The following is a 57,671-nucleotide window of genomic DNA, read 5'->3' on the forward strand; positions in this document are numbered from 1 at the left end:
TGGCAATAAGTCACTTTCCATTTCAAGAATAGAAACATTTAAATTGACTGAACTTATATCTTCATCATTACCGTCTTTCTCATCATCACTTTTTTTACTATCTTTCTCATCATCACTACAGTACTCAGCATCTTCAGAAACATCCTCAGAATCCTCAACATCTTCAGCACTTTCTTCACTCTCTTCACTTTCTTCTTTGGGTACCACATTAAAATCAGAGTTATAAATTGCATCTAGATCTATAATTTCTCTCAGTAAGAGAGCTCCATTACTTAAATCATCACGCCATACTTTTATCACCTTTAATGTTACTGATGTTTCAATTATTGCACGTAACATGTTATGCTTTTCAGATTCAATTTTTTTTGCTATCTCGATTTCATCTGCCCTTGATAAAAGCTTTACGGAGCTCATGTCTTGTAAATAAATCCTCACTGGATCATCATTTTGTACTAAAGTTGCAGTAACATTTGGCGATGTGTCATCATCAAGTTTACTATCATCACTGTTGGAAGGAATATCTTCTTCATCTTCGCTACTTTCAAGCACATTAATTCCGGAATCCTGCAATAAAGATATAGTATCATCTATAAAGTCAGACGAAAAATTTTCATCTGATAATTTATCATTTATATCATCAAAGGTAATAAAACCACCCTTTTTTATACTCTTAGTTACCAGATCTTTGATAATTTTTTTCTTATCTTCTGCATCATTAATAGTTGACATCATTACCTTTATAGTTTATAATTTTACTTCTTATTAACAAACAAACTTACAACGAGCAAGTCTATAATTTTACTTTTAACTTGTGGCTATTTGTTACTTCATATAGTTTAAGATACTGTTAATTTATGTACACTTGTCTTAATCGATTGTTCCATACTTTTCTTCCATTTTTACTGCTATGGATAATCCAACTGAAAATGTTGCAATTCCAACCACTATAGCAGTAAGCATTAAAACATGGGGTATAGGATTGCTATATGAATAAAAATTTGAAACCAATATAGGAGGCAAGGAACTTTTTATATATCCTAGAGATATGTAAAATAACAAAACAGATGCCTGGAAGACGCTTACCCCTATCATTTTCTTGATTAAATTTTTATCGTTTATAATAATATATAAACCTAGCACCATTAATACAATAATAATCGTATAATTATATAAAGTCATTGTTTTTTCCTACGAGCAAAATTTATATATATAATTAACATAGAGGAGCAGACAGTAAATGCTACACCTAATTCCACCAAAAAAATACCTAATTTTTGACCGGTTCTATTATTGGTTAACAAGATATCATAAGATAAAAAATTTTGGCCAAGTAAAGTTGTTGCAACGCCCGTTCCTCCATAAATTAAAATACCTAACACGTTAGTCAATCTAATCACAGAATAAGGTATTGCTTTTAGAGTTGTAGATACACCAAATAGCATTGAGTATAATATTATCCCGGAGGCAATAATTATTCCTGCTTGAAAACCTCCACCCGGAGTGTAATCACCGTGAAATTGTATGTATAAACCAAATAAAATGATAAAAGGTATCATCAAAAATGTTACTGCATTTAATATCGGATCTTTAATCATTTTCTTTTTCTTCTTTTAATATCAACGTTATACAAAGCGCAGCAGTAAAAACTACTATAGTTTCTCCAAACGTGTCATAACCACGAAAGCTTGCCAAAATAGCTGTCACTATATTAGGAATACCGGTAGCTTTTTCGCTATTTTCCACATAATAAGGAGCAACATGCAAGTGGATCGGAGCATTGTGGCTGCCAAAATCTGGCAATTGAATCATAAAATATGACAAACATACAGCCAGAAATAACATAAAAAAAAGCGTTATAGGGTTATGAGATAGATTTACTTTATGATTCTTTATCAAGGAGAGTGCTGCAAACGTAAAAACTGTACTGAGCCCCGCACCAACAGAAGCTTCAGTAATTGCAACATCAGGTGCATTCATAATTAAGTATATAAGCGCAATCAGTGAACTAAATACACACATTAGAACAGCACTTACGACTAAATGTCGCGAGAAAACTATAAAAACCGTAACTGTTAGTAACAACAAAAGTAACACTACATTTAATATTTCTAACACCTTAGCCTTCTTTAACAGTTTTTTTCTTAACTTTATAATGAGTGCGCGCTAAAATATAGCTATTAGTTGAGTTAGCTACCCATATTATAAAAATTAATAATACTATTTTAACAGTATTGATTGAAAATCCATTCTGCAAAGCAAAACCAATTAACAATAACGTTGCACCGCTAGAATCTGTAATACCTGCTGCATGTAACCTAGTATAGAAATCAGGAAATCTGATCACCCCTATATTTGAAATAATTATCAAACAAATACCTAAAAATATGAAAATGGATCCTATCATAAATTATCAAAACAACATTAATCTTATTAGTGCTATAGTTGATATAAAGCTAACGCTAGCATACAACAATGCTATATCAATCAAAAAAAAATTATTCAGAATGATTGATATTGCTGTTATAAGTACAACTACTTGCGTTGAGAAATTATTGAACGCTAAAACCTTATTGTACACATCATTTGACTTAGACACTATGCAACACAACATTACACTCATACAGAACAACAGTGTATAGATAGCAATGCAAATCATTTAAAGACTATGTAACTTCAGTAGATTTCTAAACGGATACTTCTTCATCGCCATCTTGATCATTTATTTCACCATCCACTTCATAATCTTGGCTTTCTTGACTTGCATCAAGATCTGTGTTATCAGAAAAATTTAATAAATTCGCTAGCTTACTTGTATTACTGCTGTAAACATTATTCATATTTCCTTTCATGTATTCCTTGCATCTACCTACCAAAAGGCTAAACAGCTCATGAGTATCCACCTGTTTTCCTGCTATTTCATGTAAGGAAACTATGGTATTTTTATGACCTTTAAACTTAGCTGCTTGAATTGGATTACTTGTCCCTGTATTTAAATCATGTGTTCTTTGACTTGCCAACAGAACCAATTTGAAACGGTTACTTACCCGTTCTATACACTTTTCTACAATAGACTCAGCCATAAGATACTACCTTAATAAGTTTTATACTATATCACAAAAAACAAGTTGTCAACTTTGTATCTATTGCGATTCAACTTCATGTTTTACTTTTTCTGCCTCAGATTTTATTTCTTGGCTTTCTGTCATCGTGATTGTTATCTCATGATCAAGTTTTTTTAGAAATCCTAACAATCGCTCTAAAGAAAAACCATCTATTTTACCATTTTTAATTTGCGATACCTTTGGCTGATCAATACCAAGTTTCTCAGCTGCAAAAGCCTGAGTCCAAGCATTTTTTTCTACAATTTTATTTATTATATAAAGCAACTTTGTTTTTATTCCTGCACTGTCTAAGTTATTTAACGATATTATTTCCATAATTCTTACACTCACATATCAATTAACTTTATTAAATATTATAACATAATATTTAATATACCAAGATATTAATATCATGTAACTTGTCAATAATTATGTGATATCAATATTTAAAACTTTAAGTTGATTATATACTAATATTTTTATCAAATTTCTAGTAATTTTAAATTACCATTTTACCATCAGTCTATCTGAAAAAACCATTTATAGAAAGAACAAGCTAAGATTACAAAGCTTGAAATACAAAAATAATTATTTTATAAATTTATCTTACATAAGAAGTTTATATCTCTATATCTTAATATAAATATTTATTTAAATTTTTAAAATTTCTATTTTAACGAGAATTATATTATATTTATAATATAATATATATATTTGTTGCTTTTTAGCTGGAACATTATTTAGTTAGTAAGTAAAATTGTGTTGAATATGACAAAAATAAAAAAAGATGTTGCTGTTATTATGGGAAGTGAGTCAGATTACACCACTATGGTCCATACTGTTGATATGTTAAAAGCATTAGAAGTTTCACATGATATATTCATAATATCTGCACATAGAACGCCAGAAAGGCTCTTCAATTTTGCTAAGTCTGCACAAGAAGAAGGTTTTAAGGTTATTATAGCTGGTGCAGGAGGTGCAGCTCATTTACCTGGTATGGTTGCGTCACTAACTTGTTTACCAGTTATCGGTGTTCCTGTGCATAGTAAACAATTAAATGGGCTGGACAGCCTACTCTCTATAGTTCAAATGCCAAAGGGTGTTCCAGTTGCAACCATGTCTATAGGAGAAAATGGAGCATATAATGCTGCCATTACTGCCGTATCTATATTGTCAATTTCCAACAGTGAAATTGCAGGTAGGTTAAAAAAGTGGAGAGAGAAACAGACCAAAGAAGTAAAAGAGAAACCAGTTTCATAATAAATCTATGGCAATAATTCTTTTAGACACAAAAACCATAAACCGTATAGCAGCGGGGGAGGTGATAGAAAGGCCAGCAAGTGTAGTAAAGGAATTAGTGGAAAATGCAATAGATGCTGGAAGTTTAGAAATAGAGATTAAAATAGAAAGTGGTGGGCGTAACCTTATTATTGTGACAGATGATGGTAACGGAGTAGAAAAAAACGATTTAGAACTTGCGTTTATGCGCCATGCTACTTCAAAATTGAGCGACAATGAGTTGATAGAAATCAAGCATCTTGGCTTTAGAGGAGAAGCTCTGCCTTCAATAGCAGCAGTAAGTAGGATAAAATTATCTTCTAAGGCAAGAGAAGCAAATGAAGCATGGTCTATAAGTTATGAGGGTGGAGAGAAAATAGGGGAGCAAACTCCTTACTCTTTATCACAAGGCACACATATTGAAGTACGAGATTTATTTTTTGCCACTCCAAATAGACTAAAATTTCTAAAAACTGAAAGAGCAGAAACTCAAAGCATTGTTGATATTGTAAACAACCTAGCAATGATTAACTATCATATAGGGTTTACTCTCACTTCAGGTAATAAAAAGCTCTTAAAATACGCTAAGCAGACTTCGTTATTTCATAGATTGTGTGAAGTAGAAGAAGAATTTCAGGGCAGTTCTCTGGAGATCAATGAAGAAGAAGACGACATTAAACTTACGGGACACATCTGTAAGCCGACCGTCAATCGTGGTAAGTCCACTCAGATCTATACGTTTGTTAATGGAAGGCCAATTAAAGATAATTTACTTATTGGCGCAGTTAGGTATGCATATCATGATTTTATTCCAAGCGATAGGTATCCTTTCGCAGCGTTACATTTAGAGATACCTTATGATCAAGTAGATGTAAATGTGCATCCAAATAAGTCAGAAGTAAGGTTTCAGAATAAGAAGCTCATATATGAGATAGTGACAAGAGGATTAATTAAAGCATTGTCAAGAAGGATAGGCACCTTTCTAGCGCATGACCAGAAAATGGATTCAACATTGCCAGATCCTTTTGATAAACCTAATGTTCAAAATGAAAGAAGGCCAAGTCCTTTTGAAAATCAACTAATAAAAGAATTTGCTTCTCCAAATGAAAGAGTAAAAAGCTTATCAGAACAGTCAAAATCGTTTGATTATACCGGCATACAGAAATTACCATCACAAGCGGAGACTATGGTTCTAGAAAAAAAGGTGTTAGAGCAAGTTGATTTGATAGAGAGCCACCCGCTCGGGTTTGCACGCTGTCAGGTCTATAATACTTACATTATTGCCGAGGTAAGAGACAAATTGATTATAGTCGACCAGCATGCAGCCCACGAAAGGCTAGTATATGAATGCTTAAAACAAAAATCAAGTATAAAAAGACAAAAACTACTTCTTCCTGAAACGGTTGAAATCAAAAATCAAGCCGGAATGGAGATGATTGAAGTTTATAAAGATAAGTTATTTGAAATGGGTTTTGATATTGAGATCAAATCAGAAAATAAAGTGATAGTAAAAGAAATCCCTGCAATTTTGGGAGCAATAGATGTGAAAGAGATGCTAATTAATATAGTCGATAGATTAACGGAAATAGAAGATACATTGCCAGTAGAAGATAAAGTGAACAAAATATTGGCCACTATCGCTTGTCATGGATCAATTAGAGCGGGTAGAAAAATGAGGTTAGATGAAATGAATGAGCTGCTGAGACAAATGGAAAAAACCCCATATTCCGGGCAATGCAACCACGGAAGACCAACTTATATAGAAATGAAACTCAGTGATATTGAAAAACTTTTTGAGCGCAGGTAATGAGGTTGCCATAAATATGTAAGTGCTCCTTTCTCGTCATCCAAGTAGCTCATAGAAACGAAAAAACTTCCTTGACAAACTCCGTCAGCCCCCTTATCATGAAAGTGAAGCTATTTATTTATCTTCTCTGTACAGATTAAATGACAAAAAAACTCACGAATCTGGCGTCTCATGTTTAATTTTTTGCACTATGTGCACCTTATGTCTTTATAAAATTCTAGGTTTTTACCTAATATAAGCTAAAATGCGCTATTTAAAACATAAAAAAACGCCAACTTAAAAAATGGATAGTGAATAATTAGCTACCCTAGGGTTTCTTTTGTCTTTTTTTCTGTTTAGTAAATTTCTTAAACATTTATGACTAAAGGTTAGTTGCATTAAAAAGCAGCTAAATCGCGGTTATTAAGCGTTTAGAATAAAAAAACGCCATACTTGAAAGTATAGCTCTTTTTACAATAATCCGAACAGACCGTAATATGCTACTGGCCTGCTATAGCCATAAACACATATCTTATCGCATTCGGACTATTATAAGAAAGGCTATATAATGTAAGTAATTAGCCAACCACGGGGCTTCTTTTGCCTTTTTTTTTGCTTAGTAAATTTCTTAATGTTTATAGCTAAACGACAACCGTCATCCCGCTACGTGTTAGCGGGATCTCTTGTTAGCGCCGTGGCGGTATGACGTCTCGCTTGCAACCTATAGCTTTGTCATTCCAGTGCTCCTTTTTTTGTCATCCCAGTGCCTTGACTATTTGGATCCAGAAAACTTAGCTTCGAGTCAAGTAGGCTGCAAATAAAAACTGGATTCCAGCGTCACGCGCTGGAATGACACCCTGACAATCGTCATCCCGCTACGTGTTAGCGGGATCTATGTTAAGAGATACCGCGGCGGTATGACGTATAGAAACTAAAAAAGTTCTTTTTTAAAAAACTTAAGTTATACTTATAAGTATTTGATACTTTTTATAGTGATTATGTCGAGTTTAAGCTGCCTTTATGGTGATAATGCAGAATTTGTAGAAGAGATGTATAGCCGTTATCTGCAGGGCGATAAATCAATCGGGGAAGATTGGAACAGAATTTTTTCAAGTAATTTAGAAGTTAAGAAAACGGAGACCTGCAGTCCGCAGCATGTAACCAAGACGGATGATTCGGCTTCTGATTTGGCAAATTTCTTTAGGTCCTACGGTCATTTTTTTGCAGACCTTAACCCGCTATCACCAAATGAAAATCAAGAAATAGATTATCAAAAATATTCAAATTTATCCCCAGCACGTGACGCTGAAATCTATAGAGATATTTACTGCAAGAATATCGGTTTTGAATTTATGCATATTTCCTCTTATGAGGAGAGAATGTGGCTGCAAGAAAAAATAGAAAGTCAGAGCTACAAACTGGATTCGCGAGACAAAAAAGAAATACTGAGGCACTTGATCGAATCTGAGATGTTCGAGCAATTTCTCCATATGAAATTTCCTGGATATAAACGCTTTTCTATTGAAGGTGGAGAACCAGCTATTGTTGCAATTGAGAGAATCATCAGTGATTCTGCAGCTTTTAGTATTGAAGAAATAGTCCTTGGCATGGCTCACCGCGGACGACTCAATGTTCTAACCAAAGTTATGGGAAAAGAATATGCAGCAATGCTGTCTGAATTTCAAGGCAATCTTGCATACCCAAGTGGTCTTGAGGTGTCCGGTGATGTTAAATATCACCTTGGTTATTCTTCTGATCGAGCACTTGCCAGTGGCAAAAAAATACATTTAAGTTTATGCCCTAATCCATCTCACCTTGAAGCGGTAAATCCGGTTTTGGCTGGAAGAATAAGAGCAAAACAGAATATAAGATCTGTGCTTGGAATATCAATTCATGGTGATGCGGCTTTCATCGGTCAAGGAGTGGTTGCTGAAACTTTAACCTTAAGCAATATTGAAGGCTATAAAGTAGATGGCATTGTGCACATTGTCATTAATAACCAAGTTGGTTTTACTGCTAATCCGTGTTGTGCGCGATCCTCTTTTTATTGCACTGACATAGCAAAATCAATAGAAGCTCCAGTGTTTCACGTTAATGGAGATAACCCTGAAGCTGTGAGTTTTGTTGCGAATTTGGCGATGGAATATAGGCAGAAATTTAAAAAGGACGTAGTGATTGACATAATATGTTACCGCAAATATGGCCATAATGAGGGTGATGAACCGAATTTCACTCAGCCACTTATGTATAAGGCGATATCAAAGCATAAAACTCCTGGAACATTGTATGAAGAAAAATTGACTGCAGAGAAAGTATTAGATGGCGATGAAGTAAATAAATTGCGCAGTGAATTCAGGGCAAAATTAGATAAAAGTCTTGCTGAATTAGCGGCTTACACTCCAAAAAAAGCTGACTGGTTCGGTGGAGTGTGGTCAAAATTAAGAAGAGCAAAGTTGAACGATTTGAGCGAATACTACACGGATTCTGGTGTTCCGCCAGATGAGCTGAAAAAATTAGGTGTGCATATAAATAGCAATATCCCAAGTAACTTTAACATTAACAATAAGGTTAGAAAAATACTCGATGGCAGAATAGACAGTATAAATTCCGGTAGTAATATAGACTGGGCAACTGCCGAAAGTCTTGCGTTTGCATCACTGCTTACAGAAGGAATAGGAGTGCGTTTATCAGGACAAGACTCTGGTCGTGGAACTTTCTCGCACCGTCATTCAAGGCTTGTTGATCAGGTAACAGAAGAAGCATTTATTCCGCTAAACAATATAAATGAAAAGCAAGCTCACTTTGAGGTCATAGATAGCGCACTATCTGAGTATGCTGTAATGGGCTTTGAATATGGATATAGCCTTGATTCCCCGTATTCACTGGTGCTCTGGGAAGGACAATTTGGTGATTTTGCAAATGGTGCACAAATTATGATCGACCAGTTTATCGCATCTGCAGAAACAAAGTGGTTGCGATCAAGCGGTCTAGTTTTATTGCTGCCTCATGGTTATGAAGGACAGGGACCTGAGCATAGCTCCGCACGTATAGAGAGATTTTTGCAACTCTGCGCAGAGGATAATATGCAGGTAGTTAATTGTTCCACTCCGGCGAATTACTTCCATGTCTTACGCAGACAAATGCATAGAGACTTTCGTAAGCCTTTGGTAGTGTTTACACCTAAATCGCTACTGCGTCATAAAAGAGCAGTTTCTGACCTATCCGATTTTGAAGGAAAATTCCTCACGGTGATTCCAGAATGTAGAAAAGGTTTAGTTTCAAGTGATAAAGTACGAAAAGTTCTAATATGCAGCGGTAAAGTTTATTACGATATAATTGAAATGCTTGAAACACAAAAAATAAACGATATAGCAGTAATACGTTTGGAGCAATTCTATCCTTTTCCTGCAGATAAACTAAGTAATGAACTTGAAAAGTACAAAAACGCTGAAATTATATTGTGTCAAGAAGAACCAAAAAATATGGGAGGATGGTTTTTTGTCAACCCATTGATAGAAGAAGTGTTATCTAATCTCGATATCCAAGCAAAAAGACCTAAGTGTATCGCAAGACCTGCTGCTGCATCTCCTGCATGTGGTTATGTTAGTGTTCACACTCAGCAGCAGGAGGAGATTTTAAAGCAGGTTATGCAGGGGATCTAGCACAATTGTGCAAATATTGAAGCGAAAGCTGGCAAGCGAACATTGTTCATCAGATCTTGACGCTGGGCACTGCAGCCAGGAGCAATAGAAAACGCATTACACCAATAAAGCCCTTTTGGTACTCAAGCAAATATAAAAGATTTTTATTCTATTAAAAAAAATTAATTTTTATTAAAATTTTCATTTATTTTTATTTAAAAAGTAAACATTATTAATATTTACTTTAATTAATATAGGATATATATGAATACAAAAATATTTGAGATGTTAATAAGGAGAACTGGTCTACGCAGAGATAGCAAAGCTGAGATCATACAGTTATAGCTCTTTTTACAATAATCCGAACAGACCGTAATATGCTACTGGCCTGCTATAGCCATAAACACATATCTTATCGCATTCGGACTATTATAAGAAAGGCTATACAACGTCAGTAGAAAATTCCGGTCCTCCAGTGGAACCATAAGATATATTTTCTGGAAATCTAATTTCTGTGAATGACATATGTCCTCCTGTGAAAGTAAAATAGTTTAGTTGAAGAAAATGTTGTAATTTGAAAGCGTTTTACATAGCAAATGACGCTATGGAAAGTGGGTGAGACCACTGAGTTAAACTGCTGTCACACCCACAGTTACTATACTCAGGTTCATTTGAGTTGTCAAGTAAAAAAATAAAATTTTATGGCAAACTGTAACTAGCCTTGCTTGTGACTTAATTCATCTACTTTTTTGCGTAATACATTCAAATCAGTTGCTCCTACAAACAGGCTATCTCCAATTATTAAAAAAGGTGTACCACCTACTCCCAAATCTCTTACTAGAAGCCTACTGTTGTTTATCATTTGCTCAATTTTGTCCGCGTTATCTTTTATGGAATCATTAAAATCGTCCTCATCAATCCCTATGTTTTTCACTATATCCAATATGCTTTCGTCTGAAAATTCTCCTTTGTGACTTAAAGCAGCATGGTGAAAATCGAAATATTTTTCTTTATCGAGAAAATAGACAGCTAAAGCACTTTTTGCTGCCTTTAAAGAAGCGTTACCAAGTATTGGAGCATCCCTAAAGATATACTTAATTTTGCCGTCGTTAATTAACTGCTTTATATCATTCTTTATAGCTTTGCAATGTCCACAAGAATAGTCAAGGAAGCCTACAGCTATAACACTACTATTTTCATTTCCGGAGTAAGGATAAGTAAGGTCAAATATTTGATCCTTGTATTGTGAAATTTTACTTTTGGTTACATTATCTCGAGCAGCGTAACTACTTTTAATCGACTCCTCTTTGAGAGTTTTTACGATCTTATCAAAATTTCTGCTTATATAATTATCTAATTTCTCACCTATATAATCATCGTTTAGCATTTGGCTGCGATTTGAAAGCCAATTGTTTATTATCGGCAAGCTTGCTATTGCTATTATTAAAATTAATAAAAACGATATTCTAGACATACAATTTATTTAAAAACCTACAACATAAAACTTTTAGTACACATTTATCTGTATATTAAAAGAAGCATCTAATGTTAATATATAAAAACATTTGTATCAAGTGTATTTTATAACCAGTTTTGCCTCAAATGCAAACTTTACACAATAAAACTCAAGCACATTACCACAAAGTTCATCAGAAGACTTGGTAGCAGAGGCGCGCGGAGCGTAGATTTAAGTTGTTTCCGCTGTGTATAATTTTCCGCGGAATAAACATATGAGTGAACCAATAATTGGCAGAGAAAAAGAAATAGCTATTCTACAAGACAAACTTCTTTCTCAATCAGCCGAATTTATTGCTGTTTATGGTCGGCGTCGTGTAAATGTTGTATTATCTGCATTTTATCAGCATAATATAGAAGTAATGTAATGCAGATATTATGCCGATGCCGAATTATACGATTACTTCTAAAATTGCTAGTTGTCTTATAAGGATTGAAGCAGCAAAAGAAAAAGTGTTACATTTGCCGCTCACTGTATCAATGCTTTTGTCTCTTCGTGAAACTGCACGGCTTTATACCACACACTATTCTACTATGATTGAAGGAAATCGACTTGAACCTAAACAGATTGAAGAGGTTTTAAGTGGTAAAAGCCACTTTCCAAAATATAGGAGAGATGAAAATGAGGTTAAAGGATATTATGCAGCTTTAACTCAAGTTGAACAATGGGCAGCAAGGAGAATACCCATTACTGAGAAAGCCATTCAAACGCTTCATGCCCTAGTAATGGCAAGTGGAAAATCTAAAGTGAAGCCAACACCTTATCGAGATGGTCAAAACGTTATTCGTGATAGCCGTACACGTGCAATAATTTATATGCCACCAGAAGCAAAAGATGTACCAAAGCTCATGAGCAGTATGATTGGTTGGATTCGTGACAGTGAACAAGTGCCTTACCCAATTATTGCAGGTATTGCTCATTATCAATTTGTAACAATTCACCCTTACTATGACGGTAATGGTCGTACTGCAAGATTGTTGACTACATTAATTTTATACCTTGGTGGGTATGACCTAAAAGGACTTTATTCATTGGAAGAATATTATGCTAAGAATCTAGGAGCGTATTATGAAGCAATCAGTATAGGTCCATCGCACAACTATTACATGGGACGAGCTGAAGCAGATATTACTAAGTGGGTGGAGTATTTCGTAGAAGGTATGGCAAATTCATTTGAGAACGTTTTACAACGTATAAATGAAGAAGAATACCACACTGATCAGACTGATCTTATACGTAAACTTGATCCTAAACAACGCAAAGCTCTTGAGCTCTTCCAGGAGTTTTCCGCTATTATAGCTAGTCAGGTTGGCGAACTATTTAATTTTAAGCCTCGTACTAGTGCGCAACTTTGTAAAAAGTGGGTGGAAATGGGGTTTATCGAGATTGTAGATTTTTCCAATAGAGGAAGGAAATACAAACTTAGTAAGCAATATGAAGATTTGATCTCAAATTAACTGAAAGCTCGCTAGACAGTGCATAGGTCAAATTTCAATAAAGTGCTTGAAAACTAGATATAAACTTAAAATTTTAAAAACTGGAATATGTACAACAACTTACGCGACTTCATCAAAGCCTTAGAAGAAAAAAAAGATCTGATTAGGATTAAGGAGGAAGTTTCAACAGTTCTTGAAATGACAGAAATTCATCGCAGAGTTTTGTCAAGCAAAGGGCCAGCGATCATTTTTGAAAATGTTATCACAGAAAATGGCAAAAATTCGATTCCAGTTTTGGTGAATTTATTTGGTACTATTAAGAGGATTGCATTGGGGTTGAACATAAATCCTGATGAACTAAGAGATCTTGGTAAACTTTTAGCATTTTTGCAATCACCTGAGCCGCCAAAAAACTTTAAGGATGCTATAAAAATGTTTCCTTTGTTGAAAGTCGTGTTATCGATGCGAAGTAAAGTCGTGAGCAAGGCTCCATGTCAAGAGGTAGTGCTAACCGGAGATGAAGTGGACCTAAGTCTACTGCCCATTCAAACATGCTGGCCAAATGAACCTGCACCACTTATCACCTGGCCGATTGTGGTGACAAAAGGACCTACGAAAGACAAACAAGATAATTTCAATCTTGGAATATATCGTATGCAGGTCATAGATAAAAAAACAACTCTAATGCGTTGGCTTGCGCATCGTGGAGGAGCAGGTCACCATAAACGATGGAAAGAGAAGGAACAAAATATGAAATTTCCTGCTGCTGCTGTGATCGGTAGTGATCCTGCAACGATTATTGCTGCGGTAACTCCAGTGCCAGAAACATTGTCAGAATACCAATTTGCTGGGTTGCTGCGCAAAAAACCGCTTGAACTTGTAAATTGTAAGACTGTTCCACTTCAAGTACCAGCTCACGCGGAAATCGTTCTGGAAGGCTATGTGAGTTTGGATAGCTATCAAGACGAAGGGCCATACGGAGACCACACCGGTTACTATAATTCTGTTGAGCAATTTCCTGAATTTAATATTACTGCAATTACTATGCGCAAAAATCCAATTTATCTCAGCACTTTCACTGGCAAGCCACCTGATGAACCATCGATTCTTGGTGAAGCACTCAACGAAATTTTTGTGCCCATTCTTATCAATCAATTTCCAGAGATAGTGGACTTTTATCTGCCACCGGAAGGTTGCTCATATAGAATAGCGGTAGTGTCGATAAAAAAGTCCTATCCAGGGCAGGCAAAAAGAATTGTTATGGGCATACTTTCTTTTCTAAAGCAGTTTTTATACACGAAGTTTATTATCGTTGTTGATAATGATATAAATGTACGTGATTGGAAGGAAGTAATGTGGGCAATGTCAACGAGGATGGAACCTGTGCGTGATACAATCATGATAGAAAATACACCTATTGATTATTTAGACTTTGCTTCCCCTGAAAGTGGACTTGGAGGTAAAATGGGATTTGATGCGACAAATAAAATCCCGCCTGAAACCAAACGAGAATGGGGAAAGAAAATTAAAATGAGTGAGGAAATAGTAAGAAAAGTCACGGAAAAGTGGGAGGAATATATGGACTAGACTTCTTGCATAAAAGCAGAAAAAAGTTTGGCGTTTTTTATAATGCCGTAATTAGCATTAACTGATAATTGTGATTTAAGTTCGTCACAGTGCCCTTTTTTTGTCATCCTATAGCTATACCGCCGCGGTATCTCTTAGCCGCTAACAAGCAGCGGGATACTTAGGGATGACGGTTGTTGTTTAGCTATAAATATTAAGAAATTTACCAAATGAAAAAAAAGGCAAAAGAAGCCCTGGGGTTATTATCCGCTTTAAAATATTGGCGTTTTTTATGTTTTATAGCTCTTTTTACAATAATCCGAACAGACCGTAATATGCTACTGGCCTGCTATAGCCATAAACACATATCTTATCGCATTCGGACTATTATAAGAAAGGCTATAAACGCTTGACAAGCGAGATTCAGCCGCTTTTAATTGCAACTAACTTACGCTGCAAATGTTTAAGAAATTTACTAAGCAGAAAAAAAGACAAAGAATCCCCGAGTTAGCTAGTCTTTTATAGCCTTTCTTATAATAGTCCGAATGCGATAAGATATGTGTTTATGGCTATAGCAGGCCAGTAGCATATTACGGTCTGTTCGGATTATTGTAAAAAGAGCTATACTATCTCTGTCGAGTATTGGCATTTTTTGATGTCTTGTAACGCTTTATAAGCGCGTTCAGCTTATTTAGATAAAAATCTAGATGTAGATGAAGTTTTGTAAAGACATACAGTATCTATATACTGCAAAAAATTGAACATAAGACGCCGATACATTAAGTAATCCTTACCTTTTAATCTGCAGATTGGCGAAAGCAAATACAATAGCTTCAGTTTCATGATAAGAGGGCTGGCGAAGGGTGTCAAGCAATTTTCGTTTCTGCGAGTACCTGAGTCTATTGATTTCATTAGAGCCGAAACTCTTGAGACCTAGGTGATAATTCTATCTAAAAGAATGCCGAAAAAGAGCAGCAACCCTACGTAGGAGTTATTTTTAAATATGGACATGCATTGACTGGGATCGTCATGATTGAAATTTTTGTATTGGCGGTGAAATATGAACCCTACAGCAAGTAGAGCAATATAAAAAATGTTATTTAATGATGATAAGATACCAGCATATAGCCACGTCATAAGAGATATTAAATAAAATCTTTTCAACCAAGATTTTGTTGTATCACCAAAATATAATGCGGTAGATTTCATCCCGAGTTTTTCATCATCTTTTTTATCTTGATGGGCATATATGGTGTCATAGCTAAGTGTCCAAAAGACGCATCCTATATAAAACAGCAAGGATTCTATACTGATCTGGTTTGTTATTGCTGCTGAGCCCATGAGCGATCCCATATTGAAGGTAAACCCTAAGAACAATTGTGGCCACCAAACATACCGCTTTAATAAAGGGTAAGTAGCTATCATACACATTGAGATTATTCCAAGTATAAGTGTAGTTTTATTAGTTAATAATAAGATTACCAGGGCAATAGACAGTAACAGTGAAAGTAAAGCTAAAGCCTGCTTTATGTTTAATACACCACTTGCAAGTGGCCTATATTTTGTTCGTTCAACGTGCGCATCTATTTTTCTATCGAAGATATCATTGATTATGCACCCTGCGGGTCTCATTAAAAATGCACCTATAGTAAACAAAACAAGGAGAAAAAGAGCCTGATATGATAGAGAAGTTGAGGCTAAAAGAATACCGCTCAAACTGGGAAATAGCACAAGCCACAAACCTGTTAAACTGTGCAACCTCATTAATGAAAAGTAATGGTTGAAATACATTAATTAAGTGTGATTATGTAATATTTTGCTTACATTAACAAAATTATCGAACGCTAAGTCAGGCTTGAAAACTAGTTCAGGTATAAATCGCAAATCAACATAACACAATATAGATTTACGTATTGACCATGCAGATTGGTTCATTTCATTAACAACAGTATTAATATCACAATTATTCTCAGAAGGATCTCCAGTGCGTCTTTTTTCTGGATCTAAGTAGTCAGCTACTTGAATATTCAATGAAGATAACACAATATATACATCTGCTTTTTTCAAATCTTTACTTAATTTTACGTCAGATACCGCTACATTTTTATTGAACACCTTACCTTCCATTAGAATTCTTGATATTGCTCTATGCAATACCGATGCTATCTTTAGGTTTCTAATTTCCTTTTTCATATCCAGCTACTATAACACCCTTTCTTCTTGCACTAATTGATAAGCTTCCAAAATATCTCCAACTTTAATATCGACATTACCCTCTAGTGATACTCCGCATTCAAAGTTTACACCTACTTCTTTAACATCATCTTTAAATCTACGTAGTGCTTTTAACTTTCCTTCATGCACCAATTTACCACCACGCACTACCTTAATTAAAGAATCTTTTTTTATGACTCCATCACTTACATAACATCCAATGATATTACCAGCTTTAGATACATTAAATATTTGCCTTACAGATGCAGAACCAACACGAACCTCTCGTGTAACAGGCTTTAACATTTTAGTTAAATACATTCTCATGTCGTCAATGAGCTCGTATATTATGTTATAAGTATGTATTTCTATACCTTTTTGTTTTGCCAAGTCCCTTATTTTTGAGTCCACTTTTACATTAAAAGCTAAAATTACTGCACTTGATGCTTCTGCAAGCAGCACATCTGAATCTGTTATCCCTCCTACTGCTTTGTGTAGGATATTTAATTTCACTTGATCTTTACCGAGTTTATCAATTGAACTTGATATTGCTTCAATAGAACCAGTTACATCGCACTTTAAAACTACAGATAGTTCTTCTATTTCACTGTTATTACGGCTGAATATATCTAAATCATCCTCATCTAAATTTTCTTCTTTTTTCTTGATTAACTCTAACCTATGTTCAATAATTTCACGTGCCTGCTTTTCAGAATTTACAACAACAAATTTATCTCCAGCATTTGGTACACCATTTAGACCAGTAATTTCAATTGGAGCAGAGGGTAGTGCTGCTTTTTCTCTTTGACCAAGGTGATTAACCATACTACGTACTTTACTGTATGTTGTACCAACTACCAATATATCACCAACCTTTAACGTTCCTTCCTCAACTATCAATGTAGCTGATATTCCTTTCGCTTTATCTATTTTGGATTCTATTACCCATCCAAGTGCTCGACAATCTTCTATTGCTTCTAGCTTCATTAATTCAGCGATTAACAAAATCGTCTCTTCTAGTTTATCTAAATTAGTTTTCTTTTTTGCTGATACTGGCACAATCATAACATCACCACCAAGCTCTTCAGGAATGAGATCATATTGAGGTAAGCTACTCATTACTTTCTCCACATCACCAGGCTCAGATTTATCAATTTTATTAATAGCAACTATAATAGAAACATTTGCTGCTTTTGCATGATTTATTGCTTCAACTGTTTGTTTCATGATTCCATCGTCAGCTGCAACTACTATTACAACTATATTAGTAATATTGGCACCACGTGCACGCATCGCAGTGAACGCTTCATGTCCTGGTGTATCAATAAAGGTAATTTTTTGCTTATCTTTTGTCGTTATTTGATAAGCACCTATGTGTTGAGTTATGCCACCTGACTCTCTTTCTGCAACATTAGATTCACGAAATGCATCGAGCAATGAGGTTTTACCATGATCGACGTGTCCCATAAAAGTGACGATTGGTGGTTTAGGTTTTTTAGGCAGGCTTTCTCTGCCTTCTATAAAAAATAAATCTTTTTCTCTGTTGGTATCGCTCACTCGTTTAGCCGTATGATTAAATTTTTCCACTATTTCACATGCTATATCTGGATCCACCAGATCATCTACTCTATAACTCTCACCGACTTCTTCTTTGAACATTTTTAGCACACTCTTGCTATCTTCTGCCATGCGAATAGATAACTCCCTGATAGTTATTTTGTCTGGTATAATAACTTCTCTTGATATATTTTTACCCTTAGTAAACTTTGACTTTCTACCTCTTATACCAAACCTTTGCTTAAATACAGGGGGTTGTTCAGTTTTTTCATCTATTGCCTGTGCAATTACCAGTTTAGAATGCTTAGAATATATATCTTTGTTGACTTTAAAAGACTTTTTATCGTTGTCCTCATGGTCAATACTATCTTCTTTTGGTTCAACTAAGTGGGTATTACTTAAAACTTGCTTATTTATTTCCTTAGATAAAGCGTCCGCTTCATTTTTCTCGTCAATCTCTTTATTGCTGTCTTCTTTTGCTGTTTTCTCTTTTTCTTCTCTCTGATTTCTTTCTTTCAGCAAAGCAGCATTCTGCACAGCATTAATGCGAAAAATTTGTTCTTTCTCTGTTAAAGAACATAATTTACTCTCGTCAAATAAATTATGTTCTTCTGCATCATGAGATTTTTTTCTTCTTTTTTTTACTACTGTAGCTCCAGTACTTGGGCTAGCTGAAGAGTTTAAATTGAGGTCTAATTTAAGCTTGCTTAAACCTTGGAGCGTTAATTTTTTATCACTGATATCTTCATTATTCATATTATTTTATTATATTAATCCAAGCTTTTTACGTGCTTCTATGATTATTGAATCTACTGTATCTTTTAGATCTTCTTTGCTATCGGATGAGGAAGAGAGTATGCTGTAAAACTCATAACTTGATAAATCTGCTATGTCCTCTAAAGTCTTAATATCATGCTTACTAAGAGCAATTTTATTGTCTATTGATAAAGTTAAATTGATTACATCATCCTCCATACCTAAACTTTTTAGCTCTTCTATTTTTCTATCATTTTCTGCTTTCAGGTACTTATTTGCTCTATTGTGAAGTTCGTTTGCAATATCTTCATTAAAGCCCTCTATTGAAGCAAGCTCTTTAATTGAAGCGCTAGATATGTCTTCTACACTTGAAAAACCTTCTGTTACCAATAGCTGACCCATAATCTCTTCTAAGTTTAAAGCTTCAGCAAATAAAGCTGAACATTGACTAAGTTCTTTACTTCGCCTTTCTGATTCTTGCTGAGTGCTTAATATCTCAATTTTCCATCCAACAAGCTCTGAAGCTAATCTTACATTCTGGCCCTTTTTTCCTATCGCTAAACTCAATTGATCTTCAGCAACTATTAACTCTATGCAATTTTCATTTTCATCAATAATAACCTTCGATACTTCTGCAGGAGTAATGGCTTTAATAACAAATTGACCCAAATCTGAGGAGTAATTTATAACGTCAATTTTTTCACCATTTAATTCGTGTATAATAGTTTTTATTCTATCTCCCTTAACTCCAACACAAGCACCTACTGGATCAATGTTCTTGTCGGGAGAGAAAACGGCAACCTTAGACCTTGAACCAGCATCTCTAGCTATACCTTTAATTGTCACTAATCCGTCAGCAATTTCTGGTATTTCTTGATTTAATAATGCCTCCAAAAAGCCTTCATGAGTCCTAGAAAGAATAATTTGACGTCCATCATCAGAGCGCTTAACAGTCTGTATGTAAGCTTTAACCTTATCACCTTCACGAAATGATTCACCACCAGTTAAATTTCGCAATGGAAGATATGCCCTAGTGCCATTTATGTCTATAATAAGATCTGAATATTCTACTTGTTTAACAATACCATACCTTATTTCTCCCACCTTATCTTTAAATTCCTCATATTGCTTTTTTGACTCTTCACCTTTAATTATTTGAGCAATCTTTTGCTGGGCAATTCTTGCTGAAGCAAGATCAGTGTTAAGAGAGAGTAATTCACTAACAGTATCTCCAACTTTTGCATCTCCTTTTATTAATTTAGCTTGTGTAATCGTAATTGATTCACATTCGGTATTCTCTTTTTCATTTGACTCATCATCAATAACTTTTAGTTTTCTATATGAAGTAACTTTGCCTGTGTTTCTATCTATATCAACTACAATTTTACTTTTGCTACCATATTTTTGATGAGCCACTGCTTCTATAGCACTTTCTAGTGCCTTTATTACAACATCAAAATCTAAACCTTTTTGAAGTGAAAGCTCTCCTGCTGTCTTTATTACATCAAGGCTTCCAACTATGTTATTCTTGTTACTTTTCTGCTTAACACTGCTTTTACGATTAGCAATCATAATAAATAAATCCAATGTAATTAGTTATAATTATAGCCCCAACGGGCAAAGAACACTATCTTAAATGTTAAATGATTGCTAATTTAAGTCAAGTTTTTTCATGTTTTTGTATAACAAGCAACGCAGGAGTAAAGAATAAAGTTAAAACCGTTGCAGCCAATATTCCACTTGCTATGGTTGTTGAAATGTCAACCCACCACTGGCTTGATGGAGCATCATATGTGATTTGTAGCGTAAAAAAATTGATATTTAACCTGGTAATCATCGGTATTAAACCAAGAACTGTGGTTGCAACGGTAAGCAATATTGGCCTAACGCGAGAAATTGCAGCGTTTATTACACATCGCTTGATGTCATTTTTGTGTACCTTAATTTGGTGATGAAAGGCATCAAGCAATAGTATGTTATTATTTACTATAATTCCCGCCAAAGCAATTATCCCCACTCCACACATAACAACTACGAAAACTTGTTGGATAAGAAAGAAAACAAAAAACACACATGTTGTGGATAAAAACACTGCTGTCATTACGATAAATGTATGGTATACATTATTAAACTGTGTCACTAATACCAATATCATTAGTGTAATCGCTAATATAAAAGCCTTTAACAAAAATGCTCCTGATTTTTGTTGATCTTCTTTGTCGCCTTTAAAATCAATTTTTACTCCCTTGTCCCAATCCTGGGCAATAGAATTCTGAATGAACTTTACTCTTTCATCAACAAGATAGCCAGTATCAACGTCAGCAGAGATTGTCACTATGCGTAATCCATCAATCCTGTTTAGTTTATTTACCTTTTTTTCGGGAGCATATTTTACTATAGCTCTTTTTACAATAATCCGAACAGACCGTAATATGCTACTGGCCTGCTATAGCCATAAACACATATCTTATCGCATTCGGACTATTATAAGAAAGGCTATATATTGCTCATAGGATACGGGCCATTAACTGTATTGATAAAAAGATTGTCTATAGTCTTCATGTTGCGATCCTTTCCAGGGAAACGGAGTACAATATCGATTTCTTCATCCGTGTTATTTGGTCTATATTTTCCAATCAACACTCCATTTGTAACCATCTTTATAAAATCGCCAATGGTTGCAACACTTACTTCAGAGCTTGTAGCCTTATTCTTATCAACACTCATATTCCACTCTATTTCAGGTGCTGATCTGCTATCTTGAATATTTATAAACCCGGATGAAGGTTGGTTCATAATTTCTAGAATTTTCTCTGCTGCTAAATTCAAACTGGATGCACTCCCGCTGAGGTTGATTTGTATTGGCTTGTCAGCCGACGGTCCTGGCTTTTCCTCTTGAACATTAATTATTATTCCTTTCATGTCTTGCACACTGCTCCTTATATCATTTAGTATGTGCTTAGCTTTGCGCCTGAAGCGCCAATCCATAAGTTCTAGTTGTATTCTGGCGATAACGTTGTCTGAAAATGCTCCTGATCTAGCATAAGAAACATGAATTTCTTTTTCAATGCTCAAAATGCGTTCTTCCACTTCTTTGAGTATCAGATCTCGTTCTTTGGCTGATAAGCTTTCTTTTGCTTTAACACTGATTAAAATATTATCTGAATCCACTTTCAGAAAAAACTTTACTCCAGGACCAAAAGTAAAGTACAGCACACTAAATGAAAACAAAACGAATACAGTAGCACATACGAATTTTTTAGGATGATCCAAAACCTTCTCTAGCATGCGTACGTAAGCTCTTATTATAGGCCCAGCATTTTTTATTTCACCACTTTCTATAGCACTCATTTTTTTTATTTCTTTTTTTGAAGTTATCGAAGGCTTACCAAATATTGCACCAAGTGTTGGTATAAAAACCAAAGCCATAATGAGCGATCCAGTCAAAGTTAGAATTATTGTAATTGGTATGTACTGCATGAATTTACCAACAGTATCAGGCCAGAATAATAGAGGAAAAAACACTGCTAATTTAGTTAACGTTGATGATAGAACCGGATAAAACATATCACGAACTGAAGTGTAAAAAGCTTCTACTTTGTCCATTCTGCAGATCATCTTTCTATCGGCATATTCGCTGATCACAATTGCATCATCAACCAGCATGCCAACAGCCATAATTAAACTGAAGAGCATAACGATATTTAAGGTTGTACTCATAAAGTAAAGAGCTATTATCCCAATGAGAAAGGAACCGGGTATCGAGAGTGCCACAAGAATAGCAATCCTTGTTCACATAGAAAGCATCATTATGATCAATATTAACAACACAGCAAATATTATGCCGTTTTCCAAGTCATCAAGCACATCGCGGACGTTTTTTGACTGGTCGTTTAAGTACACCACTTTTAAATTTTCAGGTAATTGATCTTTTGCCTTATCCATTAAGTATTTTACTTGATTTACTGTGTCTATTATGTTTTTTCCGTTACGTTTTGAAATTTCTAGCACGACACTAGGTAATCCATTAATGCGAGCAAATCCTTGGTGATCCTCAAACCTAGGGTATACTTTTGCTATATCTTTGATTCTCAAAACTGCATCGCCTTGAGATCTAATAGGAATATTCATAATATCTTCTATATCTTTTAATAACCCTGATATTTTAATCGAATATTTACCGGTATCATTTTCCAGTGACCCAGCTTCCACTAGTCTGTTATTGCTTGATATAGCTTGGAATATTTCGTTTGATTGAATGTTATATTTTGTTAGAACTGTGGGCTCAACTATCACTTCCACTGTTTCTTTACGCATACCTGCCACTTCAACTTTGAGAACATTTGGCAGAGATTCTATTTCTTTCTTTAGTTGCGTGCTATTTCAGTTAAGGCTCTTTCTGACAAATTACCAATTAAGCAGACATTGAGTATCGGAAATAAGCTCAAGTTTATTTCATTGATTATCGGAGATTCCGCTTCAACAGGTAACTTCGATTTTATGTTTGAAAGCTTTGAACGAACATTATCGAGCACTTCTTTATTATCATACTCTGTTCCAAATTCGAGTATCATGTGAGCACCATCATTAGTTGCAAAAGCTCTCAATTCTCTTACACCTTCGATGGATCTTAGTTCATTTTCTATAGGAAGCACTAATAGCTTTTCACTATCTTGAGCAGAAATCCCAGGAAGTCCAACAAACACGCTGATTATAGGAATCTGTATATCAGGATTGCTTTCCCTTGGCATTTTTATATAAACGTATGAACCGAAGATAAAAATTACTATAAGTAATAATACCACCGCCCTGTTTCGCTCTATGAGTAAGCTCTGGATGTTGAATGTTAGCTGAATATGTGTGTTTGTACAATATTATAGTCGAGATACATTGCATATTAATTAATCCTTGTGTAGCTTTAAAACTTTACGCAAATAATTAAAATTTTCGCAAAATTGCAGGTATAAGAAAATTCCTGTATAATAATTCTAGAACAGTATTTGAGAGGTTATTATGGTGGCAATTCTAAATGTAACAAAGGGCAAAAATAAAGTTATTGTGTCTGGATTAGCTGGAGCTTTATCAGCTTTAATATTTTTAACAGCAATCCACATTGCCGCAAAGATAGCCATTATCGTTTCTGCCGCTGCAGTTACTTACTTATTACTTTCGCTGATTCATAAAATAAGAACTAAAGCTGAAATTACTGGTGTTTCAGGAGATAAAGTTTCAGAAGATGAAGGGTATAGCAGTGTTGGTGAAGGTGAAGAAAAAGATACCGTAGAAGAACCAGAAAAAACTGAAGCTGAGTTAGAAGAAGAAATAATAAGGAAAAGAGCAGAAGAAAAAATGAAAAATGGACTACCTGAACATATGGACCTTGACGGTAACTCACTTGCTGGGGCTGATGATACAAGTCAGACTAGATACGCAACGAACTATATGGATTTAATGCGATCCCCTCCTATGCATACGAATGGATATTACCAGGAAATCACAAAAGTTGCCAGTGCTCCAAAAACTTTTGTCACTAGTGATTCAATGAGAATGGCAGAGCGGCTAACTATGGAAGATATTGTTAACCAACGTGGTTAGAGTTTATATCAAACTCTCCATCTCATATTGAAAATCAGATGCAATGCCATACACTCTATTTGGCGGAGCAATTTTGTTCTCTATACCAAAAACTATACCTTCAATTATTGCTGTGAGTACTTTTTCAAGGTCACAATCTGCTCCGGGAACGCGGTGCTCTAGGCGGAATCTTTTGAAATCGTTGCCAAAATAGGGAATTCTTATCGCAGCAGTTCTGTTATTTACTCCCCAACTAATCGTAGTTGGAGTGTGAATATCCGGATACTGAAATCTTAAATATGAATCATCATTTGGAGCAAAAAACAACATATGTTTTTTCATCATTGCACATAATCCACCAATACTATGAATCAGATAGTCACTGTACTTTTGCTCATTGATATAAAATAAGTTACCGTTATTTGAATTCACGAGATTAACATGCACATTTAATGCACTGCCTGCTCTATCCAAGTAAGGCTTTGCTTTAAAAGAAACATTCCCACCTAGTTTTTGTGCTGTTTCAGTAAGTGATTGTTTTGCTAACTCAAAATGCTTAATTAAATTGTAGGAGTTCGTATAACAACCACTTTTTATCTCATACTGATGTGTAGAATTCTCCTTCTCGCAAGAAAATTCAAGAGATGCTATTTTATTTTTGATACTATTCAGAAATAAGTATTCTTTTTCTATTCCTTCAATGTAAAACTCTAGTTCAATACCTAATACAGCATAACAACTCAAATTACTTAATATAATCATAAATTTGCTTCAGTAAATCTATATTAGGTTAGCTATATTTATATGAATACTTTACTTATTTGCCAGTAAATTTCACATCTTATTTATACATAATGTATTACTGTTTTTAATAGCATGCTTCTAATCCTCGATACAAGCGACATTTACAAATTTTTCATTTTTTTGAAATAAAAATGATCAATTTTAATGTTTTTATACCCTTTACAACCCATCAAAAAATCACCATAATTTTTAGTATGTATTAAGTAGTATTAGCTTTTCATTTTGCAGTAAGCTATTGATTATCTTATATTTTCTAATTATTGCTTTTTTCTTGGTGTGGTATATGAACTTAACTAGCCCTAAGGTTTCTACTATGTTTTTTGATCAGATTATTACAGTAACGGATCACAATGTTACTTGGGAAAAAATCCAAAATTGTCTTTATAATCTTTATGGAGAAGCAACATATAATAGCTGGCTGAGTTCACTAAAATTTGTCAGTAGTAGAAATGGGGAAGTTCTTTTATCCGTGTCAACAAGGTTTATAAAAGAGTGGATTACAGTTCATTACATGAAAAAAATATTATCATTATGGCAAAGTGAAGATAAAAGTATACGTTCTATTGATATTCAAGTAATTGAGGAGAGGAATTCAAATTTTAATGTTATACTAAAAAACAGAGAGGAAAGTAATCATAATCTTGGTTCGCCGCTGGATCCAAGGTTCACCTTTGATAATTTTGTAGTGGGAAAGCCAAATGAATTAGCATTTACGGCGGCAAAGCGTGTGGCAGAATCTATAGATCCAATATTAGGCAGCAATCCTTTGTTTCTATATGGTGGAGTGGGACTTGGTAAAACACATCTAATGCATGCTATAGCTTGGCACATAGTCAATTCCCCATCAGCAAAAAGAAAAGTGGTGTATTTGTCAGCAGAGAAATTCATGTACCAATATATTACAGCGCTGCGAAGCAAAGATATTATGTTATTTAAAGAGCAATTTAGATCAGTAGATGTATTGATGGTAGATGATGTGCAATTTATCAGTGGTAAAGATAGTACACAAGAAGAATTTTTTCACACTTTCAATGCATTGATAGACCAAAATAAACAATTGGTTATATCAGCTGATAGGTCTCCTAGTGATCTTGATGGAGTGGAAGAAAGAATAAAATCACGACTCGGTTGGGGGTTGGTGGCAGATATTAATGAAACAACTTTTGAATTAAGGCTTGGTATATTGCAGTCAAAAGTGGAGCAGATGAATATGTATGTTCCGAAAGATGTCCTAGAGTTTTTAGCAAGGAACATAAAATCTAATATAAGAGAATTAGAAGGAGCATTAAATAAGGTTACCCATACCTCATTAATTGGAAGAAGTATGACGGTAGAATCAGCTAGTGAAACCCTAATCGATCTTCTTAGGTCAAATCATAGGTCAGTCACAATAGAAGAAATACAAAAGAAAGTAGCTGAATCTTTCAATATAAAGGTTGCAGATATGCAATCCAATAGAAGGCTTCGCAGTCTTGCAAGGCCAAGACAAATAGCTATGTATTTTGCCAAAAAATTTACGCAAAAAAGCCTACCAGATATTGGGAGAAACTTTGGTGGCAGAGACCATGCTACTGTTATACATGCAGTAAAACAAGTAGAAAATTTTATAAAGACCGACTCAAAATTTGCTGATGAAATCAATCGATTAAAAAAAATGTTTAAGTAGCGTTTTTAAAATAGCTAATAACAAATCCTAAAATGAATCGACTATAGTTTTAATCCGTTTAAGTTTAAAATCTTCTGTTAGCTTCGCAGAATACATTTCCTTATTGTGTCGATTATAGAAGGTAAATTCGTGATCATCTAAATTTAGTATTGCAAAGCCAAAGCCAAAAAAGTTTCTAACCTCGTGTGCTAAGTAGTTTTTACCATTTAAATAGTCAAATTCTACACTTTGATAAACAGATTCTTGATCTTGAGCGTGTAATGATGCACCACCGTTTCCAACTATAATTTGGTCTGGAACATTATCCATTAATAAAATCTGGGCTATATGAATGTGGCCAGAAACTATGGTAGTAACATTGCTTGGAAATTTATCTCCAAAAGCTTCGATTTGTGTAAGATTACCATGGCTTTTTAATGTCAAAAATTCTTTTTTTGGAGATCTCCAAAGCGGTTTATGAGTTAAAAACCACATGGGCTTGTCAGAACTATTTTGTATCAATTTATCAAATTGCCTCTCAAAAGCATCAATTGTGCTTTGGGTTGTAAAAATATCCTCACCGGATGAAGAGTCGAAGATAAAAAATTTCATCGGTCCAGCATCTAAGGACCAACTAGAAACGAAGTTTCCACATTTTTCAGACGAAAAGGGGTATGAATCTAGATACCTGAACCATCCTTCATAAGCTCTATCACAACTCTCATGGTTTCCACGAACAAAAAGGAAAGGGGATTGTGATAAAATATCCTTTGCAGGCTCAAACCAATCAGCGTACCAAACTTCTTTATTATATCCATAAATATCGCCACACTTTTTTGTATTTCTACATTTTGTTTGTCTATAATGATAATCACCAACATGGATAATTAAATCTGGTTTATGAAGGGCGATTGAATCTAAATTTTTTTTTAAAGGCCAGCTATCTACCGAATTACATTCCTGCTGAAATAACATATTTATTCTACAGCCCGTGTCACCAATGAAAGCAATTTTATTAACCTTTTTTGGTAATATAGGAACCCGTAGATCCTCAATACTAATGTTTTTGGCACTTGTTTGTACTGTCAGTTCACAAACTGTTTCGTTATGATCACCATTGTTAATTGAGCTGCGATTCAGCATTTCTGTTTCCTCGCCATCAACATAAACAATGGGACACATGTCATTGTCCGTAATTGCGCGTATGCTTAGTTTATTTTCTGGGATAACTTGAGACCATGTGTATAATATTTGTGCATGGACGAAATGAAAGCTAGTTATAAGAGAGAGAGCTAAAAAAATAAAGATATTAGCTATATTCATTTGTATAAAAACCTAAGTTAAAAATTAGTAGTAAGGTTATCTTAAATGATTAAAATTTATAATCACAAAATTCATAATCAAATTATACAAACAATTTCTAAATTATTCTAGTATCAGATTGACACTCTAGATGAAAAATTCTAAAATGATTAAGTAATTTAAAATAATTATATAAAAACTAGAATATAGTGCGGCCGTGGTGGAATTGGTAGACACGCAGCGTTGAGGTCGCTGTGGCTCATAAGGCCTTGGAAGTTCAAGTCTTCTCGGCCGCACCATTTTTTATCGCTGTTTAATATGGGTAAAAATGTTTATAGGAAATCAGAGTAGCAATAAGGTAGAAAGAGCTATCAGCGAAATCAGGCGCGGTCGGCCAATTGTAATATATGATGAAAGTAATTACCTATTGTTTGCTGCTGCTGAGGCTTTAGAAAGAGATTTATTTAATCAATACAAGCTTACATCAAGTAATGTATATGTTACTTTAACTTCAAGTAAGGTAAAATACATATCTCAGAATAAAGAACATAACAGCAAACGTCTGTTGGTGAATAATTTTGATGAACTGCTCTATTTAATAAACTGTTCAAAGGAAGATTGCATAAAAGAGTTGCAATGCTCAAAGACAATAGATGAATGTGCTATTGCCTTGCTTAAGTTCTCAGAATTATTGCCATACGCGTTAGTGGCTGATATGACTTTTGAGAATAACCATGAAATGCGAAATTGGTGCGAGAAAAATGACGTTATTGCACTGGACACGTCATTCATAAATAATTTTCAAGAAAATCAGGATGTATATGAAGTGTGCAAAACATCATTATTTTTAAAACAGACTCAAGAAGTAAATATCATATCTTATAGAACCGAAAGTGGTGGAAGAGAACATCATGCAATTATCATTGGCAATCCAGATAAAGATGACGAACCATTAGTGAGAATTCATTCTTCGTGCTATACGGGTGACTTGTTAGATAGCTTGTCATGCGATTGCAGAAGTCAGTTACATCAAGCAATTCAAATTATAGCTGACTCTGGAAGTGGTATTATATTGTATTTGATGCAAGATGGAAGAGGCATTGGTTTAACTAATAAGTTAAGAGCGTACAGTATGCAAAGAGGACATAATCTTGATACTGTTGATGCAAATAGAATATTGGGTTTTGAAGATGATGAAAGGAGTTTTGCTGTTGCAGCTAAAATGCTTAAGAAATTGAACATTAACAAAATCCAATTACTTACAAACAATGATAGGAAATTGTCAGAATTGGAAAGTAGTGGTATAGGAGTTACAAAGTGTCTACCACTTATTGTGGAACGTAATAAATATAACGATTCATATATGGAGACAAAGTTTGGTAAATTAGGCCATAGATTAAGAGTTTTTTAGCTTTTTTGCTGTAACTACTTTGTTAATTTGCTATGTTTATTAACATAAGTTAAGATTTTTAGGAATACTAAAATGCTAAGATTTTTTAAGCGAGAAAAAAATACTGAATCCTCAGATAAGGATATAAATTGGAATTCAAACCGCTACAGCACAGTTATTGCTCAAAGGAATATTCTACTTTTATTTGCATTAATATTATTAGCAACGATCTCTATCAGCATATTAGTCATATTTAAAATTAGCACAAGTAGCACTATTGAGCCATTTGTTATAGAAATTGACAAGAAATCAGGAATAGTGCAATTGGTTGATCCTGTCACAGTAAAACAGTATTCTGCAGATGAAGCGCTAAACGATTATTTTATTTCAGAGTATATAAAAGCAAGGGAGGTTTTTGATCCATATCATTATAATTATAACTATTATACAAAGGTGAGGTTGTTTTCCTCACCTAATGTGTATAATGAATTTAGAAATTATGTAGGATCGCAGAATATGGGTGATCTTTTTAATTTATATTCAGATGCCAAAAGTGAATTTAAAATTCGCTCAATTCAAAAGTTGGGTAACGATGCTCTTCAGGTAAGATTTTTTGTGGAATTTACACGGAAAGATGGAAGTTCTACGAGAAAAAATAAGATAGTTATTATGTCATATAGATATGCATCGCTTGAAATGGATGATCAGCAAAGATATATTAACCCATTAGGATTTCAGGTTATTTCATATAGAGTAGATGATGAATATGTATAGGATATTATTAGTTTTAGCTTTACTTGTAAGTGGCAATTTAAACGCATCCATTAATTATAATGAGCCTATTTCTATAGATAGTAGAATAAAGACTTTTGTGTATAGCCCTAATGAAGTATTTACGGTGGTTTTTAGTCAGGGTTACTATTCTTATATTGAATTTGCGGAAGGAGAAAAAGTTAAAAATATCGCTGTTGGTGATGCATCAAGTTGGAAAATTAATCCTTATGACAATAAATTGCTTATCATGCCATTTGAAGTTAGTAGTCGCACTAACATGATTATTACGACAACTAAAAAAAGAAATTACATTTTTGATTTAATCTCAAGGCCAAACTACGATAAATACCCGGATACTGATGCTAAGAAAGTGGATCACGATTATTCTGCTGAAAAGGATATATCTTACGTAGTACGTTTTTATTATCCTCAAGAAGAAGGTGAATTTGATGTTGATTTAGATGAGGTTTCTTTACCTACTCAAATGCAATATACTACAGACAAGCTAGAAAAAATAATACAAGAAAATGATACGAAGTACAATTATACATATATTGATGAAGGTGGTAATGCGGATATAGTTCCGATCGAGTTATTTGATGATGGTTATTTAACCTATTTAAAATTTAGAAATAATAATAAAATACCTCAGGTTTTTGTAGAAGGGGAGGATAAACCTTGTAAAAGGCTGTTATTTGATGATTATGTTATAATAAAAGGAGTACATAAAAAGCTATTTATGCGTTATGAAGATGGTGAAGTTGAAATTATAAATAGGTCACTTTAGCTGTGGTACATGCAATATGAATAAAGAAAGGCGTAACAATTCAGAAGATGAATCAGAAATAGAGAATAAGGTAGTAACAGTTGGCTCTAATCAAGGTCATAGGGCATTGATGGTCATTATTTTAGTGCTTCTGGCTGGTGGAGTGTATTATCTCTATTTTAGTCCTTCTCCTAAAGAGGGTTCAGAAGTTATTAAAAAAGAGGAAACAAAGCAAAACGTTCAAGAATTGAAAGGAAAGTTGGAACAAGTTCCAGATAATGTAATGGTTCCTGAAAGAATAATAACTGATCCCTTACCACCCTTACCTCCTCTTCCTACACCACTAATCATACCAGAAATAAAACAAATTAGAAAAGAAGAAGTGATGAAAAAAGAAGAAGAGAAACCAAAAGAAACTCCTGTGTCAAATATACCTATTTTGCCAAAGAAAAATTTTCCTTCTAGTAATGTTATGGGCAATTTACCTACCTCGTTTCCTACAATAGGGGGTGGCGGTTATCCTAGAGACAGACGTAGTGCACAGATGTTGACAATTTCAGGTGGTAGTGGAGAGAACAAGGCTGCTGATGATATTTTATCCGACACTTCAGCACAATCGAGCAAAGCTACCAGAGTAGGAAAGCTTGGTTTAATGATTACTCAAGGTAAAATTATTGATGCTGTTCTTGAAACTGCAATAAACTCTGATCTGCAAGGAATGCTGCGTGCTATGGTGAGTAGAGATGTTTATGCAGAAACTGGTGATACAGTTTTAATACCTAAAGGCTCAAGATTGATAGGCAGTTATTCATTTGACTCGAATGTTGCTAAATCTCGTGTAAATATAAACTGGAATAGAGTGATTCTGCCACATGGAATAGATATTGCAATCTCATCACTTAGTGCTGACGAGCTTGGTAGAGCAGGAATAGCAGGAATAGTTGATAACAAAATAGTAAGTGCGTTATTCTCTTCAGTGACACTTGCTGGTGTTTCGATTGGTTCTGCTGTTATAGGGCAAAAGGCTTCTAATCTTGTTGATACGCTAACTATCAGAGATGCAGTAAAGTCTATCACTGCAACCGAAATAGATTTTTCTTCTCTCCAACTCATTATTGACCCAGAAAAGAAGATATCTAGTGACAAATGGAAATTAGGCCTTGGGGCTATCGGAAGAATTCGGAGTGCCAAAAGCAGACAAGATTTACTCAAAATAATGAAAGAGGAAATAGCAAAAGCACTAGGAATTGAAGAAGACGAGGTAAATATAAGCCTGGAAATTGTAAATCAACTGTTAGAACAAATTCAAAGAAAAAGCAAGTCTGTTTATGATGAAGCAATCGGGAAATCAATCGAGGATTTTTCTAAAGATATGCGGGATGTAGTGGGCAGATATACAGATAAAAAACCAACTATTTATGTTGATCAAGGCACTGCATTGAAAGTATTTGTTAACCAAGATATAGTATTTCCTCCACAGGCAATATTAAATCAATGAAATGAACTATGCTGCACTTGATACATATTTGGAGCCATTACAAGGCATATTTCAAGAAGAAGGCGTAAATGAAATATCAATAAATAAGCCAAAGGAAGTATGGATTGAAAATCGCGGTGAAATAAGGTGTGAAAAATTAGAAGTATTCGATCTTAACCATTTGAAATCTCTTGGCAGACTGATTGCTCAAGCTACAGAACAAAAACTTAGCGAAGAAGCGCCGTTACTTTCGGCAACATTACCAAATGGTTATCGTATACAGATAGTATTTCCGCCAGCATGTGAACCTGATAAAGTAGTCATGTCGATTCGTAAGCCTTCTAGCATGCAGTTAGCACTCGATGATTACGAAAAAATTGGGGCTTTTTCTGAAACTGTTACAGAAGCAACTGATAATCCAGTTGACCGTCATTTGGATTTATTGTTAAGGCAAAAAAAAATAAAAGAGTTTTTAGAATACGCTGTAATAAGTAAGAAAAATATTATAATTAGTGGTGGAACTTCCACTGGTAAGACTACTTTTACTAATGCTACTTTGCGTGCTATTCCAGCTGAGGAAAGAATTATTACTGTTGAGGATGCAAGGGAAATCGTTTTGAACGATCATCCCAATAAAGTCCATCTAATTGCCTCTAAAGGAGGGCAGGGCAGAGCAAAAGTAACCACTCAAGATTTGATAGAAGCGTGCTTACGTTTAAGGCCAGACAGAATAATAGTTGGTGAGCTCCGTGGAGCGGAAGCTTTTAGTTTTCTCAGGGCGATAAATACTGGTCACCCTGGATCAATATCAACCCTTCATGCAGATAGTCCAACAATGGCCCTTGAGCAAATAAAATTGATGGTTATGCAGGCAAATCTTGGCATTCCTCCAGACCAAATTATACCATACATTAGAAATGTGATTGATATTGTTATTCAGCTAAAAAGAACCGGTGGGGGCAAAAGAAGCATTTCTGAGATATTATTTACTAGATCTGCGAGCGAAAATGCTTAAATTTATACATAAGTTAAGGAAGAGTAGTTTATGAGTAATGGAAATCACCTACGTAATATTCTCATAGGAGGTGTAGTAGCTTTTAGCGTACTTGAGTTTTGCTTCTATCTATCTGGTATATTGTTTGTTCTGTTTGCTGATGGTCCGGATGCTGTGGATTTTAAGGCAATTAATCCTAGTTTGACGCCTTTCCCTCAAGCTCTTTGGCCAACGATTTTTGATCATATACAATATTGTTGGCATCATCCAGAGTTATATAGCTTTGAGCTCAAAATCACATTAATTATATCTTCTGCACTGCCTATGATTGTTTTAATGATTATCTTATGGAATTTAAGAAAAAGGATAATTGAGTGGCGACCATTTAAAAAGAAGGAATCACTTCATGGAGATTCGCAGTGGGCATCAGAGAAAGACATACGAAAAGCAGGATTAAGAAGCAAAAAGGGATTATTGCTTGGTAAAGATAAAAGAGGATACTTCATTTCTGATGGGTTTCAGCATGCATTGTTATTTGCACCTACAGGTTCTGGTAAGGGTGTTGGCTTTGTAATTCCTAATTTATTATTTTGGACTGACTCGGTAATTGTACACGACATAAAATTAGAAAACTATGAAATAACAAGTGGTTGGCGAGAACGACAAGGACAAAAAGTATACGTATGGAATCCAGCGCAGCCAGATGGAATAAGTCACTGTTACAATCCATTACAATGGATTAGTGAAAAACCTGGGCAGATGGTTGACGATGTGCAGAAAATAGCTAACCTAATTATGCCTGAACAAGACTTTTGGCAGAATGAAGCAAGAAGCTTATTCGTTGGAGTGGTATTATACTTACTTGCTGCACCAGAGAAAGTTAAATCTTTTGGTGAAGTTGTGCGTACGATGCGTAGTGATGACGTGGTTTATAGTCTTGCTGTTGCTCTTGATACAATGGGTAAAATACTACACCCTGTAGCATATATGAATATTGCAGCTTTTTTACAAAAAGCTGATAAAGAAAGGTCAGGTGTTGTATCAACCATGAACTCATCACTTGAATTGTGGGCAAACCCATTGATTGATACTGCAACTGCGTCAAGTGATTTTAATATTCTAGATTTTAAAAAGAAGAAAATTACAGTTTATGTTGGTTTAACTCCTGACAACTTGACTAGGCTCAGGCCTTTAATGCAGGTTTTTTACCAACAGGCAACTGAGTTTTTATGTAGAAAATTGCCATCGGATGACGAGCCTTATGGCGTATTGTTTTTAATGGATGAGTTTCCTACACTTGGAAAAATGGAGCAATTTCAAACAGGTATTGCATATTTTCGTGGTTATCGAGTTAGGTTATTCTTAATTGTTCAAGATACTGAGCAGCTCAAAGGAATATACGAAGAAGCAGGGATGAACTCCTTTTTGTCAAACTCGACTTACAGAATAACTTTTGCAGCCAATAATATTGAAACAGCTAATTTAATATCGCAACTTATAGGAAACAAAACTGTACAACAAGAATCGTTGAATAAGCCTAAATTTTTAGATTTAAATCCTGCTTCAAGGTCATTACATATCTCTGAAATACAGAGAGCATTGCTATTGCCTCAAGAAGTTATTATGTTGCCACGTGACGATCAGATAATTTTAATAGAGTCGACTTACCCAATTAAATCAAAGAAAATTTTGTACTACAGTGATACCACCTTCACAAGAAGGCTGCTCAAAGAAACTCGTGTGCCTACACAAGAACCATATGACCCAAACAAAGTTCTTTCTGCCGCTGCGAGCAAAGATAAGGTTAATAACGAGGGGAATAATGTTCTTGAGGGACCTAATTCAGTTGATTATCCTGCTGAAACTAAAACCGAAGATGCAGTATATGATGAATCAGATGAATTTGCAGACGAAGATATTGATGATGAAGATATTGATGATGAAGATATCGACGATAAGTTTGAAGATGATGACGAGGAAGATGAGGATAGGAGCGATGATGGGTTTGATGACGAAGAAGAGGAGGATGAATTTGAAGATGAGGATAAATTAAAAAATGACGAGAAGTAAGGTTAACTTTGCCTATTTTTAGCTCAGAAAAGTGCAAGTTATGCAAATAATTAGGTTTTTCATATTAAGCCATTTTTAATTAATTAGTATTAGATTAGCTATTTTAACTAGGGGAGTAGTAATGATTAGTAAAAAAACATTAGCGGTTACAGCATTTGCTTTATTGTTGTCACAACAATCTTTTGCAAGTGAAACAGAAGGGTTTTACTTTGGTAGTGGGTATTACGGTCAATATTTAAATAACACAAGCGTACTAAAAACAAGCACTACAGGTATCAAAAATTTGTGTATAAATGACAGGGGTGCTCAGAACACAGAAGGTCAGTCACTAAGTGAGTATAAAGGAGATTATAATCCACCTTTTGCTGCAAATGTGGCATTTGGTTACACAGGGGAATTGGGTAACAACAGCTATAGGGCTGAATTGGAAGGGATGTATTCTTCTGTAAAAGTGGATAATATTGGTTTAACAAGTAGCCAAATAACTGTTTCATACCTAAAGGAGACTGGTGAGGATCCTGATAAAGAAACTTATCTCTATAGTGCTGCAGTTAGTAATAACCAAATTGAGAACATATCTGTAATGGCAAATGTTTATCATCATTGGAAAAGTGACCGTTTCTCTTTTTCTCCTTATGTTGGGATTGGAATCGGTGCAACAAGAATGACAATGTTTGAAAAATCGTCAATCAGACCCGCAGGTCAATTAAAAGCTGGCTTTGATTATCGCGTAAGTGAAGATGTAAATATGCATATCGGATATAGAGGTTTTGGTGCTATTGGTAGCGATATTAAGCTTACAGCAAAAAAGTTAGGACAAATGGTAGCCGACTCCAATAATGCTAGACAAAGTAGGCTTAATCCTAGCTCAGGTAGCGAAGTAACTGAGAAAATAAATATAGGTAATCAACTATTTCACACACACGGCATAGAGGCTGGTCTTACTTTCCATTTTGCCAGCAAAGCTTAAACATGTTGCCCTTTAAAAAATGCATAAAACCGTTCCTGTCATCCTATGGCTTGACCATAGGATCTAGTTATAGCCTTTCTTATAATAGTCCGAATGCGATAAGATATGTGTTTATGGCTATAGCAGGCCAGTAGCATATTACGGTCTGCTCGGATTATTGTAAAAAGAGCTATAAATATAGATCCAAGTAGTCACGCTACTTGGATGACTAGGTAGAGGGTACTGGGATGATATAGGATAATATGGGATGAAGGCAAAAAAACATTAGCTATGTTTTTTGCATAACAATGCATCTCTTCATTCCCGCTAAGTCATATACATATTCCTGAAAAGCTAATTCGTATGAGGGGATTATTTTGTCAATATTGCTTTGATCTTCACCTATCTCCAATATCGCAAACCCATTTTTTTTAAGGCACCTCCTTAATATTGGAAAAATGCTCAAGTAACAGCTCAAACCATCAATACCACCATCAAGAGCAATTCTTGGTTCCTTTTGCACTTCAGCTTGCAAGTCTTTCAATTTGCTTCTTTTAATATATGGAGGATTACTGATTATAAGATCGAATGAACCTCTGCACTCTGTCCACGAACTTGGAAATATTTTGGCTCTGCTGAGAAGATCATGTTTTTTTGTGTTCTGATAGGCAATTTTATATGCTTCCAAGCTTTTTTCAAAACCGACGCCAACAGCATATTCATACTCACTAAGTACGGATATCAATAAACAACCTGTGCCTGTACCAAAATCTGCAATTTTTAGTTTCTGTTTTTTGTTTGGGTAATATTTTAACACTGCTAGGATTATTGTTTCACTATCTGGCCTTGGATCTAAAACATGCTGGTTAACTATAAAATTTTTACTCCAGAATTCACGATTACCTATTATTTGTGATATTGGATATCTTTCCGCTCTTTTTTTTGTTAATTTCCAAAATAAAAGTTCTTTCTCCATCGGCACTTGATCAGCATGGTTCACAATTATAAATGATCTTTCCACTCCAAGTACGTGCTGCATGATGATTTCACAATCTAAATGTGGTGATTCAACTTTATGTGACGATAATAACTCCGATCCTTCTTGAATTAAAGTGCTGATTGTTTTCATTATTCTAAAAATATGTTTCTTTCAGCCAAAAATAGCAAGATTAGCTTCCAGTTTAGGGTAGCTGCACTAAATCCCAGTGTCAAGCACGCAGCTGTACGAACATTGCAATTTGCAGATCCAAGTAGCTTGACTACTTGGATCCAGCTAAGTTGGTGAGCATAAAAGTATAGCTAATGCGAGCTTTACGTCATACCGTCACGGTATCTCTAGATTCCGCTAACACGTAGCGGGACGACGAGGTCAGGGTGTCATCCTAGTACCTTCTCCTGTCATCCCAGTGCCCTGACTACTTGGATCCAGGAAAAAGAATGGTGTCATCCAAGTAGCCTCCCTCCCCTGTCATCCCAGTGCCCAGACACTGGGATCCAGAAAAGTTTCCTTGTAAGCAAGCAAACTAGCACAGAAAGTGGTTACAACATTTTCGATGAGATTATATGGAAAACTGGATTCCAGTGTCAAGCACTGGAATGACACCTTCCTGCCCAGTTCATGTTGCCATAAATATTAAGAAATTTACCAAGCAAAAAAAGGCAAAAGAAGCCCTAGTCATTGTCTATTTTCAGTATTGGCGTTTTTTAAGTCTTAAACACTGCAATTTAGCTGCTTTTAAATGCAACTCACCTTAGTTTAAATGTTTAAGAAATTTACTAAGCAAAAAAAAGGCAAAAGATATCCCGTATTAGCTAGTTGTCACTCTCTAATCCTGCAAATTGGCGTACTATACTGTCTTAAACGCTTTATAAGCGCGTTTCAGCTTATATAGGTAAAAACCCAGAAATGTTGTGAAGAAGTAAAGTGTGCATAGTGCAAAAAATTAAAAATAAGACGCCAATTACGTAATACTGTTGTCATTTAATCTGCACAGATTGAAGATAAATGAATACCTTCAATACCATGATAATGGGGCTGGCGAAGGGTGTCAAGTAAGTTTTTTCGTTTCTACTGAATGACAGTTGTGGCTTGGGAGGTAGTGCAAGAAGTCTACTGATGGCTTTCAAGGCAGTTGAGCTTAATTATTAGAGTAGTAATGTTTATTTTTATATTGACTATTGAGGTTTATTATTTTATAACTAGAAACTTAGTTATTTTAATGAGCTTGAGTTTATAACATATGCCTACGATAAATCAATTAATACGTAAGGGTAGATTAGGATTGACCCATAAGAAAAAGGTACCAGCTTTGGGAGAAAGCAACCCTCAAAGGAGAGGTGTTTGCACTAAGGTGTATACTACAACTCCTAGAAAGCCTAACTCAGCACTCCGTAAAGTAGCCAGAGTAAAAATTAGTGGGTATGGTGAAGTGACGGCTTATATACCTGGTGAAGGTCATAATTTACAAGAACACTCTGTTGTTTTGATACGTGGTGGGCGGGTTAAAGATTTGCCAGGTGTGCGTTATCACATAATAAGAGGTGTCCTTGATCTGCGTGGTGTGCAAAATCGAAAGAAAGCTCGTTCAAAATATGGTGTAAAGAAATCTGGTTAAAGTTTATGGCTCGTCGGAATAAAGCAAAAAAAAGAGAAATAAGTCCTGATTCGCGTTACGGCAGTGTTTTGCTGATGCGTTTCATTAATACAATCATGAAATGTGGTAAAAAATCTACTGCAGAAAAGATTATCTATGACGCTTTGTCTTTAGCTGAAAAGAAAATAGGCGAAGGTGGGTTGTCAATTTTTGAGACGGCAGTAGGAAATGTTACTCCTTCTATAGAAGTGCGTTCTCGACGCATTGGTGGTGCAACTTATCAAGTACCTGTTGAAGTTCGACAAGATAGAGCGGTTTCTTTAGCGTTAAGGTGGATTGCTAAAGCAACTTCTGCTGCTCGAAAAAAGAGTGGAAAAACCACTGTTGATTGTTTGCAATCTGAAATACTGGATGCTTATAATAAACGCGGTGGTGCGTTTAAGATGTGCGAAGAAAAATATAAAATGGCTGAAGCTAATAAGGCATTTTCTCATCTTCGTTTTTAATGTTAGCTAATTAATTGTGATATGGAAATTGGAATATCTAAATACAGAAATATAGGGATAATGGCTCACATAGATGCTGGTAAGACTACCACAACAGAGCGTATTTTATTTTATACTGGTAAGCAAAATAGAATTGGTGAAGTGCACGATGGTGCAGCTTCTATGGATTGGATGGAGCAGGAAAAAGAGCGTGGTATTACAATCACATCTGCTGCAACAACATGTTTTTGGAATGATCATAGGGTCAATATAATAGACACTCCTGGTCACGTTGATTTCACTATTGAAGTTGAGAGATCTTTAAGGGTTTTGGATGGTGCAGTTGCTGTATTTGATGGAGTTGCTGGAGTTGAACCTCAATCTGAGACAGTGTGGCGTCAAGCTGATAAATATAGCGTTCCTCGTATCTGCTTTGTTAATAAGATGGATAGAATAGGGGCAAATTTTTATCGATGTGTTGATATGATAAAGACGAAGCTTGGTGCAGCACCTTTAGTTATTCATTTACCAATAGGGAGTGAGAAAGATTTCAAAGGTATAATTGACCTTATTTCTATGAAAGCCATTATATGGCAAGAAGAAACGTTGGGCGCTAAATTTTCTTATGAAGATATTCCTTCTGATTTGCTTGATAAGGCTCAAGAATATCGAAATCTTTTATTAGATGCTGCAGCTGAGATGGATGATGAAGCGATGAATACTTACTTTGAGTCTAATGATCTGCCAGTGGATTTACTGAAAAAATGCGTGAGAAATGGGACCATTAAAGGAAAATTTGTTCCTGTGTTATGTGGATCAGCTTTTAAAAATAAAGGCATACAACCACTTTTAGATGGTGTGGTTGATTTTTTACCTTCTCCTATTGATGTTGATGTAATTGTTGGAATTGATCCTAAAGATTCAGAAAAGAAAATTGAGGTCAAACCTTCAGAAAAAGAGAAATTTGTTGCTCTTGCATTTAAAGTGATGACGGATAAATTTGTAGGCAGCTTGACGTTTATCCGTATTTATTCTGGTAAATTAAAGTCTAAATCTACCGTTTCAAATGCGTTAAAAAACGAAACTGAAGGGATTGGCAGAATGTTACTTATGCATGCAAATAACCGAGAAGATATAACTGAGGCTAGGGCTGGAGATATAGTTGCTTTAGTTGGGCTAAAGAAAACAACCACCGGAGATACTTTATGTTCTGTTGATTTTCCTATATTATTGGAGCGTATGGAATTTCCTGAGCCTGTTATTGAAATTGCTGTGGAACCTAAAACCACTTCAGATCAGGAAAAATTAGGTATTGCTCTAAATAGGTTGGTTGCAGAAGATCCTTCTTTAAGAATGTCAGTAAATGCGGAAAGCGGCCAGACTATATTGAAAGGCATGGGTGAGCTCCATCTTGAGATTATTGTTGATAGAATGAAGCGCGAGTTTAACGTTGAGGCTAATGTCGGTGCTCCTCAGGTTGCATATCGTGAAACTATCACTAAATCTGTTGAAATTGATTATACTCATAAAAAACAGTCCGGTGGTGCTGGTCAATTTGCTAAGGTTAAAATAAAATTTGAACCTCTTGAGCCTGGTTCTGGGTTTCAATTTGAAAGTAAAATTGTAGGTGGTGCTATTCCAAAGGAGTATATTCCTGGAGTAGAAAATGGCTTGGAGTTGATAAAAGAAGGTGGTATAATTTCGGGATTTCCGTTGATTGATTTTAAGGCTACTCTTCTTGATGGTGCTTTTCATGAGGTTGATTCTAGTCCTTTAGCTTTTGAACTTGCTGCTAAGGGTGCTTTTAAGGAAATGGCGAATAAAGCTGGTCCAAAAATGTTAGAACCTATAATGAAAGTTGAAATCATTACTCCTGAAGAATATATGGGTGATGTTATGGGTGATATAAATAGTAGAAGAGGAAATGTTGCTGATATGCTGGATTTAGGTAATAATAGCAAAATAATTACTGCTTCGGTGCCTCTTGCAAATATGTTTGGTTATATCAACGTTTTGCGTTCTATGTCTCAGGGAAGAGCCCAGTATAGTATGCATTTTTCTTATTATGAACAAGTACCACAACATGTGGTTGATGAATTAAAGTTAAAGTATAATTAAGGGTAATAATTATGACAGCAGTAGTGGAAGCATTTGGAAAACCACATGTAAATGTGGGAACAATAGGACATGTGGATCATGGGAAGACGACGTTAACAGCGGCGATAACGAAGCATTATGGAAATTTTGTAGCGTACGATCAGATAGATAAGGCGCCAGAAGAAAGGAAGAGGGGGATAACGATAGCAACAGCGCATGTTGAGTATCAGACGGAAAAAAGGCATTATGCACACGTTGATTGTCCTGGACACGCTGACTATGTAAAGAACATGATAGTAGGTGCAGCACAGATGGATGCGGCGATATTGGTAGTGTCGGGGGTTGATGGGCCAATGCCACAAACGAGAGAGCATATATTGCTGGCGAAGCAGGTAGGTGTTGGATATATCGTGGTGTATATAAATAAAGCTGATGTTGCTGATGCTGATATGATAGATTTAGTAGAAATGGAAGTGAGGGAATTACTGAGTAAATACGGATTTCCAGGGGATGAAGTGCCTGTGGTGGTTGGTTCAGCACTCAAGGCGCTGGAGGATGACAGCAGCGAATATGGAAAGAAATCAATAGACAAATTGATGGAAAAGTTAGATGAATATGTGGCGGTTCCACCAAGGCCTGTGGATTTACCATTTTTACTGCCAATCGAAGATGTATTTTCGATATCGGGGCGAGGAACAGTGGTAACAGGAAGAATAGAGAAGGGAGAGATAAAGACGGGAGAAGAGATAGAGATAATAGGTTTAAAAGCAACACAAAAGACAATATGTACAGGTGTTGAGATGTTTAAGAAGTTGCTAGAGAAGGGGAGTGCAGGGCTCAATGTAGGAATATTGCTGAGAGGAACAAAAAGAGAAGAAGTGGAGAGGGGGCAAGTATTAGCAAAACCGGGGACGATAACACCGCATAGAAAATTTAAGGCGGAGGTTTATATATTAAAGAAAGAGGAAGGAGGAAGGCATACACCATTTTTTGCGAATTACCAGCCACAGTTTTATTTAAGGACAACGGATGTAACTGGGAGCATAAAATTGCTAGATGGGAAGGAGATGGTAATGCCAGGAGATAATGTGAGTGTAGAAGTAGGATTGCAAGTACCGATAGCAATGGATAAGGGATTGCGTTTTGCGATAAGAGAAGGCGGTAGAACTGTTGGTTCTGGTGTTGTTTCTGAAATTTTGGAGTGAGTGTTTGAGTTATAGGAGTGTAGCTCAATTGGTAGAGCGCTGGTCTCCAAAACCAGAGGTTGTAGGTTCAATTCCTATCGCTCCTGCATTAATGTTGTGGTGGAAATGTTAAAAAGTTTGTGTGGTTTTTTCTGTGATATAAAGCAAGAAATACGAAGAGTTGCTTGGGTAAAGAAACAGGAGGTGTTGTCGTCTCTATTTGTTGTAATGATTGTTATATTATGCTTTTCGATTTTCTTCTGTTTTGTGGATTTTATGTCTCTTTACGTAATTAAGGCTTTATTTGGAATTATTTATGGAATGTGAATATAAATGGTATATCATTAAAGTTGATTATGGATATGAGCAAAACATACGCGAATTGGTAAGTAATGCTGTTTATTTTAAGGAAGTGTTTATTCCTTATCAAACGGTATGTAATTCAAAGTCTGATATAAAAGAATTATGTGAAGTGTATGTATATATGCATCTGTGTGATGAAAGCAAAAATATTTTGAATCAAACGCCTGGATTCTGCAGTGGCGAATCTGGTGATTTTGAGATGATTTCAGATGATGAGATAAGTTTAAAGTGTAAAGAATTTAATAGATATAAATGGTATATCTTGAGAGTTGCTTCCAATTGTGAAGAGAAAGTTCGCCAACATATATTGGAAAATTCTATGAGATTGGGTGTTAATGATTACTTTAAGGAAGTTTTTATTCCATATGAAGAGCTAAGTGAAGTAGAGTTGAAATCTAAGAAAATTGCTACACGAAGGAAATGCTTTCCTGGTTATGTCTTTTTATACGTGAATTTATGCGATGAAGTATTGAATTTTATCAATAATATACCAAAATCTCTTAAGGTTTATGGATTTTTGAAAAACGGTAATATTCCAAAGGTGATTTTGGATGATGAGATTCACTCAATGTGTAATGCACTTTATAATGCTCAAGAGACAAAGAAGTTAGGTTGTGGTTATGAAAAAGGTGAAAAAGTGAAAATTAATGATGGTCTTTTTCAAAATTTTACTGGTAAGGTAAATATGGTAAATGATGAGAAAAAAATTATTAATGTGGAAGTATCGATTTTAGGTAAGCCGACAATAATAGAGCTTGATCTGGCTCAAGTAGAGAAAATAGAGGATTAATTATGAGTGTTATAGTTGCTAAGATTAACTTACTTATGGAAGCTGGGAAAGCAGTTCCAGGACCGAAAATTGCTTCAGTACTTGGTCCACGTGGTATACCTGTTCCTAAGTTTTGTGAAGCTTTTAATAAAGTTACTAGTGCTGCTAACGCTAATTATAAAGTAGGCGATTTAGTAACAGTGCGAATTTCCATAAAGGATGATCGCTCTCATGATTTTACTGTCAGCGGTCCGCCTGTGGCTTATTTACTTAAGCAGGAGGCTAAATTAAGTAAAAGTTCTGGTAATCCTGGTAAAGAATTAGTGGCTAAATTACCTATGTCTGCTATAATTAAAGTAGCAGAGTGCAAGATGGTTGATATGAAAGTGGATAATGAAGATTCAGCAGTGAAAATGGTTGTAGGCACTGCAAAATCTATGGGTATAGAAGTTGTGGAAGGTTAGGTAAATGAATACATATAATGATAATCCTAAGCAGTGTTTGAAGAAGATTGTTGAGTCTGCTTCAGCAAAATTTAATGAATCAGTTGATATTGCGGTCAATTTAGGCGTAGATTCACGTAAATCTGAAGAGCAGGTGCGTGGTACAGTAGTTTTGCCTAAAGGTATCGGGAAGAATATTAAAGTAGCTGTTTTCGCTCAAGATAAACATTTATTAGAAGCTGAAAAAGCTGGTGCTGATATTGCAGGAGGAGAGGATTTAGTTGAAGAAATAAAAAAAGGTAGAAAGTTAGATGTTGATTGGTGCATTACTACTCCTGATTTTATGGCAAAAATCACTCCTATTGCAAAAGTATTGGGTGCTAAAGGGCTGATGCCTAACCCTAAATTTGGTACTGTGACTTCTAACATTGTAGAAGCTATTAAAACCATTAAGTCTGGTCAGGTAAAATTTAGAACAGATAAAAATGGTGTTATTCATGGTAAATTAGGAAATATTAAATTTGATATTGATGACTTGCTAGAAAATTTAAAAGCCTTTCTTAAAGTAATTAAAGATAATAAACCTATTTCTGCGAAAGGAATTTACTTTAAGGGTGTTTTTTTAAATTCAACTATGGGTAAAGCTTATAAGATAGGCAAAGTGGAAGATATAATTTAAGGGAGTGATACCGTGAAGCGTAAAGATAAGGATGAATTTATACAGAGCACAATAAACGTATTTGTAAATAATGATTTCTTGATATTAGTAAATTTTAAATCTATAAATGCTAATGATTCATTAACTCTGAGGAATAGTCTGAAGTCTATAGCAGGTGGGGTATTAGTAGTCAAAAACACTCTAGCGCGCTTGGCTTTGGAAAGGACTGGTAAATTCTCTTATTTATCAGGCAAATTTTCCGGTCCTGTTGCTATTATATACTCTAGTGGCATAGTAGAAGCTGCAAAATTAATAGTTGATTTTACTAATGCTAACAAAGAAAAAATGTCTGTGATTTGCGCAGCTCATTTAAATGAATTGTTAACAGTGGAAGATGTTAATAAACTGGCTAAGTTGCCTTCTCTGGATGAATTGCGTGTTAAAATTATGCGTTTAATATCTTATGATATTCCTGCTCGGTTAGCGTTGTCTATTAATTCATCTTCTATGAGGCTTATGAGAGTTTTGGATTATTATAGTTCTAAAAAATAAATTTGTTGTTAAGTAAGGTGGTAATTATGAGTAATGTAACAAGTGATTTGGTTGATAAAATATTATCTTTAAACCTATTAGAGGCTTCTGAACTTGTAAAAGTTTTAGAAGAGAAAATAGGGTTGCCTGCTGGTTCTTTTCTTGGTGGAGCTGTTGGTGCTGGGGCGCCTATTGGTGATAATGCTGCTGCTCCTGCTGCTCAAGAAAAAGCTGAGTATAAAGTTGTGATTAAAGAAATTGATGCGAGTAAAAAAATAGGAGTTATTAAAGCTGTGAGAGAGGTTAATTCTACATTGGGTTTAAAAGAAGCAAAAGAGTTGGTTGAATCTTTACCTAAAGATTTGACTGCTAATGTTCCTAAAGACGAAGCAGAAAAAATCAAGCAAAAACTTATTGAAGCAGGAGCAACTAAAGTGGAGCTTGAATAATATTTAATGTATTAATTTTATATTGATATAGCTCTTTTAATTAGTTTGGGGTATTTTAATGGTTGATTCTTCTTATATGTACGCTTCTGGTGCTTTTGTTCCTAGAGTTTCTTATTCTAGGTCGATTGATTTAAAAGATTCTTTATTGGATTTGGTTAAGGTTCAAAAAGAATCATATGATTCTTTTACTCCTAAGAATAAGGGTAATGAAAGACTTGAAGTTATCTTTCATACAATCTTTCCAATAAATGATCCTTTGCGTAGGGCTACTATTGAGTTTATAAGTTGTAGGGTAGATGATCCTAAGTATGATGAATCTGAGTGTATAAAGCGTGGTGTAACTTTTTCTGCTCAGGTTATTGCTTCTATACGTCTTGTTGTTATGCAGGATGGTATTTCTCTTGATGAATATAAATCGATTAAAGAGAGTGGAGATCATTCTAAACTTGCAACCGTTGTAAAATCTATAGAAGAGCAGAAAGTCCACTTTTGTGGGTTGCCTATGATGACTGATAAGGGCACTTTCATCATTAATGGTGTGGAAAAAGTTATCGTCTCACAAATGCATAGGTCTCCTGGTGTATTTTTTGATAGCGATAAGGGAAAAACTTACAATTCTGGTAAATTGATCTATTCTGCTAGAATTATTCCTTATAGGGGTTCTTGGCTTGATATTGAATTTGATGTTAAAGACCATTTGTATTTTCGTGTTGATAGAAAAAGAAAATTGCCAATTTCAGTTTTATTAAAGGCGTTGGGTCTATCAAATAATGATATACTCGATAGATTTTATGAGAAAATAAAGTATGTAAAACATAAAGATGGTTGGAAAGTGCCTTTTGTTCCTGATAAATTTAAAGGAGTGAGGCTGCCTTTCGACTTAATGGATATTGAAGGTAATGTGCTGCTTAAAGCTAACGTTCGTATTACCTCAAGACTAGCTAAAAAGCTATATGATAATGAATTGAAAGAGTATCTGGTTCCTTTTAATTCTATATGTGGTTTATTCCTCGCAGAAGATTTAATGGATAGTGCTAGCTCTACGAAAATTTTATCTGCTGGTGAATCTATAAAGCTGGAAGACATAAAGAAGCTTGAGTTATTATCTGTAGATGAAATATCAGTGTTGAACATAGATAATTTGTTTGTTGGACCTTATATATTAAATACGCTTTTCTTAGATGAAAACATGTCTTATCAGGATGCACTATATGAAATATATAGAGTTTTGCGTCCTGGTGAAGTTCCTGTTTTAGAGATAGTAGAAGAGTTTTTCCGTAATCTTTTCTTCAGTCCGGAATATTATGATTTGTCTAGCATTGGTAGGTTGAAGCTTAACTCTTACCTTGGATTAAATTATGATGAGGATTTAACTGTTTTAACGCATGAAGATATTATTGAAATTGTAAAAAAAATAGTATTGTTACGTGACGGTCAAGGATCTGTAGATGATATTGATCATTTAGGAAACAGAAGAGTAAGATCAGTTGGAGAGTTTATAGAAAATCAATTTAGAACTGGGTTGTTGAAATTGGAACGCGCAATAGTTGATTCTATGTCCACTTCTAGTTTAGATAAAGTTTCTCCATCTGATTTTATTAATCCAAAAGTGTTAACTAATGTCTTAAGAGATTTCTTCAATTCTTCTCAATTATCTCAATTTATGGATCAGACTAATCCGTTATCTGAAATAACACATAAAAGAAGGTTATCCGCGTTAGGTCCTGGCGGTTTAACAAGAGAACGGGCAGGATTTGAGGTGCGTGATGTTCATCCAACTCATTATGGAAGAATTTGCCCTATTGAGACTCCTGAAGGGCAAAATATAGGGTTAATCAACAGCTTAGCTATATACGCGCGTATTAATAAATATGGTTTCATTGAAAGCCCTTATAGAAAAGTAGTCAATAGGGTTGTTACTGATCAAATTGAGTATCTTTCTGCTATAGACGAAGGCTCACATCATATAGCCGACACTAGCGTAAAGCTTGATGAAAATAATTGCTTTGTTGATGACATGCTATACTGTAGATATGCTGGTAGCTTCGTCATGGTAAGTAGCGACCAAGTTAGTTACATTGACGTATCTCCTAAGCAGGTAATATCAGTTGCAGCTTCCTTGATTCCATTTTTAGAAAATGATGATGCTAATAGAGCATTAATGGGCTCAAATATGCAACGTCAGGCCGTACCTTTATTGAAGCCTACCGCTCCTCTGGTTGCTACTGGTATGGAGTCTTTTGTAGCTTCTGGCTCTGGTGCTGTAGTTTTAGCAAAACGCGATGGCATAGTTGATAGTTCTGATAGTAACTCTATAGTTATACGTGCTTTTGATAAAGAAAGGGTTAACTACTTGGACGTAGATATTTATCATCTAAGGAAGTTTCAGCGTTCTAACCATAATACTTGTATTAATCAAAGACCGCTAGTGTGCGTAGGTGATTATGTTAAAAAGGGTGATGTAATAGCTGATGGTCCTGCAATTAACAGTGGTGAGTTGGCGCTTGGTAAAAATTTGCTAGTCGCTTTTATGTCTTGGCAAGGTTATAATTTTGAAGACTCTATTATTATTTCTAGTGAAGTTGTTAAAAAAGATCTCTTTACTTCTATTCATATAGAAGAATTTGACTGTGTTGTACATGATACCCCTTTAGGATCAGAAAAAATAACTCGTGCTATACCTGGTGTTAATGAAGAAAATCTATATCACTTGGATGATAGTGGTATAGTGAAAATTGGTACAAGAGTTGGTCCAGGCTATATTCTGGTAGGTAAAGTTACACCTAAACCTTCTCTTTCATTGCCTCCTGAAACGAAGTTATTAATGACAATTTTTGGTGAAAAGTCATTCGATTGTGCGGATTCCTCTTTATATACATCTCCAGATGTTGAAGGGACAGTAATTGATGTACAAGTCTTTACACGCAGGGGGGTTGAAGAAAATGAAAGGGCATTACTCATCAAACAAAAAGAGATAAATGACTTTGAGGAAGAGCGAGATTATATAATCAATGTTACTAGTGAATATTTCTATGATGAACTGAAGAAACTTCTTATTAATTCTGGTTCTCAAGATCGAGAAAAATTTGACTCTATTGAACGTGAGCAATGGTGGGGTATAGGATTAAAAAACCAATCCATTTCTGAGCAAGTTAAGAGCTTAAAAAAAGATTTTGATGAAAAAGTATCACATGCAATAGCACAGTTTAAGCGAAAAGTAGAAAAATTACATGAAGGTTATGACCTGCCTCAAGGTGTGTCGATGTCAGTAAAAGTTTTCATTGCTGTGAAACATAGTCTGCAACCAGGGGATAAAATGGCTGGTAGACATGGAAATAAAGGTGTGATTTCTCGAGTTGTGCCAGTGGAAGATATGCCTTATTTGGAAGATGGTACTCCTGTTGATATTATTCTTAACCCTCTTGGTGTTCCTTCACGAATGAATGTAGGGCAAATACTGGAAACGCATGTAGGTTGGGCTTGTAGAAAATTAGGGGAAAAGGTAAGTAATATTCTCGATGAGATCAATAAGATCAAAAGTGCTTTTTGCAAGGGAATTAGGTCCCTTAACGATGATAATTTTACACAATTTGCAGTAGCATACCTTGATAATAAAAAAATTGAAAATATTGATGATGATGAAATAACGGCTTCTGTTTTAAATACACCTAATAAGAATGCACTAAATGACGAGTTGAATGAGTTAGTAGAGAACTATTTGAACTCTTGTAAAAGTTCATACAGCAATTTACGTAACTTCCTGATTGAGGTTTATAGCTATGGCAGTAACGTATCTATCTGTAATGATATTCGTAATATTAGTGATAATAATCTCATTGAATTTGCACGCAAATTACGTGATGGCGTTCCTGTTGCTGCACCTGTATTTGAGGGTCCAAAAGATGAACAAATAGCAAAATTATTTGAACTTGCTGGTTTAGATAACTCTGGACAAGCTGTATTATATGACGGTTGCAGTGGTGAAAAATTCGACCGCAAGGTTACAGTTGGTTACATGTACATGCTTAAGTTGCACCACTTGGTTGATGGTAAAATTCATGCGCGTTCAGTAGGGCCTTATAGTTTGGTTACTCAACAACCTCTTGGAGGAAAATCTCATTTTGGTGGTCAGCGTTTTGGTGAAATGGAATGTTGGGCATTACAAGCCTATGGTGCTGCTTATACTTTGCAGGAAATGTTAACTGTGAAGTCTGATGATATTAATGGTAGAGTTAAGATTTATGAATCGATAATAAAAGGTGACAGTAATTTTGAATGTGGAATTCCTGAATCCTTTAATGTGATGATAAAAGAACTACGTTCTTTATGTTTAAATGTAGATTTAAAGCAAAATGATGTAGTGATTGAAGATATATCTCACACTAACATTGCACAACCTTTTAATGAGGTTAGCATATCGATTGCTAGCCCTGAAAGTATTAAGCGTATATCTTGTGGTGAGATAGAAGATGTTTCAACTGCAAATTATCGTACGTTTAAAGTTGAGAAAGGTGGATTATTTTGCCCTAAGGTTTTTGGCCCTGTCAATGACGATGAATGTTTATGTGGAAAATACAAAAAAAGAAGACACAGAGGTCGCATATGCGAAAAATGCGGAGTAGAAGTTACATCTTCTAAAGTAAGAAGAGAAAGGATGGGTCATATAGAGCTTGCATCTCCTGTTGCTCATATATGGTTTTTGAAATCGCTTCCTTCAAGAATTGGAGCATTATTGGATATGTCTCTCAGAGATATTGAGAATATTTTATATAGCGATAATTATATCGTAATAGATCCTCTTGTTTCGCCTTTTGAAAAAGGTGAGATTATTAGTGAAAAAGCTTATAATGAAGCTAAAGATAGCTATGGGATCGATAGTTTTGTAGCTATGCAAGGTGTTGAAGCTATAAGAGAGTTGCTAACGCGCCTTGATTTACATGAAATTAGGAAGGATTTAAGACTAGAATTAGAATCTGTTGCTTCTGAGATAAGAAGAAAGAAAATTATAAAGAGATTGCGTATTGTTGAAAACTTCATTAAATCTGGAAATAGGCCTGAGTGGATGATACTTACAACTATACCTATTTTACCACCTGATTTGCGTCCTTTGGTATCGCTTGAGAGTGGTCGTCCTGCAGTTTCTGATCTGAATCATCATTATAGGACTATTATTAATAGAAATAACAGGTTGAGGAAATTGTTGAGCTTAAATCCTCCTGAGATTATGATTCGTAATGAAAAAAGGATGTTACAAGAAGCAGTTGATTCTCTTTTTGATAATAGTCGTCGTAATACTTTGGTAAATAAAGCTGGTGCTGTTGGATATAAAAAGTCCATTAGTGATATGTTAAAAGGAAAACAGGGTCGTTTTCGCCAGAACCTCTTAGGAAAAAGGGTAGACTACTCTGGACGTTCTGTAATAGTTGTTGGTCCAACTTTGAAACTAAATCAGTGTGGATTACCAAAAAGAATGGCTCTTGAACTATTCAAACCTTTTGTTTACTCAAAGCTTAAGATGTATGGTATGGCTCCAACTATTAAGTTTGCTAGTAAGTTGATAAGAGCAGAAAAACCAGAAGTTTGGGATATGCTTGAAGAGGTAATAAAAGAGCATCCTGTTTTGTTGAATAGAGCGCCTACGCTACATAGACTTGGTATTCAGGCTTTTGAGCCAATCCTTATTGAAGGCAAAGCAATACAGCTTCATCCGCTTGTCTGTACGGCGTTTAATGCTGATTTTGATGGTGATCAAATGGCAGTGCATGTGCCAATTTCATTGGAAGCTCAGCTTGAAGCTAGGGTGTTGATGATGTCCACTAATAACGTTTTAAGTCCTTCTAATGGCAGACCGATTATAGTTCCTAGTAAAGATATAGTACTTGGTATATATTATCTGACTTTACAAGAACCTAAGGAAGATAATTTACCATCTTTTGGTGCTTTTTGTGAAGTTGAGCATTCCTTGAGTGATGGTACTTTACATATTCATTCTAGTATAAAGTATAGGATGGAGTATATTAATAGCAGCGGTGAAACTCACTATAAAACTGTTTGTACAACTCCTGGCCGTTTAATATTATGGCAAATTTTTCCTAAGCATGAGAATCTAGGCTTCGATCTAATAAATCAGATATTAACAGTCAAGGAAATAACTGGTATAGTTGATTCGGTATATCGTAACTGTGGTCAAAGTGCTACAGTGGCATTTTCTGATAAATTAATGGTACTTGGCTTTGAGTATGCCACATTTTCTGGTGTCTCTTTTGGTCGTTGTGATATGGTTATACCTGAAACTAAAGCTACACATGTTGATCACGCGAGGGGTGAAATTAAGAAATTCTCTATGCAATATCAAGATGGGCTAATAACTAGAAGTGAGAGGTATAACAAGGTTATAGATGAATGGTCTAAGTGTACGGATATGATAGCTAATGATATGTTAAAAGCAATATCTATATATGATGGAAATAGTAAGTACAACTCAGTGTATATGATGGTTAACTCTGGTGCAAGGGGTTCTACTTCACAGATGAAACAGCTAGCAGGAATGCGAGGGCTCATGACCAAACCTTCTGGTGAGATTATAGAAACACCTATAATTTCTAATTTCCGTGAAGGATTGAACGTATTTGAATACTTTAATTCTACTCACGGTGCGCGTAAAGGTTTAGCTGACACTGCACTTAAAACTGCAAACTCTGGATACTTAACTCGTCGTTTAGTTGATGTATCTCAAAATTGCATAGTTACAAAGCATGACTGTAAAACAAAAAATGGTCTTGTTGTGAGAGCTACAGTTGAAGGAAGTACTATAGTTGCATCTCTAGAGAGTGTTGTGCTGGGTAGAACAGCTGCAAATGATATATATAATCCAGTGACAAAAGAATTATTAGTAAAAGCAGGGGAATTAATTGATGAGGATAAAGTAAAGCAAATCAGCATTGCAGGTCTTGATGTTGTAAAAATTAGATCGCCTTTAACTTGTGAAATAAGTCCTGGTGTATGTTCTTTATGTTATGGAAGAGACCTTGCAACTGGTAAAATTGTTTCAATAGGTGAAGCAGTTGGTGTTATAGCTGCTCAATCTGTTGGAGAGCCAGGTACTCAGTTAACGATGCGTACTTTTCATATAGGTGGAGTAATGACTAGAGGCGTTGAATCCTCGAATATTATAGCTTCTATTAATGCTAAAATAAAGTTAAACAATAGTAATATAATTATAGATAGAAACGGAAATAAAATTGTGATAAGCCGTTCCTGTGAAGTCGTGTTGATTGATAGCCTTGGTAGTGAGAAGTTGAAGCACAGTGTACCTTACGGCGCTAAGCTTTATGTAGATGAGAGTGGGTCAGTAAAAATTGGCGATAAAGTTGCGGAATGGGATCCTTATACATTGCCTATTATCACGGAGAAGACAGGTACAGTGTCTTATCAGGACTTAAAAGATGGAATTTCGATCACTGAAGTGATGGATGAATCTACAGGAATATCAAGCAAAGTAGTAAAAGACTGGAAATTGCATTCTGGTGGAGCTGATTTACGTCCTCGTATTGTGCTGCTTGACGATAATGGTAAAGTAATGACACTCGCAAGTGGCGTTGAAGCATGTTATTTTATACCAATCGGTGCAGTGCTCAATGTACAAGATGGCCAGAAGGTTCATGCAGGTGATGTTATTACAAGAACACCAAGAGAGTCAGTTAAAACTCGTGATATTACTGGTGGTTTACCGAGGGTTATAGAGTTATTTGAAGCACGTCGTCCTAAAGAGCATGCTATTGTTAGTGAGATAGATGGCTATGTAGCGTTTTCTGAAAAAGACCGTAGAGGAAAACGCAGTATATTAATTAAACCTGTAGATGAACAAATTTCTCCAGTTGAATATTTGGTATCAAGAAGTAAGCATGTAATAGTCAATGAAGGTGATTTTGTACGTAAAGGTGATCTATTGATGGATGGTGACCCTGATCTCCATGATATTTTACGTGTGCTTGGGTTAGAAGCTTTAGCGCACTATATGATTTCTGAAATACAGCAAGTTTATAGATTGCAGGGTGTTCGTATAGACAATAAGCATTTAGAGGTGATCTTAAAACAAATGCTACAAAAAGTGGAAATTACTGATCCTGGTGATACTATGTACTTGGTTGGCGAAAGCATTGACAAGCTGGAAGTTGATAGGGAAAATGATGCTATGAGTAACTCTGGCAAACGGCCTACTCATTATCTTCCTATTCTGCAGGGGATTACTAGGGCAAGTCTTGAAACTAGCTCCTTTATTTCTGCTGCCTCTTTCCAAGAGACAACAAAAGTACTTACAGAAGCAGCATTCTGCGGGAAGAGTGATCCTTTAAGTGGATTAAAAGAAAATGTTATAGTAGGAAGATTAATTCCTGCTGGTACAGGTTTGATTATGAATAAGATCAGAGCACTTTCACTTTGTGATAATGTGGATAAATATGAAAAATATTTTGATATTGAAACTTATGATGAGGAATGGTTGATGGATAATGGTTGTCATTTACACTCTGGTGAGGAAGAGAGCGTAGTGGCATACGATCAGTCGAATTGAGTACAGCTAGTGTGTCTCTTGACCAAAAAAGCCAATAATATTTTCTTTCACTTCTGTGCTATCTGTCATGTTATTTACTCTCACACGAAATTCAGATGAGCCTTGAAGCCCGCTACTGTACCAACCTATGTGTTTGCGGGCCATCTTTATTCCTGTGTCATTTCCATAGTACTCAAGAATATTGTCGTAATGCTCGAGTATGATGCTTAATCTCTCTGAAGCTGTTGGCTCAGAAGTTTCACTTCCACTGAGAAAGTTCATTGCTTGATTAATCAGCCAAGGTTTACCGTAGGCACCACGACCTATCATCACTCCGTCTGCTCCAGATTCTTTGAGAGCATTCTGAATATCATTTAAATTTTTAATATCGCCATTTACTATAACTGGAATTTTCACTTGCTCTTTAACATTTCTAACGAATTTCCAATCTGCTTGACCATTATAAAGCTGCGCTCTTGTTCTTCCATGTACAGTGATCATTTTTGCTCCTAAGTCTTCGGCAATTTTCGCAAGTTTCGGGGCATTGCGATTTTCATCGTTCCATCCAGTGCGCATTTTTACTGTAACTGGCACATTCACTGCCTTGACTACAGCTTCAATTATTTCAGCAGCCTTTTTTTCATCACGCATTAGTGCTGATCCTGCATAACCGTTTACAACTTTCTTAACAGGGCAACCAAGATTTATATCTATAATTTTAGCTCCCATATCCTCATTCAATTTTGCAGCTTCTGCCATAACATTCGGTTCGCATCCAGCAAGCTGAACAGCAGTTAATGCATCGACTTTTGCTTTTTGCAAACTCTGGCGAGTTTGCAAAATCATAGCTCTGCTTGCAATCATCTCTGAAACTAACAAACTTGCACCAAGTTTCTTCACAATACTTCTAAACGGATAATCAGTCACTCCAGACATTGGAGCTAAAATAACTGGAGAATCAATTGTCAAATTTCCTATTTGGAGGGGCATAAGGTAAATGGTAATTTTTCATTGATTACATAATGCAACACAAACTTGCATTCTCCCTTGAAATAGAAGACTGAGATGTTTTCGTCCTTGGCGGACGCTTACGATTTCTTAGATCTTCCTTACATTTCTCATCTTCCATAAGCGCTCTTGTAAATTCTTCTCTTTTCTCATTCAAATCAAATTTATATTCTGATAACTTTTTGTCAATTTCGTCAAATGATTTGTCTTCGTTAAGCATTTGTGTAATTTTATGAGCATTTTCTAACGCAAATATTCCACAGTTATACCCGTCACGTTGCTGCTTAGTTGGGGAAATTCTTATGTCTAATACCCATTCCTCTTTTTGCAGTTCTCTTTTAACAATATTTAGCACATTATCTGGCAATTGATTACCAAATGAGTCACAATAATAAGCTCTAAATTTTTTATCACCTGCATCAGGTTTAATAACCAAAGTTACCCAATGATTATTGTTAATATGAAGAACCGAAGTAAATATCAATTTAGAATTTTGTTTGAATTCACCTCTATAATTCTGAAGAAATTCTTTTGTGAATTCGTCCCAACCATTAGAATAGCCAGGGGCAAGAAAATAGACATTATTATTACTATATTCACTTTGTGAGTACCCATATACAACTCTTGCAATATGTGTAATGTCATTATCATCTAACCAGTAACTATAGTTTTTTCTGTTTGTCTGATGCACAAGAGTGTCCAAATCTTCGTGAAACTCTTTACCACCCAAACCACTATCCAAAGAGCTTCTACGACTACTGTTCCTTGAATTGGGTTCACTTCCTGGTACAATACCACTATCTCCATCTTGAGTTTTTTGCTCACCTTGACTTGCTCTTTTTCCATTAATATAGTTCTTCGCTAATTTGTATGCTGTTGTAAGAACTACTCCCATTATAATCCAAATCACAGGATGAGAAATTAGCATAGCAAGTGGAAAGGTCAATAGAGGGGATCCTATTACCGCCCCTAAACAGCCAGCAGCGAATGTGGCTGCTAGGCATACACAAGTAGCGTAGATAACGAATTCCTCACCAGCAAAGTCAGTGCTCTCTTTCTGATTATTTTTTGTAATACCCAACATACTACACCCTATGAACACTAAGTTAATTAAATTTTAACAAATTCTAACAAAAAAATCAACCATAATAATTTTAGTAGTATGAGAATATATTGAATATTAAGAGCTTTTGGAGTACAGTAACAATGTTAGTAATAGCACAATATATGCACGATATAGAATATATACGCAAAAACCCTAAAGGATTTGAAAAGGCAATGAAAAGCAGGGGAATTAGAGAATCTACTGCGGAAGAGATATTAGAAATCGATCACGAGAAAAGATCATTAACCACTAAACTGCAGGATTTGAATAGGCAGCGCAATGAAATCACAGAGGAAATAAAAAAGCTTAAAATGAGCAAGAGCCCCTGTGAAGAGCAAATAGAGTTGTCAAAAAGCATCACAAATGAGATAGAGGCAATCAGCTTAAAAGAACAAGCAGAAAAGGATAAGTTAGTGAATGTTTTATCTAACTTGCCGAATATTCCTGCGCAAGATGTGCCAATAGGCGCAGATGAGAACTCTAATTTAGAGGTGAGAAGATATGGAGGAAAAAGACAGTTTGATTTTGTACCAGAATCTCATTATGAACTCGGAGAAAGATTAGGTTTAATAGACTTCGAACAAGCGGCGAGAATTTCCGGATCAAGATTTACGATATTAAAAGGACAGTTAGCTAAGCTTGGACGAGCGCTAATAAATTTTATGCTTGAAATTCATGTTAATGAATTTGGCTATACTGAGGTGTACCACCCGACTTTGGTGAAAAACGAGGCTATGTATAATGTTGGTCAGCTACCGAAATTTTCTGACGATTCGTATTTAACTACCGACGAATTGAGGTTGATTCCCACAAGTGAAGTGTTTTTAACAAATTTAGT

Annotated in this window: 50 protein-coding genes, 2 tRNA genes and 2 pseudogenes (2 of these 54 running past the window's edge); 31 read left to right on the top strand and 23 right to left on the bottom strand. The window is 35.2% G+C overall.

Going from position 1 to position 57,671, the window contains the following annotated elements; all coding sequences use genetic code 11:
* The 8 genes from rpoD to OPR46_RS01680 form a co-directional block, all read right to left on the bottom strand.
* On the bottom strand, positions 1-729 hold the 5' portion of the coding sequence (rpoD, locus tag OPR46_RS01645; protein WP_265043636.1) for an RNA polymerase sigma factor RpoD. The gene continues 1,221 nt to the left of window position 1, outside the view; only the first 729 of its 1,950 coding nucleotides appear in the window; the start codon lies at positions 727-729; the stop codon falls past the left edge of the window.
* 138 nt (positions 730-867) lie between these two features.
* Complete coding sequence (locus tag OPR46_RS01650) at positions 868-1,179, bottom strand: cation:proton antiporter subunit C (protein WP_006279706.1); 312 nt, start codon at positions 1,177-1,179, stop codon at positions 868-870.
* On the bottom strand, positions 1,176-1,595 hold the full coding sequence (locus tag OPR46_RS01655; RefSeq protein ID WP_006279705.1) for a Na(+)/H(+) antiporter subunit B: 420 nt from the start codon (positions 1,593-1,595) through the stop codon (positions 1,176-1,178). Before OPR46_RS01655 ends, OPR46_RS01650 begins: the two co-directional genes overlap by 4 nt.
* Positions 1,588-2,115, bottom strand: a complete 528-nt coding sequence (locus tag OPR46_RS01660; protein WP_265043638.1) for a DUF4040 domain-containing protein — start codon at positions 2,113-2,115, stop codon at positions 1,588-1,590. The genes OPR46_RS01655 and OPR46_RS01660 overlap by 8 nt, the downstream gene beginning before the upstream one ends.
* A gap of 1 nt (position 2,116) precedes the next feature.
* Entirely contained in the window at positions 2,117-2,404 is a 288-nt protein-coding gene (gene mnhG / locus OPR46_RS01665; protein ID WP_006279703.1) for a monovalent cation/H(+) antiporter subunit G, read from the bottom strand.
* Positions 2,405-2,410: 6 nt separating this feature from the next.
* Entirely contained in the window at positions 2,411-2,656 is a 246-nt protein-coding gene (locus OPR46_RS01670) for a monovalent cation/H+ antiporter complex subunit F (RefSeq protein ID WP_320109357.1), read from the bottom strand.
* A 28-nt stretch (positions 2,657-2,684) separates the two neighbouring features.
* Positions 2,685-3,080 carry a DNA-directed RNA polymerase subunit omega gene (gene rpoZ / locus OPR46_RS01675; RefSeq protein ID WP_265043639.1) on the bottom strand — a complete coding sequence of 132 codons (396 nt, stop codon included), beginning with the start codon at positions 3,078-3,080 and terminating at the stop codon, positions 2,685-2,687.
* 60 nt (positions 3,081-3,140) lie between these two features.
* The gene (locus OPR46_RS01680; RefSeq protein ID WP_012673420.1) at positions 3,141-3,437 is read right to left on the bottom strand and encodes a helix-turn-helix domain-containing protein; all 297 of its coding nucleotides are present in this window, start codon (positions 3,435-3,437) and stop codon (positions 3,141-3,143) included.
* Between the two features lie 432 nt (positions 3,438-3,869).
* Between OPR46_RS01680 and purE the strand changes: the two genes are divergently transcribed.
* From purE to OPR46_RS01695, 3 genes are all read left to right on the top strand, one after another.
* The gene (gene purE, locus OPR46_RS01685; protein ID WP_006280351.1) at positions 3,870-4,361 is read left to right on the top strand and encodes a 5-(carboxyamino)imidazole ribonucleotide mutase; all 492 of its coding nucleotides are present in this window, start codon (positions 3,870-3,872) and stop codon (positions 4,359-4,361) included.
* A gap of 7 nt (positions 4,362-4,368) precedes the next feature.
* Positions 4,369-6,186: a DNA mismatch repair endonuclease MutL gene (gene mutL / locus OPR46_RS01690; RefSeq protein WP_265043641.1), complete on the top strand. Its 1,818-nt coding sequence runs from the start codon at positions 4,369-4,371 to the stop codon at positions 6,184-6,186.
* A 977-nt stretch (positions 6,187-7,163) separates the two neighbouring features.
* The gene (locus tag OPR46_RS01695) at positions 7,164-9,827 is read left to right on the top strand and encodes a 2-oxoglutarate dehydrogenase E1 component (RefSeq protein WP_265043643.1); all 2,664 of its coding nucleotides are present in this window, start codon (positions 7,164-7,166) and stop codon (positions 9,825-9,827) included.
* Between the two features lie 423 nt (positions 9,828-10,250).
* Here OPR46_RS01695 and OPR46_RS06540 read toward each other — a convergent pair.
* Together OPR46_RS06540 and OPR46_RS01700 are read right to left on the bottom strand one after the other, a co-directional pair.
* Positions 10,251-10,331 (bottom strand): annotated as a pseudogene (locus tag OPR46_RS06540) (TIGR02217 family protein); the annotation flags it as partial.
* A gap of 190 nt (positions 10,332-10,521) precedes the next feature.
* The gene (locus OPR46_RS01700; protein ID WP_010963174.1) at positions 10,522-11,280 is read right to left on the bottom strand and encodes a DsbA family protein; all 759 of its coding nucleotides are present in this window, start codon (positions 11,278-11,280) and stop codon (positions 10,522-10,524) included.
* 256 nt (positions 11,281-11,536) lie between these two features.
* On the opposite strand from OPR46_RS01700, the gene OPR46_RS01705 reads away from it, so the two are divergent.
* From OPR46_RS01705 to OPR46_RS01720, 4 genes are all read left to right on the top strand, one after another.
* Complete coding sequence (locus OPR46_RS01705) at positions 11,537-11,689, top strand: hypothetical protein (RefSeq protein WP_007548541.1); 153 nt, start codon at positions 11,537-11,539, stop codon at positions 11,687-11,689.
* Positions 11,690-11,705: 16 nt separating this feature from the next.
* Positions 11,706-12,779, top strand: a complete 1,074-nt coding sequence (locus OPR46_RS01710; RefSeq protein ID WP_265043644.1) for a Fic family protein — start codon at positions 11,706-11,708, stop codon at positions 12,777-12,779.
* An 87-nt stretch (positions 12,780-12,866) separates the two neighbouring features.
* Positions 12,867-14,345 (top strand): UbiD family decarboxylase, encoded by a 1,479-nt coding sequence (locus OPR46_RS01715; protein ID WP_265043647.1) that lies wholly within the window; start codon positions 12,867-12,869, stop codon positions 14,343-14,345.
* A 209-nt stretch (positions 14,346-14,554) separates the two neighbouring features.
* The gene (locus tag OPR46_RS01720; RefSeq protein WP_265043648.1) at positions 14,555-14,737 is read left to right on the top strand and encodes a hypothetical protein; all 183 of its coding nucleotides are present in this window, start codon (positions 14,555-14,557) and stop codon (positions 14,735-14,737) included.
* 98 nt (positions 14,738-14,835) lie between these two features.
* On the opposite strand, the gene OPR46_RS01725 is transcribed toward OPR46_RS01720, so the two are convergent.
* The 6 genes from OPR46_RS01725 to OPR46_RS01750 form a co-directional block, all read right to left on the bottom strand.
* Positions 14,836-14,973, bottom strand: a complete 138-nt coding sequence (locus OPR46_RS01725) for a hypothetical protein (protein WP_265043650.1) — start codon at positions 14,971-14,973, stop codon at positions 14,836-14,838.
* A gap of 284 nt (positions 14,974-15,257) precedes the next feature.
* Positions 15,258-16,115, bottom strand: coding sequence for a 4-hydroxybenzoate octaprenyltransferase (ubiA, locus tag OPR46_RS01730; RefSeq protein WP_265043652.1), 858 nt, complete (start codon positions 16,113-16,115; stop codon positions 15,258-15,260).
* A gap of 3 nt (positions 16,116-16,118) precedes the next feature.
* A complete protein-coding gene (locus tag OPR46_RS01735) occupies positions 16,119-16,517 on the bottom strand; it encodes a ribosome-binding factor A (RefSeq protein ID WP_038249615.1) in 399 nt (132 codons plus the stop codon).
* A gap of 9 nt (positions 16,518-16,526) precedes the next feature.
* Positions 16,527-18,851: a translation initiation factor IF-2 gene (infB, locus tag OPR46_RS01740; protein WP_265043655.1), complete on the bottom strand. Its 2,325-nt coding sequence runs from the start codon at positions 18,849-18,851 to the stop codon at positions 16,527-16,529.
* Positions 18,852-18,860: 9 nt separating this feature from the next.
* Positions 18,861-20,423: a transcription termination factor NusA gene (gene nusA, locus OPR46_RS01745; protein WP_265043657.1), complete on the bottom strand. Its 1,563-nt coding sequence runs from the start codon at positions 20,421-20,423 to the stop codon at positions 18,861-18,863.
* An 88-nt stretch (positions 20,424-20,511) separates the two neighbouring features.
* Positions 20,512-21,267: an efflux RND transporter permease subunit gene (locus OPR46_RS01750; protein ID WP_320109360.1), complete on the bottom strand. Its 756-nt coding sequence runs from the start codon at positions 21,265-21,267 to the stop codon at positions 20,512-20,514.
* Between OPR46_RS01750 and OPR46_RS01755 the strand changes: the two genes are divergently transcribed.
* A complete protein-coding gene (locus OPR46_RS01755) occupies positions 21,188-21,364 on the top strand; it encodes a hypothetical protein (protein WP_265043659.1) in 177 nt (58 codons plus the stop codon). The genes OPR46_RS01750 and OPR46_RS01755 overlap by 80 nt on opposite strands.
* Here the strand turns inward: OPR46_RS01755 and OPR46_RS01760 are convergent.
* Positions 21,348-23,168 (bottom strand): annotated as a pseudogene (locus OPR46_RS01760) (efflux RND transporter permease subunit). The gene OPR46_RS01755 and the pseudogene OPR46_RS01760 sit on opposite strands and share 17 nt — an antisense overlap.
* Positions 23,169-23,218: 50 nt before the next feature.
* Positions 23,219-23,656, bottom strand: coding sequence for an efflux RND transporter permease subunit (locus OPR46_RS01765; protein ID WP_265043661.1), 438 nt, complete (start codon positions 23,654-23,656; stop codon positions 23,219-23,221).
* A 208-nt stretch (positions 23,657-23,864) separates the two neighbouring features.
* Between OPR46_RS01765 and OPR46_RS01770 the strand changes: the two genes are divergently transcribed.
* The gene (locus OPR46_RS01770) at positions 23,865-24,446 is read left to right on the top strand and encodes a hypothetical protein (protein WP_265043663.1); all 582 of its coding nucleotides are present in this window, start codon (positions 23,865-23,867) and stop codon (positions 24,444-24,446) included.
* Positions 24,447-24,449: 3 nt separating this feature from the next.
* Here the strand turns inward: OPR46_RS01770 and OPR46_RS01775 are convergent, their stop codons facing one another.
* Positions 24,450-25,187, bottom strand: coding sequence for a type I glutamate--ammonia ligase (locus OPR46_RS01775; RefSeq protein WP_265043664.1), 738 nt, complete (start codon positions 25,185-25,187; stop codon positions 24,450-24,452).
* Between the two features lie 325 nt (positions 25,188-25,512).
* Between OPR46_RS01775 and dnaA the strand changes: the two genes are divergently transcribed.
* The gene (gene dnaA, locus OPR46_RS01780; RefSeq protein WP_265043668.1) at positions 25,513-26,895 is read left to right on the top strand and encodes a chromosomal replication initiator protein DnaA; all 1,383 of its coding nucleotides are present in this window, start codon (positions 25,513-25,515) and stop codon (positions 26,893-26,895) included.
* A 27-nt stretch (positions 26,896-26,922) separates the two neighbouring features.
* Here dnaA and OPR46_RS01785 read toward each other — a convergent pair whose 3' ends face one another.
* On the bottom strand, positions 26,923-28,197 hold the full coding sequence (locus tag OPR46_RS01785) for a metallophosphoesterase (protein ID WP_265043670.1): 1,275 nt from the start codon (positions 28,195-28,197) through the stop codon (positions 26,923-26,925).
* 190 nt (positions 28,198-28,387) lie between these two features.
* On the opposite strand from OPR46_RS01785, the gene OPR46_RS01790 reads away from it, so the two are divergent.
* The 8 genes from OPR46_RS01790 (at position 28,388) to OPR46_RS01825 (ending at position 36,617) form a co-directional block, all read left to right on the top strand.
* Positions 28,388-28,475, top strand: a tRNA-Leu gene (locus OPR46_RS01790).
* A gap of 29 nt (positions 28,476-28,504) precedes the next feature.
* Positions 28,505-29,587, top strand: coding sequence for a GTP cyclohydrolase II (locus tag OPR46_RS01795; RefSeq protein WP_265043671.1), 1,083 nt, complete (start codon positions 28,505-28,507; stop codon positions 29,585-29,587).
* Between the two features lie 72 nt (positions 29,588-29,659).
* Positions 29,660-30,340 carry a VirB8 family type IV secretion system protein gene (locus OPR46_RS01800; protein WP_265043673.1) on the top strand — a complete coding sequence of 227 codons (681 nt, stop codon included), beginning with the start codon at positions 29,660-29,662 and terminating at the stop codon, positions 30,338-30,340.
* The gene (gene virB9 / locus OPR46_RS01805; RefSeq protein WP_174515708.1) at positions 30,327-31,127 is read left to right on the top strand and encodes a P-type conjugative transfer protein VirB9; all 801 of its coding nucleotides are present in this window, start codon (positions 30,327-30,329) and stop codon (positions 31,125-31,127) included. The genes OPR46_RS01800 and virB9 overlap by 14 nt, the downstream gene beginning before the upstream one ends.
* A 16-nt stretch (positions 31,128-31,143) precedes the next feature.
* Complete coding sequence (locus OPR46_RS01810) at positions 31,144-32,604, top strand: TraB/TrbI/VirB10 family type IV secretion system protein (protein ID WP_265043674.1); 1,461 nt, start codon at positions 31,144-31,146, stop codon at positions 32,602-32,604.
* Between the two features lies 1 nt (position 32,605).
* Positions 32,606-33,598: a P-type DNA transfer ATPase VirB11 gene (gene virB11 / locus OPR46_RS01815; protein WP_265043675.1), complete on the top strand. Its 993-nt coding sequence runs from the start codon at positions 32,606-32,608 to the stop codon at positions 33,596-33,598.
* A 30-nt stretch (positions 33,599-33,628) separates the two neighbouring features.
* Positions 33,629-35,647 (top strand): type IV secretory system conjugative DNA transfer family protein, encoded by a 2,019-nt coding sequence (locus OPR46_RS01820; protein WP_265043677.1) that lies wholly within the window; start codon positions 33,629-33,631, stop codon positions 35,645-35,647.
* A 121-nt stretch (positions 35,648-35,768) separates the two neighbouring features.
* Complete coding sequence (locus tag OPR46_RS01825; protein WP_265043679.1) at positions 35,769-36,617, top strand: P44/Msp2 family outer membrane protein; 849 nt, start codon at positions 35,769-35,771, stop codon at positions 36,615-36,617.
* A 268-nt stretch (positions 36,618-36,885) separates the two neighbouring features.
* Here OPR46_RS01825 and prmC read toward each other — a convergent pair whose 3' ends face one another.
* Positions 36,886-37,725 (bottom strand): peptide chain release factor N(5)-glutamine methyltransferase, encoded by an 840-nt coding sequence (gene prmC / locus OPR46_RS01830; RefSeq protein ID WP_265043681.1) that lies wholly within the window; start codon positions 37,723-37,725, stop codon positions 36,886-36,888.
* Positions 37,726-38,836: 1,111 nt separating this feature from the next.
* Here prmC and rpsL point away from each other — a divergent pair.
* From rpsL to OPR46_RS01890, 12 genes are all read left to right on the top strand, one after another.
* On the top strand, positions 38,837-39,211 hold the full coding sequence (gene rpsL, locus OPR46_RS01835) for a 30S ribosomal protein S12 (protein ID WP_265043682.1): 375 nt from the start codon (positions 38,837-38,839) through the stop codon (positions 39,209-39,211).
* A gap of 5 nt (positions 39,212-39,216) precedes the next feature.
* Positions 39,217-39,696, top strand: coding sequence for a 30S ribosomal protein S7 (rpsG, locus tag OPR46_RS01840; protein ID WP_007549313.1), 480 nt, complete (start codon positions 39,217-39,219; stop codon positions 39,694-39,696).
* Positions 39,697-39,717: 21 nt separating this feature from the next.
* Positions 39,718-41,793, top strand: coding sequence for an elongation factor G (gene fusA, locus OPR46_RS01845; RefSeq protein ID WP_265043683.1), 2,076 nt, complete (start codon positions 39,718-39,720; stop codon positions 41,791-41,793).
* An 11-nt stretch (positions 41,794-41,804) separates the two neighbouring features.
* Positions 41,805-42,977: an elongation factor Tu gene (gene tuf, locus OPR46_RS01850; protein ID WP_265043073.1), complete on the top strand. Its 1,173-nt coding sequence runs from the start codon at positions 41,805-41,807 to the stop codon at positions 42,975-42,977.
* A gap of 13 nt (positions 42,978-42,990) precedes the next feature.
* Positions 42,991-43,063: transfer RNA gene (locus tag OPR46_RS01855), tRNA-Trp, on the top strand.
* Between the two features lie 19 nt (positions 43,064-43,082).
* Positions 43,083-43,283 (top strand): preprotein translocase subunit SecE, encoded by a 201-nt coding sequence (gene secE, locus OPR46_RS01860; protein ID WP_220468110.1) that lies wholly within the window; start codon positions 43,083-43,085, stop codon positions 43,281-43,283.
* The gene (nusG, locus tag OPR46_RS01865) at positions 43,273-44,109 is read left to right on the top strand and encodes a transcription termination/antitermination protein NusG (RefSeq protein WP_320109361.1); all 837 of its coding nucleotides are present in this window, start codon (positions 43,273-43,275) and stop codon (positions 44,107-44,109) included. The genes secE and nusG overlap by 11 nt, the downstream gene beginning before the upstream one ends.
* Positions 44,110-44,111: 2 nt before the next feature.
* Positions 44,112-44,552, top strand: coding sequence for a 50S ribosomal protein L11 (locus OPR46_RS01870; RefSeq protein ID WP_265043685.1), 441 nt, complete (start codon positions 44,112-44,114; stop codon positions 44,550-44,552).
* A gap of 4 nt (positions 44,553-44,556) precedes the next feature.
* The gene (rplA, locus tag OPR46_RS01875; RefSeq protein ID WP_265043686.1) at positions 44,557-45,210 is read left to right on the top strand and encodes a 50S ribosomal protein L1; all 654 of its coding nucleotides are present in this window, start codon (positions 44,557-44,559) and stop codon (positions 45,208-45,210) included.
* A gap of 12 nt (positions 45,211-45,222) precedes the next feature.
* A complete protein-coding gene (gene rplJ, locus OPR46_RS01880) occupies positions 45,223-45,741 on the top strand; it encodes a 50S ribosomal protein L10 (protein ID WP_006279539.1) in 519 nt (172 codons plus the stop codon).
* Between the two features lie 26 nt (positions 45,742-45,767).
* Complete coding sequence (gene rplL, locus OPR46_RS01885) at positions 45,768-46,169, top strand: 50S ribosomal protein L7/L12 (protein WP_007551887.1); 402 nt, start codon at positions 45,768-45,770, stop codon at positions 46,167-46,169.
* A gap of 58 nt (positions 46,170-46,227) precedes the next feature.
* The gene (locus OPR46_RS01890; RefSeq protein ID WP_265043687.1) at positions 46,228-54,741 is read left to right on the top strand and encodes a DNA-directed RNA polymerase subunit beta/beta'; all 8,514 of its coding nucleotides are present in this window, start codon (positions 46,228-46,230) and stop codon (positions 54,739-54,741) included.
* 6 nt (positions 54,742-54,747) lie between these two features.
* Here the strand turns inward: OPR46_RS01890 and dusB are convergent, their stop codons facing one another.
* Together dusB and OPR46_RS01900 are read right to left on the bottom strand one after the other, a co-directional pair.
* Positions 54,748-55,710, bottom strand: a complete 963-nt coding sequence (gene dusB, locus OPR46_RS01895) for a tRNA dihydrouridine synthase DusB (protein ID WP_265043690.1) — start codon at positions 55,708-55,710, stop codon at positions 54,748-54,750.
* Between the two features lie 25 nt (positions 55,711-55,735).
* Complete coding sequence (locus OPR46_RS01900) at positions 55,736-56,812, bottom strand: C48 family peptidase (RefSeq protein ID WP_265043692.1); 1,077 nt, start codon at positions 56,810-56,812, stop codon at positions 55,736-55,738.
* A gap of 143 nt (positions 56,813-56,955) precedes the next feature.
* Here OPR46_RS01900 and serS point away from each other — a divergent pair, with 143 nt between their 5' ends.
* Positions 56,956-57,671 carry the 5' portion of a serine--tRNA ligase gene (gene serS, locus OPR46_RS01905; protein WP_265043694.1) on the top strand. It continues 562 nt past the right edge of the window, so only the first 716 of its 1,278 coding nucleotides appear in the window; its start codon is at positions 56,956-56,958; its stop codon lies beyond the right edge, outside the window.

This window comes from Wolbachia endosymbiont (group A) of Scambus nigricans (genome assembly GCF_947251485.1).
Classification (GTDB): domain Bacteria; phylum Pseudomonadota; class Alphaproteobacteria; order Rickettsiales; family Anaplasmataceae; genus Wolbachia; species Wolbachia pipientis.

What these genes read in the sequence shown, in the direction of transcription:
- OPR46_RS01650 (WP_006279706.1), bottom strand. Translation starts at nt 1,179, where the DNA reads ATGACTTTATATAATTATACGATTATTATTGTATTAATGGTGCTAGGT.
- OPR46_RS01655 (WP_006279705.1), bottom strand. Translation starts at nt 1,595, where the DNA reads ATGATTAAAGATCCGATATTAAATGCAGTAACATTTTTGATGATACCT.
- mnhG (WP_006279703.1), bottom strand. Translation starts at nt 2,404, where the DNA reads ATGATAGGATCCATTTTCATATTTTTAGGTATTTGTTTGATAATTATT.
- OPR46_RS01670 (WP_320109357.1), bottom strand. Translation starts at nt 2,656, where the DNA reads ATGATTTGCATTGCTATCTATACACTGTTGTTCTGTATGAGTGTAATG.
- rpoZ (WP_265043639.1), bottom strand. Translation starts at nt 3,080, where the DNA reads ATGGCTGAGTCTATTGTAGAAAAGTGTATAGAACGGGTAAGTAACCGT.
- OPR46_RS01680 (WP_012673420.1), bottom strand. Translation starts at nt 3,437, where the DNA reads ATGGAAATAATATCGTTAAATAACTTAGACAGTGCAGGAATAAAAACA.
- purE (WP_006280351.1), top strand. Translation starts at nt 3,870, where the DNA reads ATGACAAAAATAAAAAAAGATGTTGCTGTTATTATGGGAAGTGAGTCA.
- mutL (WP_265043641.1), top strand. Translation starts at nt 4,369, where the DNA reads ATGGCAATAATTCTTTTAGACACAAAAACCATAAACCGTATAGCAGCG.
- OPR46_RS01695 (WP_265043643.1), top strand. Translation starts at nt 7,164, where the DNA reads ATGTCGAGTTTAAGCTGCCTTTATGGTGATAATGCAGAATTTGTAGAA.
- OPR46_RS01700 (WP_010963174.1), bottom strand. Translation starts at nt 11,280, where the DNA reads ATGTCTAGAATATCGTTTTTATTAATTTTAATAATAGCAATAGCAAGC.
- OPR46_RS01705 (WP_007548541.1), top strand. Translation starts at nt 11,537, where the DNA reads ATGAGTGAACCAATAATTGGCAGAGAAAAAGAAATAGCTATTCTACAA.
- OPR46_RS01710 (WP_265043644.1), top strand. Translation starts at nt 11,706, where the DNA reads ATGCCGAATTATACGATTACTTCTAAAATTGCTAGTTGTCTTATAAGG.
- OPR46_RS01715 (WP_265043647.1), top strand. Translation starts at nt 12,867, where the DNA reads ATGTACAACAACTTACGCGACTTCATCAAAGCCTTAGAAGAAAAAAAA.
- OPR46_RS01720 (WP_265043648.1), top strand. Translation starts at nt 14,555, where the DNA reads ATGAAAAAAAAGGCAAAAGAAGCCCTGGGGTTATTATCCGCTTTAAAA.
- OPR46_RS01725 (WP_265043650.1), bottom strand. Translation starts at nt 14,973, where the DNA reads ATGCCAATACTCGACAGAGATAGTATAGCTCTTTTTACAATAATCCGA.
- ubiA (WP_265043652.1), bottom strand. Translation starts at nt 16,115, where the DNA reads ATGTATTTCAACCATTACTTTTCATTAATGAGGTTGCACAGTTTAACA.
- OPR46_RS01735 (WP_038249615.1), bottom strand. Translation starts at nt 16,517, where the DNA reads ATGAAAAAGGAAATTAGAAACCTAAAGATAGCATCGGTATTGCATAGA.
- infB (WP_265043655.1), bottom strand. Translation starts at nt 18,851, where the DNA reads ATGAATAATGAAGATATCAGTGATAAAAAATTAACGCTCCAAGGTTTA.
- nusA (WP_265043657.1), bottom strand. Translation starts at nt 20,423, where the DNA reads ATGATTGCTAATCGTAAAAGCAGTGTTAAGCAGAAAAGTAACAAGAAT.
- OPR46_RS01755 (WP_265043659.1), top strand. Translation starts at nt 21,188, where the DNA reads ATGCGTAATCCATCAATCCTGTTTAGTTTATTTACCTTTTTTTCGGGA.
- OPR46_RS01770 (WP_265043663.1), top strand. Translation starts at nt 23,865, where the DNA reads ATGGTGGCAATTCTAAATGTAACAAAGGGCAAAAATAAAGTTATTGTG.
- OPR46_RS01775 (WP_265043664.1), bottom strand. Translation starts at nt 25,187, where the DNA reads ATGATTATATTAAGTAATTTGAGTTGTTATGCTGTATTAGGTATTGAA.
- dnaA (WP_265043668.1), top strand. Translation starts at nt 25,513, where the DNA reads ATGAACTTAACTAGCCCTAAGGTTTCTACTATGTTTTTTGATCAGATT.
- OPR46_RS01785 (WP_265043670.1), bottom strand. Translation starts at nt 28,197, where the DNA reads ATGAATATAGCTAATATCTTTATTTTTTTAGCTCTCTCTCTTATAACT.
- OPR46_RS01795 (WP_265043671.1), top strand. Translation starts at nt 28,505, where the DNA reads ATGTTTATAGGAAATCAGAGTAGCAATAAGGTAGAAAGAGCTATCAGC.
- OPR46_RS01800 (WP_265043673.1), top strand. Translation starts at nt 29,660, where the DNA reads ATGCTAAGATTTTTTAAGCGAGAAAAAAATACTGAATCCTCAGATAAG.
- virB9 (WP_174515708.1), top strand. Translation starts at nt 30,327, where the DNA reads ATGAATATGTATAGGATATTATTAGTTTTAGCTTTACTTGTAAGTGGC.
- OPR46_RS01810 (WP_265043674.1), top strand. Translation starts at nt 31,144, where the DNA reads ATGAATAAAGAAAGGCGTAACAATTCAGAAGATGAATCAGAAATAGAG.
- virB11 (WP_265043675.1), top strand. Translation starts at nt 32,606, where the DNA reads ATGAACTATGCTGCACTTGATACATATTTGGAGCCATTACAAGGCATA.
- OPR46_RS01820 (WP_265043677.1), top strand. Translation starts at nt 33,629, where the DNA reads ATGAGTAATGGAAATCACCTACGTAATATTCTCATAGGAGGTGTAGTA.
- OPR46_RS01825 (WP_265043679.1), top strand. Translation starts at nt 35,769, where the DNA reads ATGATTAGTAAAAAAACATTAGCGGTTACAGCATTTGCTTTATTGTTG.
- prmC (WP_265043681.1), bottom strand. Translation starts at nt 37,725, where the DNA reads ATGAAAACAATCAGCACTTTAATTCAAGAAGGATCGGAGTTATTATCG.
- rpsL (WP_265043682.1), top strand. Translation starts at nt 38,837, where the DNA reads ATGCCTACGATAAATCAATTAATACGTAAGGGTAGATTAGGATTGACC.
- rpsG (WP_007549313.1), top strand. Translation starts at nt 39,217, where the DNA reads ATGGCTCGTCGGAATAAAGCAAAAAAAAGAGAAATAAGTCCTGATTCG.
- fusA (WP_265043683.1), top strand. Translation starts at nt 39,718, where the DNA reads ATGGAAATTGGAATATCTAAATACAGAAATATAGGGATAATGGCTCAC.
- tuf (WP_265043073.1), top strand. Translation starts at nt 41,805, where the DNA reads ATGACAGCAGTAGTGGAAGCATTTGGAAAACCACATGTAAATGTGGGA.
- secE (WP_220468110.1), top strand. Translation starts at nt 43,083, where the DNA reads ATGTTAAAAAGTTTGTGTGGTTTTTTCTGTGATATAAAGCAAGAAATA.
- nusG (WP_320109361.1), top strand. Translation starts at nt 43,273, where the DNA reads ATGGAATGTGAATATAAATGGTATATCATTAAAGTTGATTATGGATAT.
- OPR46_RS01870 (WP_265043685.1), top strand. Translation starts at nt 44,112, where the DNA reads ATGAGTGTTATAGTTGCTAAGATTAACTTACTTATGGAAGCTGGGAAA.
- rplA (WP_265043686.1), top strand. Translation starts at nt 44,557, where the DNA reads ATGAATACATATAATGATAATCCTAAGCAGTGTTTGAAGAAGATTGTT.
- rplL (WP_007551887.1), top strand. Translation starts at nt 45,768, where the DNA reads ATGAGTAATGTAACAAGTGATTTGGTTGATAAAATATTATCTTTAAAC.
- OPR46_RS01890 (WP_265043687.1), top strand. Translation starts at nt 46,228, where the DNA reads ATGGTTGATTCTTCTTATATGTACGCTTCTGGTGCTTTTGTTCCTAGA.
- dusB (WP_265043690.1), bottom strand. Translation starts at nt 55,710, where the DNA reads ATGCCCCTCCAAATAGGAAATTTGACAATTGATTCTCCAGTTATTTTA.
- OPR46_RS01900 (WP_265043692.1), bottom strand. Translation starts at nt 56,812, where the DNA reads ATGTTGGGTATTACAAAAAATAATCAGAAAGAGAGCACTGACTTTGCT.